Here is a 57,671-nt window from a genome sequence, read left to right on the forward strand (position 1 = left end):
CCGATGCACGATCTCGTTCGTCCCGACACCCTCGTCGGCCAGCAACACGATCCGCGCTCGCTGGGCCAACCCCGCCGGCAGCGACGGCGTCCGCGTCCAACGGGTCAACTCGGCGCGGTCCTCAGCGGGCATCTGCACGGCAACAGTCAACGACATACACCATGCTACCGCGAGGTACAGCTACTTCATTCACGCAACACTAGAAGCGTCAGGCCGAGGGGAAGTAAACCGTACGTCCGGCGCCTGGTAGCCACGATCGAAGTTACGGCGGAGAACAGCGCTGCCGCGAGGCCGCCGACGATCAGGAAGAAGATCCGGTTGTGCCAGACGTGCGCCCATGCCGACAGTGTGTGACCATCAGCCGCGAAGTAGAACGCTAGCAGGCTGGCCCACGCGACCACGAGGTGCGAGCAGCAGCCCTCAGTGGAATATGGTTGGCCAGCCCGATCCAAGCGGGGATTAGTAGCCAAAGACTGCCGACATTCCCGATCTCGTACCTCAGACCGACGCCCTGCCCCTTGATGACTGCCATGATGAACCCGAAGGCACCACCGAACATCAGCAAAGCGAGCGTGGTGGAAGGCGCCGCAATAAATGGCGCCCGTTGAGTCACAGAAGTCGCCGACTTGCCGAGCATCTACTGACCCTTTCCGGCGGGCGGCTAATCAATAAGGTCGGCTACGAGGTAGGCGGGTCCTCGCCGGCGTCCGGCTGCTGTGACAGGTACTGCTCGAACTCCGCGCCGATCTCGTCCGCCGTCGGCAGTCGTCCGCCATCAGCCACCAGACCCCGGCTGCGTCCAGCCACGATCTCGTCGTACTGGGCCTCCAGCGCATGCACAACCGACGCAACCTGTTCCGACGACGCCACCTGGGCATCGAGGTCCACCCGCGTCACGATCGCGGCCTCGTCGAGCACCGACACCGGAAGCTCCAAGCCACCAGCCTTCGCCACGCACTCCAACAGCGTGGCAGCAGCGGCCGGATAGTCCAGGTGCGCCAGGTAGTGCGGCACGTTCACGGCGAAGCCCATCGAGTCCAGCCCGGTCTCGCCGAGCCGGAATTCCATCAGGTGCCCCGCGCTGGCCGGCACCTGCACCGTCCCGAGCCAGTTGCTGTACTCGGCGACCAGTGACGGCGGGCTGCCGTGTGCGATCACCGTCGACGGCCGGGTGTGCGGCACGCCCATCGGAATCGCGTTCAACCCCACCAGCAGCCGGACGCCCAACCGCTCGACGATCAGCTTGATCGCCGCCGAGAACCGCTCCCACTGGGTGTCCGGCTCCGGCCCGGACAGCAGCAGGAAGCGGGTGCCGGCCGTGTCGGTCAGCGCGTGGATCGCAAGCTGGGGCGCGGTGTAGCTCTCCCAGTGGTCCGTCGCGAACAGCATCTCGGGTCGGCGGCCGCGGTAGTCGAGCACCTGGTCCACGTCGAAGGTGACGACGAGTTCCGATTCCAGCGTCGACAGCAGGTGCGCCCGCGCCAGCCGCGACCCGTTACCGGCGTCAACGAAGCCGTCCATCGCCTGCACCAGTACCGGACTGTCGAACTCGGGCAGCGGATCGACGAAGTCGAACAACCCTGCTGGATCAAGCACTGTCGTTCCTCCTGCTCAGCCGTTGGACAGGGCGACGACAAGCTCGGGTTCGGTGGCGGCGCGCACCTCGTCCACGGTGACCCCCGGAGCGACCTCGCGCAACACCAGGCCGTCAGCGGTCACGTCGATCACCGCGAGGTCGGTCACCAGTTGCTGAACGCAGTGCGCCCCCGTCAGCGGCAGCGAGCACTCCTTGACGATCTTGGGAGTGCCGTCACGGGCCACGTGCTCCATCATCACGATGACCTTCTTGGCCCCGTGGACGAGGTCCATGGCACCGCCCATGCCCTTGATCATCTTGCCGGGGATGGTCCAGTTCGCCAGGTCGCCGTTGGCCGCAACCTGCATGGCGCCGAGCACCGCGACGTCGATGTGGCCGCCCCGGATCATCCCGAAGGACAGCGAGGAGTCGAAGAACGACGCCCCCGCAAGCACGGTCACCGTCTCTTTGCCGGCGTTGATGAGGTCGGCGTCGACGTCCTCGTCATACGGGTACGGCCCGACGCCGAGGATGCCGTTCTCGCTCTGCAGGACGACGGTGATGCTCGGGTCCACATAGTTGGGAACCAGCGTCGGCAACCCGATGCCGAGGTTGACGTACTGGCCGTCGTGCAGCTCCCGGGCGACTCGGGCCGCGAGTTCGTTGCGGGTCAGTGCCATCGCGATCCGCCTGCGCTTTCTGAAGCCGCGCGATCTCGCACGGTCCGCTTCTCGATGAGCTTGCCCGACTCACCCACCTCGACCACCCGCTGCACGAAGACGCCGGGGGTATGCACCAGTTCCGGGTCCAGCTCACCGGGCTCGACCAGCTCCTCCACCTCGGCGATGGTGATCCGGCCGGCCATCGCGCACAGCGGGTTGAAGTTGCGCGCCGCCGCGTCGTAGATCAGGTTGCCGTGCCGGTCGCCCTTGGCGGCCCGGACCAGCGCGAAGTCGGCGACGATGCCCTCTTCGAGAACATAGGCCTGTCCGTTGAATTCGCGAACCTCTTTCGGCGGTGAGGCGATCGCGACGCTGCCGTCGGGGTTGTACCGCCACGGCAATCCGCCGTCGGCCACCATCGTGCCGACGCCCGCGGGCGTGAAGAAGGCCGGAATGCCGGAGCCGCCGGCACGCAGCCGCTCGGCCAGGGTGCCCTGCGGGGTCAGCTCCAGCTCCAGCTCACCGGCCAGGTACTGCCGCGCGAACTCGCGGTTCTCACCGACGTACGAGCCGATGGTCCGCCGGATCTTGCCTGCGAAGAGCAGCACCCCGAGGCCGGCCTCGTCCACGCCGCAGTTGTTCGACACGGTTTCGAGCGAGCCGCTGCCGTGCTCGAAAAGGGCCTGGATGAGTACGTGCGGGATGCCGCACAGGCCGAACCCGCCGACCGCCAGCGAGGACCCGTCGCCGATGTCGGCTACCGCCTCGGCAGCCGTTGCCACCACCTTGTCCACGCCGCCTGCCTTCCTTCGCAGTGCGGGCGCACCCCTGAGGCGCGCCCGGCCATGTGCCAACCACCGCGACGAACTCTAGCCAGCGCCTGCGACGAAACCGACACGGCTCTTCATATCCGACCGGACGAGCGTTAGTGGACGACCGTCGCGTGCTCGGCCTGGGCCTTCGCCGCGGTCCTGGACTCGTCCGGATGCCGCACCAGCACGACCGATCCACCCACCGCCAGCGGGGCGACCAGGGCAGCAGTCCAACCATTCTCGGCAGCGGACGCACCAGCCCGGTCACCGGCGCCACCAGCAGATTCGCCGCTCCAGTCGGTCGTCCACAGCAGTCGCCCGCCCTGGGCGAGGCCGAGCCGCTGAGCCGACTCCGCCGCGGCAGCCGCCAGCCGAGCCCGGCTCAGGCCGTCGAGCGCGGGCACCTCGGGACCGGCCTGGGCCCGCACGGTGGCCCAGCTGTCGGGCATGGGTCGTACGGACGTGGCGTAGTCACTGGCCCCGGCCGGCGGGGTGGACGGCCTGGCCATGCTCAGCAGCGACACCGAGAACACGTCCTCGGCCGCGGCGAGGTCCAGAACGGCCAGCGAGTCGGCGTCGGCGAAGACCACGCCGGCCTGCTCGGGAGCGGTGACGATCTCGAGGCCGGCGAACCAGCAGCCGAGCAGGATCGGCGCCGCCAGCCAGTGCACCGGCAGCCGGACGCAGGCCCGGTCGCCCGGAGCCAGCGCCAGCTCGTCCAGCAGCAGGTAATGCGTCTTGGCGACCCAGTTGCCGAGCGACTTCGCCGACAGCTCGGCCCGCTCGCCGGTCTCGTCGTCGTAGAAGGTCACCAGCGGAGCGCCCGGATCGGCCGCCAAGCGGGCCGAGAAAAGCGCCTCGGGAGTGAGATCGGCCATGAGTCAGTCGATGCAGCCGGCGTCGGCCGCGGTGGTGGTCGCGGGGGCGCTGGAGGACCCCGATGAAGCCGCCGAGCCAGCAGAAGCCGCCGAGCCAGCGGACGCCGCCGAACCAGTCGATGCCGAGCTCGGCGCCTTGGCCGACGTGGGCATCAGGCTCTTGACCTGGAGGCTGTTCTCGCCCAGCACCAGCGCCACACCGGTGACGGACGGCGAGCGCACCAGCACCGCTCCCGGAACCTGGGCCTGCAGCGCCTTCACCGCGCTCTCCTGTCCCGGGGCGTAACGGATGGTCGTCCTGGGCAGCACGTCCGACGTCGCGGCCGGGATCGTGGTGTTGAAGCCGGCCTGCTGCAGCGCCTTTGCGTTGGCGGTCTCGATGCCGTTGTTGTTCGTGTCGTTGATGACCTGGACCGTCACCGACTCCGGGGACGCTGCCGTGGCATTCTTCAGCGCGGTCACCGGGCCGTCGCCGATCAGGTTGTCGATGAAATCCCGCATCGCGTCGGCGTTGACCACGACGGTGCTCTGGGTCGCCCCGTCGATCTGCTCGTCGGCGTAACCAGCGGTGGGAATCGTGGTGAACGTGAAGTTGCCGGCCTGCAGGTTCTGCATCTGCTGCGCGAGCTTGGTCGGTTCCAGGGAGTCGTCCATCTGCAGTGAGGTAGACACCGCCTTGAGCAGGCTCTGCAGCTTCAGCGGGTTGAGCAGCGTCCCGGCCGAGGAGATCTTGCGGAACACCGCGGACAGGAAGTACTGCTGACGCTTGATCCGGTCGAGGTCGCCCTGACCATCGGGAAAGCCGTGCCGCTGCCGGACGAAGGCCAGCGCCTGCTTGCCCTTGACGTTCTTGTTCATGCCCTTCTTCAGATCGATGCCCGAGTAGTTCGGGACGAACGTCCCGTCGGGCTCGGTGCCGGAGTCGTAGCCGACGCCGATCTGCCCGTTGGGCGCCGGCCCCATCGCCCGGTTGAGGCACACGTTCACCCCGCCGATCGCGGTCGAGATGCGGTAGAAGCCGATCAAATCCACCTGGACGAAGTGGTCGATGTGCAGCCCGGTGAGCTTCTCCATGGTCTGCACCAGCAGGCGCGCGCCGGCGGCCTTGTCACCGTGCGAGGCCGCGATGCCGATCGGGTACGCGGCGTTCAGCTTGTTCTTGCCGTGGCCGGGGATGGTGACGTAGGAGTCCCGGGGGAACGAGATCGCCGTCGCCTTGGTGCCGTCGGCGGGCAGGTGCAGCAGCATCATGGTGTCGGTGTTGTAGCTGCCACCGTCCCGCGTCGTGCCGAGCTGCGCGAGCTCGGCGTCGGTGGCACTGTCGCGGTCGTCATTGCCGACCATGACGATGTTCTGGTCCGCGCCGTCGATTCCGCCCGCGCCGGTCCCGCCGCCGGCGTCGGCTGCCGGGGTGATCGCGTTCACCCGGACGATGTTGGCGGTGAAGTTGCGGTAGGTCGCCCAGGCATACCCGCTGCCCACCAGCACCAGTAGCGAGAGCACTCCGGCCAGCACCTTGACGCCGAGTAGCGCGCCCCGCGCGGCGTCGGAGCGCTGCCGGCCGGAACCGCCGGACGGCCCGCCAAGACCCGCCGCGCTGCCAACACCCGCCGCGCCGGCGCTTCGGCGGCCGCGCGGGTCCAGCTCAGCGGGGAGCGCCGCACTCGCACCGGGTGGGACCTTGGGACCCGCCACGCCGGCGCTCCGGCGGGACGGCGTGCGGCCACGGCGCGGATCGAGCTCGGGAGGCAGGCCGCCGTTTCCGGGCCCACCGGCACGTCCCGCGTTTCGGGGGCGGTCGGCTGACGGGTCGTAGTTCGAAGGCACGCCGGGGAGTCTAACGGCGCCGACCTGTGCGATTCGGCAGAAACAGCGGCGCGCGAGTCCGACAAGCGGTCAACCATTCCGGTGCTCCGACGGTCGGCGCGGCTGAACACCGCCGAGCGGCTGAACCTCGGTGTGGAACGATGACCCGCATGCGCGTATTCGTCACCGGCGGTGCTGGGTTCATCGGTTCCCAGTACGTCCGGGAGCTTCTGAACGACCAGTATCCGGCCTACGCGGGGGCCGAGGTCACCGTCTTCGACAAGCTGACCTACGCCGGCAATTTGGTGAATCTGGAGCCGGTGGCGCACAGCCCGCGCTACCACTTCGTGCGCGGTGACATCTGCAGCGCCGCCGACCTGGACGCCGCGCTACCCGGCCATGACGTGGTGATCAATTTCGCGGCCGAGTCCCATGTCGACCGCTCCATCACCGGTGCCGCCGACTTCATCCAGACCAACGTCCTGGGCGCGCAACAGGTGTTCGACGCTGCCCTGCGCCACGACGTCGGCCGGGTCGTGCACATCTCCACCGACGAGGTGTACGGCTCGATCGACGAGGGTGCCTGGACCGAGGACCACCTGCTGGAGCCCAACTCGCCCTACTCCGCCGCGAAGGCCGGCTCCGACCTGATCGCCCGCGCCTATGCCAAGAGCTACGGACTGAACATCTCGATCACCCGGTGCTCCAACAACTACGGGCCCTACCACTTTCCCGAGAAGGTCATCCCGCTGTTCGTGACGAACCTGCTGGACGGCCAGAAGGTCCCGCTGTACGGCGAGGGAGCCAACGTCCGGGACTGGCTGTTCGTGGCCGATCACTGCCGCGGCATCCAGCTCGTCGCAGAGAAGGGCGAGCCGGGGGAGTTCTACAACATCGGCGGCGGCCGTGAGCTGTCCAACCGCGAGCTCACCGAGCAGTTGCTCGCCGCGACGGGCCGGGACTGGTCCTACGTGCAGCAGATCACCGATCCGCGCGGTGGCGGCCACGACCTGCGCTACGCCGTGGACTATTCCAAGATCGGCAAGCTCGGCTACGTTCCGCAGGTGAGCTTCGAAGAGGGCCTGGCGCTGACCGTCCAGTGGTTCAAGGACAACCGCGACTGGTGGGAGCCGCTCAAGGAGCGCGCGGCGGTCGCCCACATCGAGAAGGTCTGAGTGCCCCGCGACACCCCCCGCTGGCTGATCGCCGGCGCGGGCGGACAGCTGGGCAGTGACCTGGCACGCGTGCTGCGCGACCAGGGCGTTCCGGATTCGCACGTGCTGGCGGCGTCCTCGTCCCAGCTCGACATCACCAGCAGCCGTTCGATCGCCGCCGCGTTCACCGACTTCGACCCGACCGTGGTGCTCAACGCCGCCGCCTACACCGCCGTGGACAAGGCAGAGACGGACGAGGAGCGCGCGTTCGCCGTCAATGCCTCCGGACCGGCCCTGCTGGCAGCCGCCGCGAACCGGACCGGGGCGCGGCTGGTCCAGGTATCCACCGACTACGTCTTCTCCGGCGACGCCCGCGAGCCCTACCGGGTGGACGCGCCTACCGATCCACGCTCGGCGTACGGCCGGACGAAGCTGGCCGGTGAGCTGGCGGTGCGTGAGCTCGCCCCCGACCTGAGCTACGTGGTCCGCACCGCGTGGGTGTACGGCGCCAGCGGCGCGAACTTCGTCAAGACCATGGTCCGGCTGGAAAGCGCGCACGAGACCGTGCAGGTGGTGGACGACCAGCGCGGCTCACCGACCTGGTCGGCCGATCTGGCCCGCGGCCTGGTCGAGTTGGCCCGCTCCGGCGCGGCGCCCGGCACCTACCACTGCACCGGCAGCGGGGACACCACCTGGCACGGCTTCACCCGGGCGATCTTCGAGGAGCTCGGCGCGGACCCGGCAAGGGTCCTTCCCACCACCAGCGACAAGTTCCCGCGGCCGGCGCCCCGGCCGGCGTACTCGGTGCTGTCGGCCAGCGGGTGGCTCGGCGCGGGCCTGACCCCGATGCCGCACTGGCGGGATGCGCTCCGCCACGCCTTCGCCGAGGACGCCGCCGCGTACCGACCGGCTGCTGGCTGAGCTGCTCCACGCCAGCCACTTCGACCTGCTCACGGTGCGCCCGGGCGCACCGTGAGCAGGTCGAACGCCAGGGACGCGGACCGAGTAAGCCCAGCGCCAGGTTGCCGGAATTCGGGCACCGTCATCGAGCCATGCCCAGCGGAGCCTAATGCGCCGATTCGAGCGTCCGATGTGGTAGTAGCAGCACCGCCGAAACAGCACCCCCGAAACAGCACTTCCGATGCCGCCTGAGGTGACTCTTGACGTTCCCGCTCCAGCGCACGTTCCCGACCCGAAGCCACCCGCGCGTCCGCAGAGCCGTCGCGGTCGGGGCGGTCGTGCTCTCGTGCGCCGCCATCACGCTGGTGGTCCACCCGGCACCGGCGATGGCATGGCCCAGCAGCACCGTCCAGCTCACCGGCCACGGCTACGGGCACGGCCGCGGCATGGGGCAGTACGGCGCGTACGGCTATGCCACCGAATACGGCTGGAGGTACTCCCAGATCCTCGGGCACTACTACGGCGGGACGAGGCTGGCCACCAAGAACTACGGCCCTCTCAGCGTGGACCTCTCGGCATGGGACGGGGCCGGCTCGGTCACCGTCACCTCGGGCAGCGCGTTCACCACGGGTGGCGTCAAGGTGGCCGCCGGGGGCGCGGCCCGGCTCAGCCTGTCTGGTGGCAAGTACCAGCTGGTGACGAGCGCGGGTTGCGGCAAGACCTGGTCGGCCGTCAAGAGCGTGACCGCCGGGGCGATCGCGTCCACGGTGGCCGCGCCCGCCTCGCTGTCGCAGATGCTCACCATCTGCTCCTCGGACGGCACGAAGCGCAGCTACCGCGGTTCGCTGTCGCTGATCTCGGGCAACGGCCTGAACCGGGTGGTGAACCTGCTGGCGATGGAGGACTACCTGCGCGGCGTGGTACCCCGGGAGTCGCCGGCGTCCTGGGGTGACAGCGCGGGGGGTAGGGGAATCGCGGCGCTGCAGTCCCAGGCGGTGGCCGCCCGGTCCTACGCCTCGGTGCAGAACCGCTACGGCTGGGCCAAGATCTGTGACTCGCAGAGCTGCCAGGTGTACGGCGGCGCCGGCCTGAACGGCTCGTCCGTCGAGGACAGCCGGACCAACACCGCCGTCAGCACGACCGCCGGCAAGGTGCTGGTGAACGGCTCGGGCGGCATCATCTCGGCCGAGTACAGCTCGTCCACCGGCGGCTGGACCGCCGGCGGCAACTTCCCGGCCGTGCAGGACCTCGGCGATGACGCCTCGCCCAACCACGACTGGTCGAAGTCGCTGCCTGCCAGCACCGTGGCCAGCACCTTCGGGGTCGGCACCCTGACGTCCATCACCATGACCCGCAACGGCCTCGGTGCCGGTGGCGGCCGGGTGCTGACCGCCACCGTCAAGGGGACGTCGCGCACGGTCACCGTCAGCGGCACCGACTTCCAGTACGAGCTGGGGCTGCTCTCGGACTGGTTCAGCGTTACCCAGCCTGCGGCACCGCCCACCGCGCCCAAGCCGCCGGCTCCGGCCGGCACGCCGACGCTCTACTACACGAACTCGCTCACCGCTCCCGCGACGAACATCGCCCAGGCCTTCGGCGCGCCCAAGGACGTGCCGCTGGCGTGCGATTTCAACGGCGATCGCACCAGCACCGGCGCGGTGTACCGCTCCAGCAACTCGACCTTTTACATCCGCGACTCCACCAGGCCCGGGGGCGCCCTGCGCACGGTGAAGTTGGGGGCTCCGCAGGACAAGCCGGTGTGCGGGGACTGGAACGGTGACGGCACCGACACCGTCGGCGTGTTCCGTCCCTCGACCGCCCGGTTCTACCTGCTCAACACCAATGCCCGGACGTCGGCCAGCCCCGTTCTCCAGGTGCAGCTGGGCGGCGCCGGCTACCTGGCCGTGGCCGGTGACTGGAACGGCGACCACAGGGACACCCTCGGCGTCTATGACTCCAAGCATGCGGACTTCTACCTGGTGAACTCGCTGTCGCCCGGCGCGCCCCGGCTGAAGTACCACTTCGGGATCGGGGCGGACCTGCCGGTCGCCGGCGACTGGGACGGCAACGGCTCCGACAGCTACGGCGTGCAGCAGCGGGGCAACCTGTTCGCGCTGACCAACACCCTCGGTGGCCGGACGTCGGTCTACACCCGCTTCGGCCTGGCCGGCGACCTGCCGATGGCCGGCGACTGGAACCGCGACGGCAAGGACTCGGTCGGCGTCGGGCGGCACTACTGAGCGAGCCGGTACCCTTGCCGTGCACGCCGGTCCTCCCCGGCCGGTCGGTTCCGATTGGTTCGTGCTCCCCGCACGTGAAAGGTCGCTCATGCCCCGCGCGCTGATAACCGGTATCACCGGACAGGACGGGCCTTACCTGGCCGAGCTGCTGTTGGGCAAGGGGTATGAGGTCTTCGGCCTCATCCGCGGGCAGAACAATCCCAAGCGCGCGATGGTCGAGCGGGAACTGCCCGGCGTGAAGCTGCTGACCGGTGACCTCACCGACCTGTCCAGCCTGATCCGCGCGTACTCCCAGGCCCAGCCGGACGAGGTCTACAACCTCGGCGCGATCTCGTTCGTCGCCTACTCCTGGGAGAACGCCCGGCTCACCTCGGACGTCACCGGCATGGGCGTGCTCAACATGCTCGAGGCCACCCGGCTGTACGCGGGCGAGGACATCGGCAAGGTGCGCTTCTACCAGGCGTCCAGCTCCGAGATGTTCGGCAAGGTCCAGCAGGTTCCGCAGCGGGAGTCGACGCTGCTGTGGCCGCGCTCGCCGTACGGCGTCGCCAAGGTCTACGGGCACTACATGACCATCAATTACCGTGAGTCCTACGGCATGCACGCCTCGTCCGGCATCCTGTTCAACCACGAGTCGCCCCGCCGCGGCCCGGAGTTCGTCACCCGCAAGATCAGCCAGGCCGTCGCCCGGATCTCGCTCGGCCTCGACGAGACCGTGTCCCTGGGCAACATCGACGCCAAGCGCGACTGGGGCTTCGCCGGCGACTACGTCGACGCGATGTGGCGGATGCTGCAGCAGGACGCCGGCGACGACTACGTGGTCGCCACCGGCGAGACCCACTCCATCCGGGAGTTCCTGGATATCGCCTTCCGCCGGGTCGGCATCGAGGCCTGGGAGCCGCTGGTGCTGCAGGACCCGCGCTTCTTCCGTCCGGCCGAGGTGGACCTGCTCATCGGCGACCCGGCCAAGGCACACGACAAGCTCGACTGGAAGCCGACGGTCAGCTTCGCGGAGCTGGTCGAGATGATGGTGGACGCCGACCTCGCCGAACAGCGCGCGCTCGCCGGAAAGTGAGCCCGATGGCCACCGCATTGGTCACCGGGGTCACCGGCCAGGACGGCGGCTACCTGGCCGAGCGGCTGGTGGCCGAGGGTTGGGACGTGCACGGTCTGGTGCAGGCGCGCGACGCCCAGGCCGGCGCGCTGAGCTCGCGGTGCCCCGAGGTCACGCTGCACGAGGGCAACCTGGCCGACACCGGATTCACCCAGTCCCTGATCGCCGAACTCGAGCCCGACGAGGTCTACAACCTGGGGGGTATCAGCTCGGTGGCGTTCTCGTGGCAGCACCCCACGCTCACCGCCGAAGTCACCGGCGTGGGCGCGGTCGGCATTCTCGAGGCCTGCTGGCTGCTGCAGAACGCGACCGGCCGGCCGGTGCGGGTGCTGCAGGCCTCCAGTGCCGAGATCTTCGGACACCCCGCCGAGGTGCCACAGACCGAGCTGACGCCGGTGCGGCCGAGCACGCCGTACGGCGCCGCGAAGGCCTACGCCCACCAGATGACCGGCATCTACCGCGAGCGCGGCCTGGCCGCCAGCACGGTGGTCCTCTACAACCACGAGTCACCGCGCCGGCCCGAGGCGTTCGTCACCCGCAAGATCACCGTGGCAGCCGCCCGCATCTCGGCCGGCCTGCAGGATCAGCTGGTACTCGGCAGCCTGGACGTGCGCCGGGACTGGGGCTGGGCACCGGACTACGTGGACGCGATGGTGCGCGCCGTCCGGCACACCGACCCGGACTCGCCGGAGCGCTATGCAGCCGGGAACTATGTGATTGCGACGGGGGAGTCGCACACCGTCGGGGAGTTCGTGGCAGCCGCCTTCGAGCGGGCCGGCGTCGCGGACTGGCAGCACCGGGTGGCGCTGGACCCCGCGTTCGCCCGGCCCGGCGACGCCCCGGAGCAGCGTGGGGACGCGACCAGGGCGCGCGCCACGCTCGGCTGGGCACCGACCAAGGGGTTCCACGAGATCGTCGCGGCCATGGTGGAGGCGGATCTCGCGGCGCTCTGACGGGCGTCGCTGGTCGGCTCCGGCCAGGTTTGCTCGGTATCATGGCGGCGTCGGTAGTGCGGTGATGTGACGCTGCGCCGCAGCTGAATGCATGCTCGCAGAACAGCATGTCCATATTGTCGATGAATGAGGACCATGACTGCAGCAGGTGTCAAGGCACAACCACTGGAGCGCACCGCTCCGGGGGGTAACGACTCTCCGCTGCAGCGGGTGAACGCGCCACGTACCTTCTTCCGTGGCTTCGGCGGCACCGTGCGCGAGGTGTGGCAGTACCGCGAGCTGCTGGGCAACCTGGTCCGCAAAGAGCTCAAGATCAAGTACAAGGACTCCGTCCTCGGGTTCGTGTGGAGCCTGCTACTGCCACTCGTGCAACTCGGTGTGTACTGGCTCGTCATCGGCAAGTTCCTGGGGGCCGGCGCTATCCCGGCGTACGGCGTCTACATCTTCTGCGGCCTCGCCGTCTGGACGCTGTTCTCCGAGGTCCTGAGCACCGCCACCACGTCCGTGGTCTACAACGCCGGCCTGGTCAAGAAGGTGTACTTCCCGCGCGAGCTCTTCCCGCTCGCCGCGACCGGCGCGGCACTGGTCAACTTCGGCTTCCAGCTGGTGATCCTGCTGGCGGCCGACGTGCTGGCCGGGATCTCGTCGCATCAGTGGCCCGACCTCGCCAAGCTGCCGCTGCCGCTGCTGGGCCTGCTGGTGCTGGTGGTGTGGGCATCCGCGTTCGGCATGCTGCTTGCCGCCGCGAACGTCTACCTGCGCGACGTCCAGCACCTGATCACCGTCGTGCTGATGCTGTGGTTCTGGGTGACCCCGATCATCTACAACGTCAGCCGGGTAGGGCGCACGCTGCCGCGGCCGCTGTACCAGGCGTACCTGATGAATCCGATGGCCCCGGTGGTGTTCAGCTTCCAGAAGTTCTTCTGGCCGCAGGGGCAGGGCACCGAGTTCGAGTTCGACGGCAACGTCTATGGCCGGCTCGGCCTGCTGCTGGTCATCGGCCTGGCCTTCTTCTGGCTCGCCCAGCGCGTGTTCGCGAAGGCCCAGGGCAACTTCGCGCAGGAGCTCTGATCCGGCGGTGAGCGCTCCCGTCATCCGGATCGCCGATGTCTCGAAGAAGTTCGTCATCCGCAAGGACAAGTCGCTCAAGGAGCGCCTGGTCAACGCCCGCCGCAGTCGCGCCAACGCCGAGGAGTTCTGGGCGCTGCGCGATATCAACATCGAGGTCCACCCGGGCCACACCCTGGGCCTGATCGGCGGCAACGGCTCCGGCAAGAGCACGCTGCTCAAGATCATCGGTGGCATCCTCACGCCCACCAGCGGCTATGTCGAGCGGCGGGGCCGGCTGGCGGCGCTGCTGGAGCTGGGGGCGGGCTTCCACGGCGACCTGACCGGGCGCGAGAACGTCTACCTCAATGCCTCGATCCTGGGGCTGACCCGAGCCCAGACGGACCTGTACTTCGACTCCATCGTCGATTTCTCGGGCATCGAGCAGTTCATCGACACCCAGGTGAAGTTCTACTCCTCGGGCATGTACGTCCGGCTGGCCTTCGCCGTCGCCATCCACGTCGACCCGGAGATCCTGCTGGTGGACGAGGTGCTGGCTGTGGGCGACGAGCCGTTCCAGCGCAAGTGCCTGGACCGCATCAAGCAGTTCCAGGGCGACGGACGGACAATCATCCTGGTCACGCACAGCCTGGAGCAGGTTCGCCAGATGTGTGACCGGGTGGTGCTGCTGGAGTCCGGCTCGCTGATCGTGGACGGCTCGCCCGGTGAGGCGGTCCGGCACTTCCGCGAGGCCAACGCCGAAGAGGATCACGTCGAGCAGGAGTCCCACGACCACCTGATCACCATCTCGAAGGTCCGTACGGTCGACAGCTCCGGCAAATCGGCCAACCACTATGACGTCGGCGATACCCTCGGCGTCGAGTTCGAGCTGGCCGCCGAGACCCTGGTGGACGACTGGGCCTTCGGCATCGCGCTCACCGACGCGTCCGGCCTGCTGATCTACGGCACCAATACCGTGCTGCAGAACCTCGAGGTGGGGACGCTGCGGGGCACTCGCACCGTGCGGTTCCGCTTCGACCAGCTGCCGGTGTCAGAGGGCCAGTATTTCGTGACGGTGGCGGTGCACCCGAAGATGGGCCGCGACTACCACCGCATCGACAGGGCGACCTCGTTCCAGGTCGCCAACACCTCGACCGACCCAGGAGTGCTTGCACTCAGCCCGAAGATCGAGATCGAATGAGCCGCCGATCTGCCCGCCCTGAGCCGTGCCGTCTCGACGGCGTTGACCGAAGGAACCGCGCGTAATGAGCCTGTACCAAGCCCGCACCCCCGCCGAGGCCCGGAGCCTGCTCCCTGCGGGCGACCAGCCGGTGGTCATCGTGCCGGTGTTCAACTCCTACGACGACGTGGTGCGCTGCTACGAGGCGTACTTCCGCAACACGCCGGCCGACGTTCCGCTGCTCGTGGTGGACGACCGCGGCTGGGACCGCCGCCCGTTCGAGGTGCTGCGCGAGGTCTTCGCCAAGGCCGCCCCGGCGCACGACGTCGTGGTGCTGGAGCAGATCTCCAACAAGGGCTTCCTGCTCACCATGAACGACGCCTTCGAGGCGGCCGGCCGCTCGGACATCGTGATTCTCAACAGCGATGTGATCGTCGGCCCCGAGTGGCTGAGGAGGATGCGGGAGGCGGCGTACTCGTCCTCCACCGTCGCCACCGTCACGGCGCTCACCAACCACGGCACCATCGTGTCCGTGCCACGGCGCAATGTCGCCACCGACGAGGTCCCCGGCGGCCTGTCGGTGGACGAGGCGGCCCGGCGGGTCGCGGCGGGTTCGCCCCGGCTGCGGCCCCGGATTCCCACCGCGATCGGACACTGCACGTACGTCAAGCGCACCGTCCTGGACGTGGTCGGACTGTTCGACCCGGCCTTCTCGCCCGGCTACGGCGAAGAGGTCGACTTCAGCCAGCGCGCGCTCGCCACCGGCTTCGAGCACATCGTGGCCGACGACGTCTTCGTGTTCCACAAGGGCGGGTCGAGCTTCGGGCGCTCCGCAGCGATGGAGAAGCGCAAGTTCGAGCACGAGCAGATCATCCAGAACCGCTACCCCTACTACGGCCCGTGGGTCCGCCGAGTCGCCGCCGATGACTTCTCGCCGCTGGCGGCAGCGCTGCTCGCCGCGCGGCGGTCCCTGCAGGGCCTGGTCGTGGCGATCGACGGCATGTGCCTCGGCCCGCTACCGGCCGGTACCCAGATCGTGGTGGTCGAGACCGCCCGTGCGCTGGCCAAGCGCGCCGACGTGCACGAGGTCATCGTGTACACCCCGGTCCAGGTTCCCGAGTACGTCTCCAACGCCTTCAGCGGACAGCCGAAGATCACCATCCGGCAGGCGCACGGGTTCACGCCCTGGGGTGGTGCCAAGGCGCACGTCGTCTACCGCCCGTACCAGGTGCGCGGCAACGACGAGGTGCAGTGGCTGCAGAGCGTGGGGGAGCGGGTGGTCGTCAACCAGCTCGACCTGATCGCCTACCACGACGCTGCCTACTTCGCCGCGGACGGTGACTGGCGGGGCTACCGGGACCTGGCCAAGATCGCTGCCTTCGCGGTCGACGGCCTGACGTACCTGAGCCACCACTCCCGCGACGCCGCCCGGGCCGAGGGACTGCTGCCCGAGGACAAGCCCAACAAGGTGATCTACTGCGGCACCGAGCACACCACCCTGGTCGCCGAGACCTCGGTGCGACCGGGCGGCCTCGACGAGTTGCAGAACGGCTTCCTGCTCTGCCTCGGCGTGTCCTACCTGCACAAGAACCGGCTCTTCGCCCTGGCCGTCCTGGCGGAGCTGCACGAGCTCGGCTGGCGCGGTTCGCTGGTGCTGGCCGGGGCACAGCCACCCGACGGCTCCTCACTGGCGGACGAGGCCAAGTTCCTGCTGGAGCACCCTGCGCTGGCGCCGTACGTGGTCACTCTCGGCATGGTGAGCGAGGCCGAGAAGGTCTGGCTGTACCAGAACACCGGCCTGGTGCTGTACCCGACGATCTCAGAGGGTTTCGGTCTGGTTCCCTTCGAGGCCGCCCACTACGGGGTTCCGACGCTGTCCACCCGGCAGGGCTCACTAGCCGAGGTGCTGCCCGCGGACCTTCCCACCATCGACGAGTTCGATGCCGCCGCCGTGGCCGTCACCGCGCGCACGCTGCTCGAGGAGTCCGGTGCCGGCCAGAAGGTCGTCGACCAGATCCTGGAGAAGGGGGCGGAGTTCACCTGGGACCGCGTCGCCGACGACGTGTTCGAGGTCCTGATGGCGGTCACCGAGCGGCCCGCGTGCCGGGTCGCGGTCGTCCGCGGCGAGCTCGGCTATGCGTTCGTGTCCGAGGCGAACTTCGCCAATATGGCGCCCTCGACGTCGCGCAAGGTGCTCGATGTCGGCATCAACTGGGCCATCGCGCACCCGGCGCTGCGGGTGAAGCTGGTGCCGCCGGGTTCCAAGCGCCAGGTCGCTGTTCGCCAGGGACTCGGCCGGTTGCGGCGAGCCCTGTAAGGCCTCCGGCTCATGGAGGGCGATTTCGGCGATCGCTGAAAACTGCCTGCCGGGCCGGATTTGCTGGCCTACCTGCGTTCGTTGGCATGATTGACATCGGTCGTTTCAGTTCTCGTGTGTACCGATGTGTACGACGTCTCCGACGAGGTGCTGACCGCGCTCGACGCGTGCGCCCAACGACTCGGTCTCACGCGAGGTGAGTACGTCCGACATCAGCTCATCAGCGACGAGCGGACGTCGTCGCGCCCGGTGACGGTGCGCGACCTGAGGCAGTTCGCGCAGCAGACCGTCGACCTTTGCGAGCAGCGTGCCGCGGACTGCGCCTGGCCGACTGGCTGCGTGGGGTTGCGGGACCTGGCATCATGCTTGCACTATGTAAGCATGCCGAATGTGTTGGTCCGCGATCTGCCCGAACCGATTCACGCTGTGTTGCAGGAGCGTGCCGCAGCGCGCGGTTTGTCGTTGCAGCAGTATCTGTCCGGCGAGTTACGGCGGTTGGCGGAGCGGCCGGCGATGGACGAGGTGCTGGCTCGCATCGAACGTCGTTCGGGTGGGCGGATCGGCTTCGCCCAGGCGGTCGAGGACTTGGCTCACGAGCGGCGGTGATCGTCCTCGATGCCTCCGTGCTGGTCAACCTGTTGGCCGATGACGGCGGCGATGGCGCACGTGCCCGGACTGCTGTCGTCGATCAGGAGTTGGCTGCGCCGGATTTGATCAACGTCGAGGTGGCGTCTGTGCTGCGTCGGCATTGGCTGGCCAAGTCGCTCTCGGTGCGTCGCTTCGCGGCCGCGCTCGACGATTTGGCCGACCTGCCCATCGAGCGGTACCCGACATTGCCGCTCATGGGTCGGGTCTACGAGCTTCGCGCGAACGTGAGCGCGTACGACGCCCCCTACGTGGCACTGGCCGAGCACCTCGGGTGCGGCCTGCTGACGGCCGATCGACGCCTCGCCGCCGCGCCCCGCACTCACTGCACGATCACGCTCGTCAGTTGACCGCCGGGCTCGCGTCGATCAGACGCTGTCGTGAACGGACCTACCCGCGACCGTTCTTGCGATCATGGCCTGCGCCACCGCCTCGGGAATGCGGCTGTCAGACCGCGAGCTCGCCGCCCTCGGCCTCGTCACTCTCGGCTCCGGTCTGACCGACCTGGGCCCGCGCGGCACCCGTGACCGCACCGTCCATCGCTGAGCCGGCCGACTCTGCGCCGGCTGACTCTGTACCGGCTGGACCTGCGCCGGCTGTACCGGCTGGGCCTGCGCCGTCCGATGCTGCGCCGCCGTCCGATGCGGCTGAGGCCCCAGCCTCGTCGTCCTCGGCGATCGCGAGCAGCTTGATCCCGCTGATCGCCACCTGGGACAGCGGCAGGTGGGCGGCCTCGACCGGGATGTGCACCGCCTCGGAGTCCAGGGCCACCTTCACGATCCGGAAGCCCGCCTGGCGCAAGGCGTCCTGAAGGCCGTCGGCGGTGATGCCGTTCAGCGTCCGGTACACCTCGAGCATCTCCGAAGCCATGTCCTGCGAGCCGGTGGAACGCACCCGGCGCAGGATCTCGGCGTTGTCATAGCGGTACTGCGCGAAGCCCTCGGGGAACCAGTCCACCAGGTGGGTGCCGTGCGCGGAGTCGTAGAAGGGCCACAGCTGGATGAACAGCACCCCCATCGGACGCAGGATTCGGCGGATCTCACGCAGCACCGCGACCGGGTCGTCGATGTGCTCGAAGGCCGACCAGCTGATCACGTAGTCGAAGCTGTCGTCCTCGGCAGGCAGCCGGGTGGTCTCACTGGTCGAGAAGTACAGGTTCGGCGGCAGCGTCTCGATGCCGGCGTGCTGGGCCGCCCGACGCTGCAGCAGGTCGACGTCGTTGTCCAGGATGTCGAAGCCGACCAGCTGCTCAGGCTTGGCCCGCACCGCCACGCCGAGGTCGATGATGCCGTCGCCACAGCCGACGTCGGCGATCCGCTTGTCCTCGAGAGAGATGCCGTCACCGGCGAAGAAGTCCACGATCGCGCCGGCCGCGTCGACGAAGTGGGCACGCCACCACACCTCGGGATCGACCGACTTGGAGAAATGGTCACAGCCGCTGGGGGGCGGCGGGGCGTCGATCGCGGATTCTGACATCGGTTAGCGCAATCCTCCTGAAACAGCGGCCACCGCGCCGCTGGGGCGCCGTCGACGGGGCCGCGACCGTGCCGGACGGGGATAGGTCCCGACCGGAGTACCCGGTAGAGACTACGGCAGAGGCGGTGTCACTGATCTCGGTCTGCCACCTGCAGCCGCTCCAGCCGGTCGTCCAGCCGGCGGAGCGCGCCACGGCTGATCCGCAGCGCTGCGTGCCTGACCCGCGCCGTGGTACCGGCGGCTGCCGGGGCGGGTTGCGCGGCCGCCTCGGGTTGTGGCTCGGACGTCGCGTCGGGGCCTGGCCCGTCCTTGACCGCGAGCAGCTTGATGCCGCTGATACCGATGCGCGAGGGCGGGATGTCGGCGGCCTCGCTCGGGATGTGCGCCCCGTCGGCCTGCAGCTCCAGCTTGACGACCCGGAAGCCGGCCTTGCGCAGGGCGGCGTGCAGGCCGTCGGCGGTGATCCGGTTCAGAGTGCGGTAGGCCTCGTACATGCCGGCCACGGCGTCCTGGTTGCCGGTCGCCCGCATCCGCCGCAGGATCTCATCGTCGTCGTAGTGGAACTGTGCGAAGCCCTCGGGGAACCAATCCACCAGGTGGGTGCCGTGCGCGGAGTCGTAGAAGGGCCACAGCTGGATGAACAGCACGCCCTCGTCCGTCAGGATCCGGCGGATGTCGCGCAGCACCGGCACCGGGTCGAGGATGTGCTCGAACGCCGACCAGCTCAGCACGTAGTCGAATGAGCCGTCGGGGGCAGGCAGCCCGGTCTCGCCACAGGTCACGAAGCTGAGGTTGTCCGGCAGCTCCTGGACATCGCAGGCCGCGGCCTGCTCGCTCAGCGCCGCCGTGTCGGTGGGAACGACGTCGAAGCCGACGAGGCCGGCCGGCTTCGCGCGCACGGCCAGACCCAGGTCGGTGATGCCGTCGCCGCAGCCGACATCGGCTACCCGCTTGCCTTCAAGCGAGATGCCGTCACCACCGAGGAAGTCGATGACCTCGCCGGCTGCCTGCTCGAAGTGCGAGCGGAACCACACCGTCCCGTCCGCGGAGCCCGAGTAGTGACCGCTGGACACAGGCTCTGTGCTGGACTGCATCGAAACGGCTTCAGAGGCGGACAACGGAGCTCCTTCATGCGGTGGCGGGGTATGCGGTGCCGGTGCGGTAGTTGGCTATACCTTAGACAGCTATTCCGTGCGGTCAGCCGGCGGACGCGGGGTTCCCTGGGCAATGCATACTGGCCGGGTGGCGAGCGCGACGAACGGTTGGACCGAGCGTCCGACGCCGCGGCAGAGTGGCCGTCAGTGGTGGCTGCTGGACCGGCTCGCGCTGGCTCTGGCCGGGCTGCAGGCCCTCGCGCTGTTCGCCTTCATCCGGGTCGGTGGCTGGTTCCAGGACGACTTCCAGAACCTCGAGATCGCCCAGCACTCGCAGCTGACCCGGAGCTACCTGACGTTGACCGTGTTCGGGCATCCGCAGCCCGGAAACCGGCTGATCAACTGGATCCTGATCAGGGTCGCGCCGATGAACTACCAGGTGGTCGCCGCGCTGCTGGCCATCGCCGTCGCGTTCGCCGCCTGGATGGTCTATCGCATCCTGCGGCTGCTGTTTCCGGCGAGCCCGCTGCACCTGGTGCTGATGTCGATGACCGGTGCCACCGCCCTGTGGCTGCCCACCGAGATGTGGTGGGCAGGCGGCTCCGGGGTGACGGCGTGCGTGCTCGGCGGTGTCCTGAGCACCCACGCGACGGTGCGGTGCTACCTGGCCCGCGGTGTGGCAGCGCGGATCGGCTGGGGGCTTCTGGCTGGTTGCTGGCTGCTGGCGGGGCTGGCCTGCTACGAGCGGACGCTGTTCGGCGGCGTGTTCGCCGCGGCATTCCTGCCGATGGCGGTGTGCCGCCGGATCCGCGTCCGGGACGTGGCGCTGGTGCTGCGCCGGGCCTGGATCGCCTACCTCGCGCTGGCCGTGGTAGGCGCCGGCTACCTGACGTACTACCTCAGCGGCTCGTTCGTCCAGCAGGTGCCCGGCTACACCAGGACGGAAGTCGCGCACTACCTCTGGATCGCGTGGAGCCGCGCCCTGGTTCCCGGCCTGTTCGGCGGTCCGATCGGCTTCACCGCGGTGGGGCCGCTGTCCGCGGCCGGAACGCCGCTGTGGTGGCTGGTGCTCACGGAACTCGCGATGCTTGCCGTGGCGGTGCTCGGACTGCGCCGGCTGGGCCGGCGGTCCCTGCGCGGCTGGGTGCTGTTCCTGCCGATCTTCGTCGTTGCGCAGTACTCCATCGCGACCGCTCGGCTGGTGACGCACGGGGTGCGGATCGGCACCGAGTACCGCTACATCTCGGACATGGCGCCGCTGGCGGTGATGGCGCTGGCCGTCGTGCTGCTGCGTCCGGTGCCCGGCCGGGAGGGCCCGATCCCTCCGGCGAGCACTATCCCTGTCGGCACCGTACCGGCGAGCACTATCCCGGCCGGCACCGTACCGGCGGCGCGCAGGCAGTACGCCCTGGCCGGGACCGCCGTGCTCGTCATCTGGGCGGTGTTCCTGACCTCCGCGGTGCCGGCGTCGCGGCGATGGCACACCGAGCCCGGTCGTGCCTACGTCGCCAACCTGCGCGAGGGCATCGCGGCCGCGGACCGCAAGGGTCCCTGGAGCCTGTACACCCGGTTCGTTCCGGAGGAGGTCTCGCTCGCGGCCTACGGCCAGTACAGCACCACGCCGGTGGTGGCGGCACTCGTCAGCGACGGGCCGGTCCGGACCGACGATCCCCGCTATCCGATGTACACCGTCGACGACACCGGTCACCTGCTGCCCGCCGTGTTCCAGACCACCCGCCGGGCGACCTTCGCGTGCAGCACCCGCGCCAAGCAGCAGCTGATCGCCCAGTTGCCGAAGCGGCTGCCCGTGGACTCGTGGACGCTGTCGCTGCGGTACTCGGTCGCCGAGCCCGTGACGCTGCGGTTCGCGATGAGCGACGGCACCCGCTTCATCGAAGCTACCGGCTCGTTCCGCGGCTTCCCGGTGTCCGGCCGGGGCCAACTGACGATGCTGCTCCGGCCCAGCGCCATCACGAGCCTGCGCCTGGACGCCGCTGTGGCGGGGATCTGCCTGTCCGACGTACGGATCGGCCGGCCGATCCCCACGAGCTGACCGGGCGGGTTACTTGGTGACAGTCGGAAGGGCGGTGGCCGGCAGCGTGAACAGGCCGTCGTCGAAGCCGAGTACGAGCGTGACGGTCGATTCGCTGGACGGCGTGACGGCCTGGAAGCCGGTGTCGTCGGGGTAGGTGCTGTACAGCATGGGCACATCGGTCCTGAGCATCAGGCCGGCGCCGCCGCCGACGATCTTGCCGGTGCTGTCGATGATCGCGACGCACTTCAGCTTGTGCCCGGCCCGGTAGATCCAGCCATCGATCTCACGCGTGCCGCCCACCAGCTGGTTCTTGTCGACCTTGCCCGCGCCGGGGAACTGCGCGGCGGGCAACTGTCCCAGCGTCGCCGGGTTGAGCGTGGCATCGGGCTTGAGACCGCAGCCAAGGGTGTAGTTGCCGACGAACGGGTAGCTGTGCAATGCCTTCAGCCGCGGGATCTGCGCCGCCGGCGTCTGCATGCGCACGACGAACGGATCGGTCGCATCGAACCGGACGCCGGCCGCCATCGCGTTCTGCAGCGGGCTCTCGGCGATGGTGGCTGCGTACAGGGCCGGGCTGGCGCCCCAGAACACGGCGATGGCTGCCACGGCGGCTCCGGCCCGCACGATGAGCTCACGCTGCACCCGGGCCAGCCGGACACCGACGACCAGCACCGAGATCCAGAACAGCGCCGACAGCGACACGTAGCGAGCCTGGGCCCCGTCACCGGTGAACACCTCGCTGCGGCCGAGCGAGATCAGCACCGACGCACCGATCGAGTACACCGCGACCCCCCAGATCCCGATGAGGTCGGCGTACTCCTCCTGATTCTGCCAGTACGTTCCGAACCCCACGCCCAGGACGAGCAACCCCGCGGCACCGGCGACGAGGCCGATCGAGCCGCCGGTGGGGTCCCACAGCGTCGAGAGGTTGGTGAGGAACGTCTGCAGCAGCAGGCCCGGGTCGTGACCCACCGGCTGGCCAGTGGCCGTGCCGTTGGCGGTGAGCTTGTAGAAGATCAGCGTGCCGAACAGCAGACCGGTGGGCAGCGCCCACCGCCACCAGCGGTCGCGGCGCAGCACCGCGACGGCGATGATCGCGACCGGGGCGGCGAAGCCCGTTCCGTAGGTGAGGATCGACAGCGCCGCGGCGACGAGGGCGAGCGCGGTGCGCTGCCGCCGGGCCAGCAGCACAGCGAGCAGCGCGAAGACGTTGGCGGTCAGCCAGGCGGTGCCGCTCATGCCCTTGACGAAGTTCCACGCGCCGGTCGGGCAGAACATGATGGCGCTGGCCGCGAGCACGACCAGGCCCTGGGTGAGCGAGGACCAGCGGCCGGGCAGCAGCCGCCAGACGATCACCAGCGACGCCACCGCGGCGAGGATGGAGAAGTAGCCGAGCTCGTGGTTGCTGCCGGTCAGGAACTTCGCGTCGACGTAGTAGACGATCTGGGTGATGACGAACGGGTGCTCGTTCTGGTAGCTGAAGAACCCGCGGGGGTGGATGCTGCCGTCCGGGTTGGTGAACCGGAGCAGCGAGCTCCAGTAGTCCAGGTACTGCATCTGGGTCGTCTGGTGAACCCGTCGCGCCATGATCAGAGCCGGCACCAGTGCCGCCAGGAACGCGTAAAGCGCCGGATTGCGCCAGAAGTGCCGGTCGAAACGGCGGGTTTCGCCCGGCTCGGTGGCTGTCGCGCCTGCGGGCGAGCTGCCAGCGGGGGGTCTGCCGCCGGAGGCACTGTCGATGGCAGCGGCCGTCATACCGAGTCGACCCTGGGCGTCACCAGGGTCGGGTCCGACGCGTGCACAGATACCGGCGCGGCCGAGCTTCCATGCTGCTGGCCGTCGAAACGGCTGATGGCGCGCTGATCGAAGACATTCTGTTCGATCCCGCCGTGCGAGTCGATCCCGCCGCGCGAGCCGCCGGCGCGGCTGAGGATCGGGACTGAGGTGTCCAGATGGCGGTCCGTCCGGTGGATGATCAGCTCCGCGAGCAGGCCCATGCCGATGAGCTGTACCGCGAGCATCTCGAGCAGGACGCCGAGCTGCAGCAGCGGGCGGGTGCCGATGCCGTGCGAGGTGAAGATCCAGACCGCGAGCAGGTACGTCAGGATGGCCGAGCCGATCACGCCGAACATCAGGCCGAGGCCACCGAGCAGGTGCGACGGACGGCGGCCGTAGCGGGTGATCGAGACGACCGTCAGCAGGTCGAGCGCGCCGCGCGCGTAGCGCTCCAGGCCGTACTTGGAGACGCCGTGCAGCCGCGGCCGGTGGTTGACCGGGATCTCGGTGACCCGGAAGCCGTTGGCGTGCGCGAGCGCCGGGACGTAGCGGTGCAGCTCGCCGTACAGCGGAACGACGTCGTAGATCTCTTTCTTCGCCACCCGCAGCCCACTGTTGTGGTCGTTGAGCTTGAGACCGGTGACGACGCCGGTGGCCCGGTTGAACAGCTTGGACGGCAGCCGCTTGCCGATCGGGTCCTTGCGGTCGCGCTTGTAGCCGGTCACCAGGTCATAGCCGCTCTCGAGCTGCGCCAGCATCCGTGGCAGCTCGTGCGGGTCGTCCTGCATGTCGGCGTCCATCGTGATGACGATGCGGCCCCGGGCCTCGGCGAAGCCCGCTGCCAGCGCGTCCGCCTTGCCGAAGTTGCTCCGGAACCGGATGGCGCGGACCCGGTCGTTGACGGCGCAGACGGCCTCGATGGAGTCCCAGGTCCCGTCGGTGCTGCCATCGTCGATGAAGATGATCTCGTAGCTGAACTCGGGCCGGGCCCGCAGTGCCTCCACGATCTCGTCGACCAGCGGGGCGATGGTCTTGGCCTCGTCCTTGGCGGGGATGACCACCGAGACGTCCACTGACGATGGACGGGTGCTTGTCACGATGTGCTCCGTTCGGGGCTGAAGGTTCCCTGAGGATGATACCGGCGCCGGACGGTATCGGTCGGATCGGCGGGGCTGGCTGCCGGATGTCGGGTCATCAAAGCGCCGGGGCCGTCAGGATGGAGGTCTGGTCCGGGTACGGCAGGGTCGGCGTCAACCCGCCCAACCGGCGCTCGGGGAGGCCCGAGGCGGCGATGGCTTCGCGGTAGCGGCGGCGGCGGGTGTTGTCGAACACGATGATCCCGCCCTCTTCGAGGCGGCCCCGGGCCTTGCGCAGGCAGGCCTCGCGCGCTCGGCCGTCGATCACGATGAGCGAGAACTGGCCGGGCACGTCGTCGATGCTCGCGACGTAGCCGGCGAAGTCCAGGCCGGCGTTGCCTTCTTTGCGGGAGCCGATCGCCGGGTTGGTGCTCCGCACCGGCTCGACGATGCGGAAGTCGATGTTGGGATGCGCGGCGAACGAGGCGGCGATGTGCTCACCGAACTCGCGGTGATGCTCGACCGAGTGCACCTCCTCGGCACGCCGGGCCAGCCACAGGGTGCTCGCGCCGGAGCCGTACTCGAAGACCCGGATGGGCTTCGGATGGGCGGCCAGCCAGGCGTCGACCACGTCGATCGCCCGGTAGGTCCACCACGGCACGTCAAGCTTGGCGATCGCCACCGAGTCGTAGGCGCGGGTCAGGCTGTACAGCCAGTGCTTGACGCGGCGGTCACGCTCCGGTGCCTGCTCGTTCAGCACGCCCACCTTGGTCAGCGCGCCACCGGTGCCACGCGCACCAGCGGCGTACAGGCCCTTGACCCGCAACAACGCGTTCGGTCTATCCATGGAAAGAACTCCTGTTCCCGTCGAGCAGCGATTGCTCAGAGCACCGGTTGGACCATCGGGGTTGCGGCGGACCGCCTCGCCAGCCAGAGGCCGATCACGCCGCCGGCGGCGTCCACCACGATGAACAGCAACCGGGCGATGGCCGCGACCGCGACGGCCGGGCCAGTGTCCAAGCCGCTGATGGCAACGAAGATCAGTTCACGCAGACCCGCACCGGCAGGTACCGGGATCGCCAGGAAACCGATGATCCAGGCCGCCACGGCTGCGAAGGCTACCCGAGCGGGCTGTTCGGAATAGCCGAGCGCGGCGGTCACGCCGACCGAGGTCGCGCCGACGAGCAGCCACGTCGCGACCGACCAGGCGGTGAGCCCCATCATGGTCGACCAGGAGCGGGCCTGGATGGCGACGCGGCCCCGGGTCAGTTTCGCGCCGAGGGCCAGCACCTTGCCGAGCACCGCCGGGTGCAGCGCGCCGATGCCGATCGGGATGAACGCCAGCATCAGCCAGCCCCAGCTGAGGCCGTCGCCGTCCAGCGCGACGAAGGGGGCCAGCAGGCCGCAGACGAACGCCGCCGCCACGCACATCGCGGCGTAGGAGATCAGCGTGGTGAGGTAGCCGGTGCCGCGCGCGATGCCGGCCCTGGACGCCAGCTCACCGCGTCCGAGAACGGGCCAGACACCGCCGGGGACGTACTTGCCCAGCTCGCCGCCGAAGTACCAGGCGACCGCGTCCTGGAGCCGGGCCGGCGCGCCGAAGACATGCAGGCAGCGCCACCAGAGCAGCCCCAGTCCGGACATCGCCGCGCCCGCGCAGAGCAGCGAGACGAGTAGCAGGCCGGGGTTGGCGGTGGTGATGGAGTGCCGGATGGAGCTCCACTCACGGATCAGGGTCACCGCGCACAGGGCGACGGCGAGGACGGCGATCAGGACGCCGCCCAACTTCAGCAGGCGGCCCGCGCTCAGACCACTGCGAGAGCCAGCCGGGCTACCGGGAGAGCCAGCGGCCTCGGACCGGGGCTGATCGAGCCCGGCCGTTCCAGGCTGCTGGTTCTCCGATGCTGGCACGGGGGCTTAGCTTAATGCGTCCGGAGCGCTTACCCTGCCTGCCACACCGGGCTCCGACGGTGGCCTGACCCGGGGCGGAGCCGGGGCAGGTGTCGCAGCAACTCGTCCGCGGCCGCGTTCGATACGATCGCGGTTCATCCCCCACCCGTCTGGAGCCATGCCGTGCCGCGCTTGCTCGTCGACGCGACGGCCATTCCAGCCGATCTGCGCGGGGTCGGCCGCTACCTCGACCGGCTGGTTCCGGCGCTCGTCCGGGCCGGCGTCGACGTCACCGCGGTCGCGCAGCAACGTGACCGGTCGCACTTCGAATCCCTGGGCGCGCGGTGCGTACCCGGCGTCTCGGTGCCCGAGGGCCGCCCGGCGCGGCTGGCCTGGGAGCAGTACGCCCTGCCCTCGATCGTGGCCCGGGTGGCACCGGACGTGCTGCACTCGCCGCACTACACCCATCCGCTCCGCTGGCGCGGGCCGCTGGTCGTCACCGTCCACGACGCCACGTTCTTCTCCAATCCGGAGTGGCACACCCGCGCGAAGGCCCCGTTCTTCCGGGCCGCCACCAGGCTAGCGCTGCGCCGGGCCGACGTCTGCGTCGTCGCCTCGCAGGCCACCGCGGATGAGCTGACCAGCCGGCTCGGTACGGCACCGGAGCGGTTGCAGGTCGCCCACCTGGGCGTGGACACCGAGCTGTTCCACCCGCAACCGGCCGACGTGCGGCAGCGGGTGCGGGCCTCGATCGGCCTCGCCCCGGACGAGGAGTTCGTGGCGTTCCTCGGCACCCTGGAGCCGCGCAAGAACGTGCCGGCGTTAATCCGGGGCTGGGTCGCCGCCTGCGAGGGCCGCCGGAATCCGCCGACCCTGGTGCTGGCCGGCGGTGCGGGCTGGGACACCGAACTCGACGCCGCGGTGGCCGCGGTGCCGGCCGGGCTGCGGCTGCTGCGCGCGGGCTACGTGCCGCTGGAAGACCTGCCGGGCCTGCTGTCCGCGGCCACGGTCGTCAGCTACCCCAGCCTGGGCGAGGGCTTCGGCCTGCCGGTGCTGGAAGCGATGGCGTGCGGCGCCGCGGTGCTGACGACCCGGCGGTTGTCACTGCCCGAGGTCGGCGGCGATGCGGTGGCCTACACCGAGCCTGACGACGCCGCCATCGGCCAGGCGCTGAGCCGGTTGCTGGACCAGCCGGAGCTACGGGCGCAACTGAGCCGAGCCGGGCACGCCCGAGCCGCCGGTTTCACCTGGGCCGCCTGTGCCCGGGCGCACCTCCGCGCGTACGAGACCGCGATCCGGCGGCGCTCGCGTTGACCGCTGTGCAGCGGGACCTCGGGACCGTGGCCGTCGTCGCCGTCACGTTCTCACCGGGCAGCTCACTCGACTCGTTCCTGGACAGCCTCGCCGGCGCCACCACCCGGCCGGTCGACGTGGTGCTCGCCGACAACGGCTCCACCGACGGATCGCCGGAACGGGCGGCGACGCGGCAGGGCGTCCGGCTGCTTGCCACCGGTGGCAACCTGGGCTACGGCCGGGCGGCGAATGCCGGAGTGGCAGCAACGGATGCCGAGTGGGTGGTGGTGGCCAATCCGGACGTCGTCTGGACGGCCGGCTCGCTCGATCAACTGCTCGCGGCGGTGCAACGGTGGCCCCGGGCCGGTGCGCTCGGGCCGCTGATCCGGACGGCCGATGGTGCGGTCTACCCCTCGGCGCGAGCGCAGCCGTCACTGGGACGCGGCGTCGGCCATGCCCTGCTCGCGCGCTGGTGGCCGCACAACCCGTGGTCCGCGGCGTACCGGCAAGAGCGGGCGAGCCTGGCCGAGCGCACCGCGGGGTGGCTCTCGGGTGCCTGTCTGCTGCTGCGGCGCGAGGCATTCGAATCCGTGGGCGGCTTCGACCCGTCCTACTTCATGTACTTCGAGGACGTCGACCTCGGCGCCCGGCTGGCCACGGCCGGCTGGCTGAACGTGTACGTGCCCACGGCCGAGGTGATCCACGCCGGTTCGCACGCCACCTCCCGGCACGCCGCGGCGATGATCTCCGAGCACCACCGCAGCGCCTGGCGTTTCCTGAGCCGGCGTTACCGGGGTTGGCGCTGGCTGCCGGTGCGGGTCATGCTGCGGGTCGGACTGAAAGCGCGCGAGTTGGTCGCCCTGCGATCGGGTCGGACGGACAGCCCGGTGGTACCGCAGGTGCCCACCGACCAGCTGCAACGAGGGGAGTCTGCGTGAGTGAGCAAGTCGATGCGATCGTGCTGGTCGGCGGTAGGGGCACCCGACTGCGCCCGCTGACGCTGTCGGCGCCCAAGCCGATGCTGCCGACCGCCGGTGTGCCGTTCCTGACGCACCTGCTGTCGCGGATCCGCGCGGCCGGGATCAGCCACGTCATCCTCGGCACGAGCTACCAGGCCGAGGTCTTCTCCGCGCACTTCGGGGACGGCGCGTCGCTCGGCCTGGAGCTGGAGTACGTCGTCGAGAGCGAGCCGCTGGGGACCGGCGGGGCGATCGGCAACGTCGCGCACCTGCTGCGCGAGGACACCGCGATGATCTTCAACGGCGATATCCTCACCTGCTGCGACCTGGGCTCGCTGCTCCGGGCGCACCGCGACACCAGCGCCGACGTGACCCTGCACCTCACCAAGGTGAGTGACCCCCGGGCCTTCGGCTGCGTGCCGACCGATCCCGACGGGCGCGTCACGGCGTTCCTGGAGAAGGACCCCAACCCCGTCACGGACCAGATCAACGCCGGCACGTACGTGTTCTCCCGCGAGGTCGTCGAGGCGATTCCCACCGACCGACCGGTGTCGGTCGAGCGCGAGACGTTTCCGGGCCTGCTCGCCGACGGCGCCGTGGTGACCGGCTACATCGACTCCACCTATTGGCGCGACCTCGGAAAGCCCAGTGACTTCGTCGCGGGCTCTGCCGACCTGGTGCGCGGCATCGCCCCGACCGACGCGCTGCCCGGGCCGATCGGCGACTTCCTGGCGCTCGAGGGGGCCACCATCGCCGAGGGCGCGACCGTCACCGGCGGTGCCACCATCGGCCGGGACTGTGTCGTCGAGAGCGGCGCGGTGGTCGACGGCGCGGTGCTGTTCGACGGTGCCCGGGTCCGCTCCGGCGCGGTGGTGCGGGCCAGCATCGTCGGGCGGGACGCCGTCATCGGCAGCGGCACTACCCTGTGTGATGTGGTCATCGGTGACCGCTCGGTGATCGGCACCGGGATCGAGCTGCTGCACGGCGCCCGGGTCTGGCCCGACGTCACGCTGGCCGACGGCTCGATCCGGTTCTCCGCCGACGCCTGAGCGCCAGGCGGTTCATGGTCCAGCCGAGGGTGAGCGGCAGTTCGAGAGGAAGCGCCATGCCCGTCCGGGAGGCCCGCTGGCGGGCGTCGCGGCCGATCGACCTGGCCCGTACCCTCGCGCCGCTGTGTCACGGCCGTGGTGATCCGACCACCCGTTTCGCGGGCGCAGACTTCTGGTGGGCCTGCCGGACGGCCGACGGCCCGGGCACCGTCCGGGTGTCGGTCGTCGCGGACGAGGTGCGGTCCCAGGCCTGGGGACCGGGCGCGTCCCGGCTGCTCGACGCCGTGCCAGAGCTGGTCGGTGAGTCCGATGACTGGACCGAGCTCGACGTCAGCGGGCACCGGGTGCTGCGCGAGGTTCGCCACCGGCGCCCGGGCGTGCGGTTGCCGCGGACCGGCCGGATGCTGGACTCCCTCGTCCCGGCGATCCTGGAGCAGCGGGTCACCGGCCACGAAGCATTCCGGGCTTGGCGGCTGCTGGTCAGGACGTTCGGCGAGCGCGCGCCAGGACCGTCCGAGGCGGAGCTGTGGTTGCCGCCGGAGCCGGCCACGCTGCTCAGCGTGCCGAGCTGGGACTGGCACCGCTTCGGCGTGGACGGCCGGCGCTACCGCGCGGTGCGGGCGGCGGCGATGGTCGCCAACCGGCTGGAGGAATGCGTGCAGCTGTCGCCGGCGGCGGGCTTCGAGTCGGCGCGCCGTCGGTTGCAGGCTGTTCCGGGGGTGGGGGAGTGGACCGCGGCGGAGACGACGCTGCGGGCGCTCGGAGATCCGGACGCGGTCAGCGTGGGGGATTTCCACCTCAGCAACCGGGTCGGCTTCGCGCTGACCGGTGCCGCGCGGACGGACGACGCCACCATGCTGCGGCTGCTGGAGCCGTGGCGGGGCCAGCGCGCCCGGGTGATCCGGCTGATCCTGCTCAGCGGGCTGATGCCACCGAAGTTCGGGCCCCGGTTCAGCCCGAACGACATCTCCCGCATCTGAGGAGCCAACCGGGGGCGCCTCAGCCGAAGGCGTCGAGCACCGCGTCCGACAGCACGGGCCAGGCCTGCGCGGCCCAGTCGTCGAAGTCCCGGTCCGCCAGGGCCACCAGGCCGAGCCCCGCCTGTGGATCGATCCAGATCATGGTGCCGCTGCGGCCGAAGTGGCCGAACGTGGCGGCGGAGTTGCGGGGCGAGGTCCAGTGCGGGTTCTTCCCGCCGCGGAGCTCGAACCCCAGCCCCCAGTCGTTCGGGTCCTGACTGCCGTAGCCGGGCAGCACCCCGCGCAGGCCGGGGAAGGCCACCGTGGTCGCGGCCCGGACGGTGCTGGGGTGCAGCAGGCCGGTCGGGTTCAGCAGCTCCGAGAGCAGCGCCGCCAGATCGGTCACCGAGCCCCAGCCGTGGCTGGCCGGCGAGCCTTCCAGGCTGGCGGTGGACATGCCGAGCGGCCGGAACACCGCAGCGGCCAGGTAGTCGGCGAAGGCGATGTCGGTGGCGCCGGCGACGATTTCGCCTATCAGGTCGTACCCCGCATTGGAGTAGATCCGGCGGGTGCCCGGCGCGGCGGCCCGCTGCCGCCGGTCCGGCGCGATTCCGGAGGCGTGCGCGAGCAGGTGCGCCAGGGTGGCTCCGGGCAGCTCGGCGGCCAGGGCCGGGTCAGGTAGTGGCTGATCCAGGCTGACCGCTTCTTCCTCCACCGCGATCAGCGTGGCCAGGGCCGCGAGCGGCTTGGTGACCGAGGCCAGCCGGAACCGCAGTGCCACGTCGCCGGCCGTGGCGAGCACACCGTCCGGGCCGACCACCGCCGCGGCCGCGTTGGGAACCGGCCACGAGGACAGCCGATCGAGAGGGTTCATCGGCCCAACTCCGCCTGTCGCAGCGCGCTGGCCCGGACGGCGGCGGCGATCAGCCGGGGCAGCTCGGGCGCGATACCGGCCGGCAGGTCCTCGACTCCGAACCAGCGCAGGTCGTCGGACTCCGAGCTGATCACGGCCTCGGCACCCGCCGGGGCGCGGCCGACGAAGCGGACGTCGAAGTGCCGGGTCGGGATGCCCAGCGAGCAGGTGATCGCATGCACGTCCAGGTCGACCGGAACCGGGTTCAGCTCGATGCCGGCGATGCCGCTCTCTTCCAGGGCCTCCCGTGCGGCGGCCGCCAGCAGCGACGCGTCGTCGTCCTCGATGTGCCCGCCGAGCTGCAGCCAGGCGCCGACCCGGGGGTGCAGGGTCAGCAGTACCCGCGTCCCGTCGCTGTCGAGCAGTACGGTGCTGGCGGTGACGTGGCCCGGTGCGCTGGCCCGGCGGGTCGCGTCCGGACGGGCGGCCAGCAGGCCGTAGAAACCCTCGCGGATCGCCGACTGGCCGGTGTCGTCCGCCGGGTCCAGCCGCATCGAGGCCAGCGTGGCGAGCACGTCGGCGTGCAGCGCCGACACGTCGGGGGCGTCCGGGCTCGGGGCGCTCTGGGCGCGGCCCAGGGCAATCGCCTCGGCCGTCCCCATCCGGAACAGGTCGTCTGCCGAGCCCCGGATCAGGGCGGACGAGCCCTTGCCGTCGTCGTCGTGGGCATAGCCGCGGATCACGGCGACCGGCACGTCGCTGAGCTTGCCCTTCACCAGGTCACCGGCCGCGGCGAGCTCGTCGGCGACGGCGACCTCGGTGACCGACAGCTGGTTGCCGTGCTTGTCCCGGGCGCCCCGCTCGTCCAGCACCGCGCTGAGCCCGGCGGCGCCGATGGCGACGTCGGAGATCCCGTGCCGCCAGGGTCGCCCCATCGAGTCGGAGATGACCACGGCCACCGTGGTTCCGCACCGCTCGATGATGGCTTCGCGCAGCCGCCGGGCGGAGGCGTCCGGGTCCAGCGGCAGCAGGGCGATCTCGTTCCGGCTGACGTTCGAGGCGTCCACCCCGGCTGCGGCCAGCACCAGTCCGTGCCGGGTCTCGGCGATCCGCAGGGGGCCCCGGCGGGCGATGACCCGGACGCTCTCGTCGTCGATCGCGCGCTGCCGGATCGCTTCGCGCTCGATCGCGTCGCCGGTGGCCGGGATCAGCCGGCCCTCGACCTTGGACACGATCTTGGACGTGACCACCAGGACGTCGCCGTCGCGCAGCCAGGGGGCGCACCGCAGCAGCTCGCCGACCAGGTCGTCGCCGGGGCGCAGCTCGGCCATCCCGGGCACGGGCAGGATCTCGATGCCGGCTGGACGCTCCGGAACGGCAGGCTGCCAGCTCATGTCGCGTCCCGCTGTGCCGAGCCGGTGGCCCCGGCGATGCCTACCAGCGCTGCCGCGTCGCGCACCATGCCGGCGGTGACCTGGTCGCTGCTCATCAGCAGGTCCCGGGCACGCACCGCGATGCCGTCGAGTTCCGCGGTGTCACCGGGATGGATCAGCCAGCCGTCGAGGATGCCGTCCGCCGAGCGGGCGCCGTAGAAACCGCCCACCCCCGCCGCGGACGTCTCGACGCCGAGCACCGGCAGGCAGGCGTCCGCCATGCCGCGGACCGGCGCGTTGCCGATGATGGGGGACAGGCCGACGATGGGCGCGCTCGCGGACCGCAGCGCCTCTCGCATGCCGGGGACGTTCAGGATCGTGTTGATCGATACCACCGGGTTCGAGGGGGAAACCAGGATCAGGTCGGCACCGGAGATCGCGTCCAGCACACCGGCCGCGGGCGAGGCGGTGTCCAGGCCGACCTGGACGAACGCCAGCGCCGGGATGCCGGCGCGGTAGCGAACCCACCACTCCTGGAAGTGGATCGCGCGGCGCTTGCCGTCTTGCTCGATCACCACGTGGGTCTCGCACCGGTCATCGCTCATCGGCAGCAGCCGGATGCCGGTCTGCCAGCGCTGGCACAACGCGGCGGTGACGTCGGAGAGCGGATAGCCGTTCTCCAGCATCTGGGTACGGACCAGGTGGGTGGCGATATCGAGATCGCCGAGGCCGAACCAGGTCGGCTCGGCGCCGTACTCGGCGAGCTCGTCCTTGATCCGCCAGGTCTCACCGGCCCGGCCCCAGCCACGCTCGACGTCGACCGCGCCGGCCAGGGTGTACATGACGCTGTCGAGGTCCGGGCAGATCCGCAGGCCGTGCATGGTGACGTCGTCGCCGGTGTTCACGATCGCGGTCACCTCGTCGGCCCGGCCGTCGCTGGTGGCGAACCGCCGGACGCCCTGAAGAAATCTGGCGCCGCCGACGCCACCTGCCAACACCGTGATCTGCACTCTGGAAACCTATTCGATGAAGCCGGGAGCACCCCAGCCAGGCTGACCGCCGCTGCCACCGGCAGGTTCAGTAACGGCGGGTTCAGTAACGGTAACGGCTCAGAGGAAGGGGACGGGACGGGCCTTGCGCATCGCGACCAGCGCCGCCCTGGTCGAGGCGAGCACCGCCTCCTCGGCGGCGGGATCAGCACCGGAAGCGGCCAGCTGGGGTCGCAGCCAGGACTTGACCAACCGGCCCGCGGCCCGTGGCGCTGCTCGCCGGTCACCGACGCCATAACCCGCCGCGAGCACGGCGACGATCGTCAGTGACAGGTCTTCGGCGGGCTGCCGGCTGGCCAGCAGCTGGGCGATCCGTTGCTGTTCCACGACGGTGGCGCCCGCCGCGGTGTCGACGATCCGGCCGTTCTCGACCCGCCAGCGGCCGGCCGTGACCAGAGCGGCGGTGGCGGCCTCGCGGTCCGGGTCGACGTGGTTGAACCAGCGCTTCCAGGGGGTCGGCCGGCGCGCCACCACCGCCGCGTGGACCGCGTCCGGCAGCGGCTGTCCAATGGCACTCTCGCCGACGGGATGCGGAAAGCGGCCACCGATCAGCCTGCCGGACAGCGCCAGCTCGGCGAACAGCGCAGCGCGGACGGCGATGCCGACCTGGGTGTGGCGGCGGACCCGGCCGCGGACCGGGTCCAGCCCGAGCCGGCACACCAGCAGGGCAGCGGGCTCGGCGGGTTCGGTCATCGGCAGCGCGCCGGCGGAAAGATCCTCATGTCGGGGGCCAAGACTAGCCGGGGCAGCTGGGACCGGGCATCCTCGCCTTCCGGTCGGCGACCTCGCGCACCCGGCATCCTCGCGCCGCCTGGTTAGGCTTCAAGAGTGACTTCTTCGCAGCCAGCCGATTCCGCCATCCGCCGAGCCCTTCGCCGGGCACGCGACGGCGCCGCGCTCGATGTAACCGAGGCGGCGGTCCTGATGGCCGCCCGCGACGAGCAGCTGACCGAGCTCATGTCGATCGCCGCCGGGGTGCGCGATGCCGGCCTGACCGCAGCCGGGCGCCCGGGCGTGATCACCTACTCCCGCAAGGTCTTCATCCCGCTGACCCGGCTGTGCCGGGACCGCTGCCACTACTGCACCTTCGCCACGGTTCCGCACCGGCTCCCCTCGGCGTACCTCGAGATCGATGAGGTCATCGCGATAGCGGAGCAGGGCGCGGCGCTGGGCTGCAAGGAGGCCCTGTTCACCCTCGGGGACCGGCCGGAGGAGCGCTGGCCGCAGGCCCGAACCTGGCTGGAGGAACGCGGGTTCGACTCCACCCTGGACTACGTTCGTGCCGCGGCCATCGCCGTGCTGGAGCGGACCGGGCTGCTGCCGCACCTGAACCCGGGTGTGATGTCCTGGGCCGAGCTGCAGCGGCTGAAGCCGGTCGCGCCGAGCATGGGCATGATGCTCGAGACCACGGCCCGGCGGCTGTTCACCGAGCCCGGCGGTCCGCACTACGGCAGCCCCGACAAGGACCCCGAGATCCGGCTCCGGGTACTGACCGACGCCGGCCGGCTGAACATCCCGTTCACCACCGGCATCCTGGTCGGCATCGGCGAGACCCGGACGGAGCGGTCCGAGTCGCTGTTCGCGATCCGCGCGAGCGCTCGTGAGTTCGGTGCGGTGCAAGAGGTCATCGTCCAGAACTTCCGGGCCAAGGACGACACGGCGATGCGCAACGACCCCGACCTGGACGTGGATGAGTACCTGGCCACGCTGGCGGTGTCGCGGCTGGTGTTCGGGCCGAAGCTCCGGCTGCAGGCGCCACCCAACCTGGTGGACCTCACCGAGTGCCTGCTGCTGATCGACGCCGGTGTGGACGACCTCGGCGGCATCTCTCCCCTCACCCCCGACCACGTCAACCCCGAGCGTCCCTGGCCCGAGCTGGACAAGCTCACCGATCTGCTGGACGGCCGTGGCCTCACGCTGACCGAGCGGCTCACCGCCCAGCCGCCCTACGTCCAGGCAGCGGCGCCGTGGCTCGATCCGCGGATCGTCCCGCACGTCCGCGCGCTGGCGGACCCGGCGACCGGTCTGGCGGCGCGGCGTCCCGACGGCGGGGTGCTCTCGCCGGTCGGGCGGCCGTGGCAGGAGCCCGACAGCGAGTGGGAATCCACCGGCCGGGTCGACCTGCACGCCTCCGTCGACACCGAGGGCCGGACGGCGGATCGTCGCAGCGACTTCAGCGAGGTGTACGGCGACTGGAACGCGCTGCGGGAGCGGGTGTTCTCACCGGGTTCCACCGCGCTGGACTCCGACGTCGCCGCCGCGTTGCGGGCCGCCGAGCGCGATCCGTCCGGGCTGAGCGACGATGAGGCGCTGACCCTGATGCAGGCCGACGGCGCGGGCCTGGACGCCGTCGCCGCGCTGGCCGACGACCTGCGCCGGGATGCGGTGGGCGACGAGATCACCTACATCGTCAACCGCAATATCAACTTCACCAACGTCTGTTACACCGGCTGTCGGTTCTGCGCCTTCGCCCAGCGTGCCAGCGACGCGGACGCGTACACGCTCTCGACCGACGAGATCGAGCAGCGGGTGCACGAAGCGCATGTCGACGGCGCGACCGAGATCTGCATGCAGGGCGGCATCGACCCGAAGCTGCCGGCCAGCGCCTACTTCGACCTCGCCAGGGCGGTGAAGCGTGCGGAGCCCGACATGCATCTGCATGCCTTCTCGCCGATGGAGGTGGTCAACGGGGCCTCGCGGGCCAACCTGTCCATCGAGGAGTTCCTGATCGCCGCCAAGGAGGCGGGCGTCGACTCGCTGCCCGGCACCGCCGCCGAGATTCTCGACGACGAGGTCCGCTGGGTCCTCACCAAGGGCAAGCTGCCCACCTCGGCCTGGATCGAGGTGATCACCACCGCGCACCGGGTCGGCCTGCCGACCACGAGCACGATGATGTTCGGTCACGTCGACCACCCCCGGCACTGGGTGGCCCATCTGCGGCTGCTGGGACGGCTGCAGGACGAGACCGGCGGATTCACCGAGTTCGTGCCGCTGCCCTTCGTCCACAACCAGTCACCGATCTACTTAGCTGGGTTAGCGCGGCCTGGCGCTTCTCAGCGTGAGGTCAAGGCGGTGCACGCGATGGCGCGGATCATGCTGCACACCAAGATCAAGAACATCCAGACCAGTTGGGTCAAGCTGGGGGAGGCCGGCGCCGCCGAGATGCTGCGCGGTGGCGCCAACGACGTGGGCGGAACCCTGATGGAAGAAACCATCTCGCGGATGGCAGGATCTGAGCACGGATCCCGGCGCTCCGCGACGGAGCTGGCGGCCCTGGCGACTCTGGCGGGACGGCCCGCACGCCAGCGCACCACGTCCTACGGGCGGATTCCGGCCTAGCGTCTCATCCCGCTCTGACGAATCTGAGCGAATACCAGGTCTCAGCTTGACGAACCGGTAACGACACGAGTGTAATTCCAGATGTGTCGTTCAGCTTATGCGGTCGTCACACCAGCCGATTGGCACACCGAGGCTCCACGCCCCGGTCGGCCAGCCAGTCTCAACCCGCAGTAGGAGATCACCGTGACGGAATCCACCGCCTACCTTGCTGACGCGGACCTGTCAGACATCTTCGGCCTGCCCGAGGAGCAGAACTGGCAGGAACGTGCGCTGTGCTCACAAACGGACCCCGAGGCGTTCTTCCCCGAGAAGGGCGGCTCGACCCGTGAGGCGAAGAAAATCTGTGTCGGCTGCGAGGTGCGCGGCGAATGCCTCGAATACGCCCTCGAGCACGACGAGCGCTTCGGCATCTGGGGCGGCCTCAGCGAGCGCGAGCGCCGTCGTGTGAAGCGCCGCGCCAGCTAGTCCCGATCGCTGACCGGCCGAACCAAGGCCGGTCGGCGCGGGCCCGGACCGCACGAACACCGGACGGGCGGGCTCAGTCCAGCGGTGGGTCGATCTCGTCGGGGGAACGACCCAGCAACCGCGCCATCTGCTCCACCACCACCTCATGCACCAGCTCCGCCAGCTCCTCCGGCTGCGCGGCCCGGCTCTCCAGCGGGCGGCGGTACAGCACGATCACGGGTGCCACGATCCCCGCGATCCCACTCCGGTACAACCGTGACAGCGGCACGGAATTGTCGTCCAGCACGTCGTCGTCGTACTCGAAGTCGCCGGTGCCGACGTGGCTCACCTCGGGCACATCCTCGACCGCGAACTCCACGTGCGACAACTGCTCGCCGAGCTGCGGCTGCAGGTGCTCCACCGCGTGCAACACCATGGCGTCGAAGGCGTCGCCGCGGCTGTGCGCGATCGGAACCGGCCGCGGCGCGAGCATTCCGCGCAGCCCTCGGCCGTGCCGGTCACGCCGGCGACCTGGCCGTCCGGCGGGGCCGTGAAACCCGGAGTCGCTCATAGTCCGGCGAGCCTAGTCCGCGACACGCTGGGGGTCGTTGCGAGGCTCGGGGCGGCGGGCGCGCTAGTGTCGGCCGTTGTGAGGCATGTCCGTCGATGTACGCGCACTGGTTGCGGCCAGGTTGCCGTTGCGACGCTGACCTATATCTATTCGGATTCCACCGCCGTCGTCGGACCGCTGGCCGCGTTCGCGGAGCCGCACTCCTATGACCTCTGCGAAGAGCACGCCGTCCGGCTGACCGTTCCCCGCGGGTGGGAGGTCGTCCGGCACGCCGGCGAGTTCCCGTCACCGATTCCGCACGCCGACGACCTCGAGGCGTTGGCCGACGCGGTGCGTGAGGCCGCCCGCGTCGACACGCCACGCGCCGAGCCGGCTCCGGACCAGGGCGGGCCCGGTTTGAGCGCTCGCCGCGGTCACCTACGCGTCGTACCGCCGCACGTCTGAGCCGGCTCTGGCCCGAGTCGGAGCAGGGAACCGCGGGCGGCTCGACTCGCCCGTCAGTGCCGCTGGGTAGGGTGATGAGGTTCGACGCAACCGGACGCTCGCCTCCCTACGACGCCCGCCCCAAGGAGACCCCTCCACCGTGATCAACCTTTCCGACATCGTGAAGGCCTACGACGTCCGTGGCACCGTGCCGGATCAGTTGAACACCGAGGTCGCCCGCGCGCTGGGCGCCGCATTCGTCGTGGTGACCGGGGCGACCCGGCTCGCGGCCGCGCACGACATGCGGACGTCGGGCCCCGAACTGCTCGCCGCGTTCGCCGAGGGTGCCACCAGTCAGGGCGCCGACGTGGTGAACGTCGGGCTGGCCTCGACCGACCTCCTCTATTTCGCGTCGGGGCACCTGGGGCTGCCCGGAGCGATGTTCACCGCCAGCCACAACCCCGCGCGCTACAACGGCATCAAACTGTGCCGGGCGGGTGCCGTGCCGATCGGGCGGGAATCCGGCCTGGTGGACGTCCGCGTCACCGCTCAGGGCTTCCTCGACAACGGCCTGCCCGCGCCGGTGGCCGACCCGGGTTCGGTCAGCGAACAACACCTGCTGGCCGAGTACGCGCGCTACCTGCGCCGGCTGGTCGACCTGTCCGGCATCCGGCCGCTGAAGGTCGCCGTGGACGCCGGCAACGGCATGGGCGGTTACACCGTTCCGGCCGTGCTCGGCGACGGCGAGCTGAGCGCCCTGCCGCTGGAGATCGTCCCGCTGTACTTCGAGCTGGACGGCAGCTTTCCCAATCACGAGGCCAACCCGCTGGAGCCCGCGAACCTGGTGGACCTGCAGCGCAAGGTCGTCGAGGTGGGCGCCGACATCGGGCTGGCCTTCGACGGCGACGCCGACCGCTGCTTCGTGGTGGACGGCGCGGGCAATGCCGTGTCGCCCAGCGCGGTCACCGCGCTCGTCGCCGTCCGGGAACTCGCGAAGGCGCCCGGCTCCGCGGTCATCCACAACCTGATCACCTCCAAGGCCGTTCCCGAAATCATCGCCGAGCACGGCGGCAGGCCGGTGCGGACCCGGGTCGGGCACTCCTACATCAAGGCCGAGATGGCCACCACTGACGCCGTCTTCGGTGGTGAGCACTCCGCGCACTACTACTTCCGCGACTTCTGGCGCGCCGATACCGGCATGCTCGCCGCCATGCACATGCTCGCCGCCCTGGGTGAGCAGGACGGCACCCTGACCGAGCTGACCGCGGAGTACGAGCGGTATGCCGCCTCCGGCGAGATCAACTCCACGGTGGACGACCAGGCCTCCCGGGTCGTCGCGGTGCGGCGCCGGTTCGCCGACCGCACCTCCGCTACGGACGCCCTGGACGGCCTGACCATCACCCTGCAGGACGGGTCGTGGCTCAACGTGCGGGCCTCGAACACCGAGCCCCTGCTGCGCTTGAATGTCGAGGCGAGCACCCCGGCCGCGATGGCGGCCATCCGCGACGAGGCACTCGCCGTGATCCGGTCCTAGGAGATATTCGATGTCGGTGTCCGCTGATCTGCTGTCCATCCTCGCCTGCCCCAGCCCCGACCACGCTCCGCTCCGGCTCGAGACCACCGGCGACGCCGAGGAGTTGGTCTGCTCGTCCTGCTTGAGCCGTTTCCCGGTGCGCGACGGCATTCCGGTGCTGCTCGCCGACGAGGCCGTCCCTGGTCCCAACGGCTTGGGTGTGGCCGCAGCTGCGGAGCCGGCCGGGTGACCGCCTTCCAACCGGAGCTGCTCGACAACGCCGACGCGCTGCTGGCTGCCGACCGCGGCGGGTTGCTGCGGGCGCTCGCCTTCGCCGGAGCTCAGGTGCGCCGGACGGTGGAGGTGGCCGGCGAGTTCGGCGTGGACCGGTTGCGCGGGTCGCAACCGCCCCGGGCCGTCCTGGTCGCGGCCGATGCCAGCGCTCCCTACCTCGCCGGCCTGCTCGGTGTCCTCGCCGCCGCCGGAGCCCCGGTGGTCGAGTGGCGCGACGCCGGGCTGCCGACGTGGGCGGGGCCGGCCGACGTGCTGCTGGTGGTCTCGGCCGAGGGCCGGCACCCCCGCCTGGCCGAACTGGTGTCCCAGGCCGATGGACGCGGCCTGACCCTGGCCGTCGCCGCTCCGGCCGGCTCGCCGGTGGCCTACGCCGCGGCCAGGCACCCGGTCGCCGACGTGAGCCACCTCGCCCAGGTGCCGCCCCGGGCGCTCTGGTGGGCACTGGCCACGCCGGCGCTGCTGGCCCTCGACGCGCTGGGGCTGACGAACAACAGGGCACTGCTGGGCGAGGTCGCCGACGCCCTGGACGCGGTCGCCGAGGCGGATCGCCCGGACTCCTCCAGCTATACCGGCCCCGCCAAGCTGCTCGCCGCCGACCTCGCCGAGTCCGTTCCGGTCATTGCCGGCATCGGCGCGGCTGCCACCGTCGCGGCGCACCGGTTCGCCGGATCGGTACAACTCATCGGCGGCTTCACGGCGGTGTCGGCGGCGCTGCCCGACGATGTCGCCCGGATCGGCGCGCTACTGGAGTTCGCCTCGTCCGAAGCTGACTTCTTCGCCGACCGGGTGTCCGAGGCGACAGCGCGTCCCCGGTTGGTGCTGATCGGCGACGACGACCGGTTCGGAAACGACCGGGACGCCGAGTGGGACGGCCTCGGTGAGGACGCCGGCCGACGTGCCGGGTCAGCTCTGGCGGGCTTGGCCTCGAGCCGGGGCATCGGCAACTCACGGGTGCTCGTTCCGGACGCGGCGCCGCTCGTCCGCTTCGCGGCGGCCACCGCCACCGGCGACTTCGCCGCCACCTATCTCGCACTCGCGCGCGGCGTCGACCCGTCCGCGCCTCGCCTGGGGGAGTTACCACATTGAGCGCGTCAGGTGGAGCCAAGGCCGTCCTTGCCGCGCTGACCGCCAACCTCGGCATCGCGGTCATCAAGTTCATCGCGTTCGTGCTGACCGGCTCGTCCTCGATGCTTGCCGAGGCGGTGCACTCGGTCGCCGACTCCGGCAATCAGCTGTTGCTGCTGGTAGGCGGTAAGCAGTCCAGGCGCCCGGCGAACGTCGAGCACCCGTTCGGCTACGGGCGGGACCGCTACGTCTACGGCTTCCTGGTGGCGCTCGTACTGTTCACCCTCGGCGGCCTGTTCGCACTCTACGAGGGCATCCACAAGATCACCGATCCGCATCATGTCGACTCCCCGCTGATCGCCATCGGCGTCCTGGTCGTGGCGATCGCCCTGGAGTCCTGGTCCTTCCGCACGGCGATCCACGAGTCGCGCTCGCTCAAGGGTGACGCGAGCTGGCCCCAGTTCATCAGGCGGGCGAAGGTACCGGAGCTGCCCGTAGTGCTGCTGGAGGACTTCGCCGCCCTGATCGGGCTGTCGCTGGCCCTGCTCGGGGTCGGCCTGAGCGCGATCTTCGACCAGCCGGTGTGGGACGGCATCGGCACCGCCGCGATCGGGGTGCTGCTCATCGGTGTCGCGGTGGTGCTGATCATCGAGACCAAGAGCCTGCTGCTCGGGGAGTCCGCCAGCCCCGCGGCGGTATCGCGCATCCAGGCCGCCCTGGTCGGCGCGCCCGGCTCCGGCGTGCTGCGGGTCATCCATCAGCGCACCATGCACCTGGGACCCGACGAGGTGCTGGTCGCCGCGAAGATCGCCATGAGCCCGCAGGCGTCCCTGGCCACCGCGGCTGCGGCCATCGACGCCGCCGAGGCCCGGGTTCGCGCGGCCGAACCGAGCGCGCGGGTGATCTACCTCGAACCCGACGTGGATCGAGGCAGTGACACGGAAGCTGCCATCCGGTGACGGGCGCGCTGACGGCCCCCCGCCTCATCGCACTGGACAATTCCATCCGCGAGTACGCCTGGGGCTCCATCGACGCCATCCCGCGCCTGCTCGGTATCGAGCCGACGGGACGTCCCGCCGCGGAGCTGTGGATCGGTGCGCATCCCGACGAGCCCTCGGTCTGGTCGGCACATCCGGACCGCCCCGGCCTGGACGAGGTGATCGCAACCGATCCCGAGCGGCTGCTCGGCGATGCCGGGATGACGGCCTTCGGCCCCCGGCTGCCGTTCCTGCTCAAGGTGCTGGCCGCGGACAAGGCGCTGTCACTGCAGGTGCATCCCACCGCCGAGCAGGCCAGGACCGGGTACGAGAGCGAGCGGGCGCCGGACTCCGGTCGCGACCCCACCGAGCGCAACTACTCCGATCCGAACCACAAACCCGAGTTGGCGTACGCGCTCACCGACTTCCAGGCGTTCTGCGGCTTCCGGCCGGCGCACCGGACGGCCGAGCTGTTCGCCGCCCTCGCTGTGCCGGAGCTGCAGCCGTACTGCTCGCTGCTCACCAGCGACGGCGGCCTGCGGGCGAGCTTCACGACGATGCTCACCCTGCCCGATGCTGCCCGCGGGCGGCTGGTCGAGGCGGCCATCGCCGGTTGCCGCGCCCTTGCCCTGGCTGGTGGGGAGTGGGCTCCGGCCGCCCAGGCGTCGGTGCTGGCGGCGGAGGACTTTCCGGGCGATGTCGGTGCGGTGCTCGCGTTGCTGCTCAACCACGTGCGGCTGGCTCCGGGCGAGGCGATCTTCCTCGGCGCCGGCAACGTGCATGCCTACCTGCGCGGCGTCTGCATCGAGGTGCTGGCCAGCAGCGACAACGTGCTGCGCTGCGGGCTCACGCCCAAGCGGATCGATATTCCGGAACTGCTGCGGGTCGCCGACTTCACCGCCTTGGCGGAGCCGCGCTGGCAGGCCGCCGAGCCGGTGCCGGGCACCCGGCGGTTCGAGGTGCCGGTGCCCGACTTCGCGCTGTCGGTGCTGGACCTCGATGCGGGCAGCGCCCCGCTGATCGGCACCGGGCCGCACCTGGTGCTGGGCACCGACGGCCCGGTGACGGTGACCTGCGCGGACGAGCGGCTGAGCCTGGGCCCGTGGTCCTCGGTGTTCGTGGCCGCGGGCGAGTGCCACAGCACGGTGACCGGATCGGGCACCGCCTACGTGGTGTCCACGAACCTGGACTGAGAGCAGAACAAAGGTGGCAGAGGCCTCACGAATCTGGACCCAAGCGCTTAAATCCGGCGGTCGTCAGTGGGCAGATATCTGACACAACTCTGGTAGAGTCTGGTTCGATGTGAGTGAGCATCGAGCGAGGTACGAACGAGGAGCGGAGCGAATGGCTGCATGAAGCCGATGACGATGCAGCAGGCTGCCGAGGCGACCGGATGGTCGCAACGGATGCTCCGCTATATCGAGCAAGCAGGCCTCGTCACCACACAGCGAACCCCGGGTGGTCATCGGCTTTACGGCGCCCGGCAGATAGACCGGCTGCGAACCTTGCGTCACCTGATCGAACAGCATGGCATCGGCCTGGCCGAGGTCGCGTTCGAGCTCCGGATGCGCACCGAAGAGGGGCTGTCCCGAGCGGTTGACGACTGGTTCGGCGCCGTGCACCGCGGGCCGGTATCCCCCGACGCGGGGATGTACCGCCGGCTCGCCGCGGAGCGCCTGAGCGAGGGGCGTGACGACTCAACCGAATCAATCGATGACAGCAGTTCACCAGACACCCGTACGACAACCCGAGGAGATTTCGTGAGCGTGAACCTGACCCCCGACAGTGCTGGCTCCGTCAGCGCGTTCAAGGTCGCAGACCTGTCGCTGGCCGCCTACGGCCGCAAAGAGATCCAGCTCGCCGAGCACGAGATGCCCGGCCTGATGGCGCTGCGCAAGGAGTTCGGCGCGGCCCAGCCACTGGCCGGCAAGAAGGTCGCCGGCTCGCTGCACATGACCACCCAGACCGCCGTCCTGATCGAGACGCTGGCCGCCCTGGGCGCCGACGTCCGCTGGGTCAGCTGCAACATCTTCTCCACGCAGGACCACGCCGCCGCCGCGATCGTCGTGGGCCCGGACGGCACCCCCGAGAACCCGACCGGCATTCCCGTCTTCGCCTGGAAGGGCGAGACGCTGGAGGAGTACTGGTGGTGCACCGAGCAGATGCTGACCTGGCCCGACGGCTCCGGCCCGCACTCCATCGTCGATGACGGTGGCGACGCGACCCTGCTGATCCACATGGGCGTCGAGTACGAAGCGGCCGGCGCGGTTCCGTCCGCCGACGAGAACGACTCCGAGGAATACAAGATCATCCTCGACACCCTGCGTCGCAGCGTCGCCGCGTACCCGACCCGGTACACCAAGATGTCGCAGGACATCATCGGAGTCACCGAAGAGACCACCACGGGCGTCCACCGGCTGTACGAGTTCGCCAAGGCCGGCACCCTGCTGTTTCCGGCGATCAACGTCAACGACTCCGTCACCAAGAGCAAGTTCGACAACAAGTACGGTTGCCGGCACTCGCTGATCGACGGCATCAACCGCGCCACCGACGTGATGATCGCCGGCAAGATGGCCGTCATCTGCGGCTACGGCGACGTCGGCAAGGGCTCGGTCGAGTCGCTGCGTGGCCAGGGTGCCCGCGTCGTCGTCACCGAGGTCGACCCGATCTGCGCGCTGCAGGCGGCCATGGACGGGCTCGAGGTCGTCCGGCTCGAGGACGTCGTCGAGAAGGGTGACATCTTCGTCACCACCACCGGCAACAAGGACATCATCATGGCCGAGCACATGGCCAAGATGAAGCACAACGCGATCGTCGGCAACATCGGCCACTTCGACAACGAGATCGACATGGCCGGCCTCGCCCGCATCCCCGGCATCGAGAAGATCGAGATCAAGCCGCAGGTGCACGAGTGGAAGTTCCCGAGCTATGGCACCCAGCCAGGCCACTCGATCATCGTGCTGAGCGAGGGCCGCCTGCTGAACCTGGGCAACGCCACCGGTCACCCGAGCTTCGTGATGAGCGCGTCGTTCTCCAACCAGACGATCGCCCAGATCGAACTGCACACCAACGCCGACGCCTACACCAGCGGCGACACCGCCAGCGTGTACCTGCTCCCCAAGCACCTGGACGAGAAGGTCGCCCGGCTGCACCTGGACGCGGTCGGCGCCAAGCTGACCGTCCTGAGCAAGGACCAGGCCGAGTACATCGGCGTGGACGTGGCCGGCCCGTACAAGCCGGAGCACTACCGCTACTAGTCGGCCACCGCTGGTCCCGGCGACTGCCGGTCAGCACTGCCGCTGAGCGCACAACGCGGCCCGGTTTCCCCCGACACTCTCGGGGGAACCGGGCCGCGGTCGTCGGTGGACGTTCCGGTGGCCTCCGGTCAGCCGGTGTGCACCGGGGTCGGCTCGCTGATGGCGGTTGACGCGACCAGCTCGCCCCGGTCCACCGCCGCGTTGATCTCTCGTGGGTCCGTTCACGGCGGCCGCGAACTTCACGTCGTCGCGTGGAAGCCCCGGCCCGGGCCGATCAGATTGCCGGCGAGCAGGCCGAGCGTGAGGGCGATGAGGGTGGCCACCAGGAAGTAGCTCAGCGCGGCCAGCGCCAGCCGGCCGGCCTTTGCGAGGCTGGTGAGCGAGGCGATGCCGACCACGACGGTGCAGAAGATCACCGGCGCGGTGACGACCTTGATCAGCTGTGTGAAGGCGTCGGCCAGCCACTTCGCGGGTAGGGCATCAGCTTTGTCCACCAGACCGAACAGGATCCCGGCGGCGATGGCCACCAGGACCCAGAACCACAGCTGGCTGTACCAATGGCGTTTCGTCTGCGTCACCGTTGCGCCATAGTGTCAGAGCCGTGCTCGGCCGCCGGTGAACCCGCCAGGATGTCGCCACCTGACCGGCGGTGGCGCTGACACACGGTGGCGGGGTGCCGCTGCCGACGTTATCGTGTCAGAGGTGCCACGATGGAGGCATGAAGCCTCGCGTTCTGGTAGTCGACGACGACTCATCACTGGCGGAGATGCTCGGTATCGTGCTGCGTTCGGAAGGGTTCGAGCCCGCGTTCGTCCCTGACGGCTCTCGCGCGCTCGCCGCGTTTCGAGAGGTCAAGCCCGACATCGTGCTGCTCGACCTGATGCTGCCCGGCGCCAGCGGCATCGACGTGTGCCGTGCCATTCGGGCGGAGTCCGGAACGCCCATCATCATGCTGACTGCCAAGACCGACACCGTGGACATCGTCCTCGGCTTGGAGTCCGGTGCCGACGACTATGTCGTGAAGCCGTTCAAGCCCAAGGAGCTGACGGCCCGGATGCGGGCCCGGCTGCGCCGCTACGACGAGGCCGGTGGCGAGACGCTGACGATCGGGCCCCCGGAGTCCCCCGTGAGCATCGACGTGCCCGCCCACCAGGTGGTACGAGACGGAGCGCAGATCTCGCTCACGCCCCTGGAGTTCGACCTGCTCGTCGCGCTGGCCCGCAAGCCCCGCCAGGTGTTCACCCGCGAGGTGCTGCTGGAACAGGTGTGGGGCTACCGCCATGCCGCGGACACCCGGCTGGTCAATGTGCACGTCCAACGCCTGCGCTCCAAGGTCGAGCGTGACCCGGAGCGTCCGGAGGTCGTTCTGACGGTTCGCGGGGTCGGCTACAAAGCCGGACCGCCGTGACCCCTTTCGCTCGATGGGCCGCATTACCCACGGTCCGCTCGCTCGGCCGGTCCATCGCACGCGGCCGGGGCGGGTTCGCCGGTTCCGGTGTGCGCAGGCTCCACTCGCTCTGGCGACGCTCGCTGCAGTTCCGGGTGGCGACGAGCACGGTTCTCGTCACCGGCGTGGTGGTGCTGATCATCGGGATGCTCCTGGTGGATCAGATCGGAAACGGCGTTCTCAAGGCCAAGCGCGACGCGTCGATCGGTCAGGCCACCCTGGGCCTGGAGGCGGCGACCGCGCAGTTCGACGGGTTGACGCCGGGCGACCTCAACGGCATCCGGCAGGCCGTCGACCAGATCACCTCGGCTCCGAACCCCAGCGCCGGCGGGGTGCCGACCGGAGATCTGTTCTTTCGTGCGGTTCGGTCCACCGACGACTCGCTGAACCGGCAGCTGCCGGTGGGGCTCGCGGTCCCCTCGTCCCTGCGCCAGCAGGTGGAGCGGGGCGCCCTGGCGGTCCAGTACGCGCCGATCACCCGGCCCGGCAACCCGCCTTCCAGCACCCCGGGACTCATCGTCGGGCAGCCGGTGAGTACTCAGGCAGGCTCGTTCGAGCTGTACTACCTGTTTCCGCTGACCGCCGAGCAGAACACCCTCGACCTGGTCCAGCGCACCGTGCTCATCGCCGGCCTGGCGCTCGTGCTGCTGGTGGCGGCGATCGCGGTGCTGGTCACCGGGCTGGTGGTGCGGCCGGTGCGGGTCGCCGCCCAGACCGCCGAGCGGCTCGCGGCCGGCGATCTCGCGCAGCGCATCGAGGTCAGCGGCGAGGATGACATCGCCCTGCTGGGTGAGTCCTTCAACGACATGGCCAACAGCCTCCAGCAGCAGATCCAGCGGCTGGAGAAGCTCTCACGGTTGCAGCAGCGCTTCACCTCCGACGTGTCCCACGAGCTGCGCACGCCACTGACCACCGTCCGGATGGCGGCCGAGCTGCTCTACGGCAGCAGGCAGAGCTTCGCGCCCGAGCTGGCGCGCTCGGCGGAATTGCTCAGCAACGAGCTCGACCGGTTCGAGAGCCTGCTCGCCGAGCTGCTCGAGATCTCGCGCTATGACGCGGGAGTGGCCCAGCTCGAGACCGAGAGCGTGGACCTGGTCGGCATCGTCGAGCGCGCGGTGCTGGCCAGCCGGGTGCTGGCCGAGCGGCATGGGGTCGAGTTGCTCGTCGCCGCGCCGGGGGGACCGATTCTGGCCGATGTGGACACCCGCCGGATCGAACGGGTGCTGCGCAACCTGATCGGCAACGCCCTGGACCACGCCGAGGGCAAGCCCGTCGAGGTGCGGCTCGCCGCGGACGCCGCCGCCGCCGCGGTGACCGTGCGCGACTACGGAGTGGGCCTGCGGCCGGGTGAGGCTGCCCTGGTGTTCAACCGGTTCTGGCGTGGGGATCCCTCACGCAGCCGGCTCACCGGCGGGACCGGCCTCGGCCTGGCCATCAGCCTCGAGGACATCCGGCTTCACCAGGGTTGGCTGCAGGCGTGGGGGGAGCGCGGCAAGGGTGCGGTCTTCCGGATGACGGTGCCACGGACGGCGGGCGACACCGTCCAGTCCTCGCCGCTGCCGTTGGAGCCGCTGGACACCTCGGCGCTGCCGGTGAAACCGGGCTCGACCGCGGCCGTGGACCTTGGCTCGCGGCCGCGGGCGCCCCTCGCCGCGCCCGATCCGGCCCGAGCCGGAAGCGACGTGCAAGCATGAGCTCGCGGCTACGGTTGGGTGCGCTGGCGTCGGCGCTGCTGGTACTGACGGCGTGCACCGGCGTCCCCCGGCAGTCGGCCCCACAGGTCGTCCGCACGGTCGACCGCGGCGGCAACGCGCAGTCGGCGGAGCCGAACATCTCACCGAATGCCGACGCCGGCCCGCGCGACATCGTGTCCGACTTCATCACGGCGGGGGTCGCCGCCGACGCCGGGCACTCGACCTCGCGCCAGTTCCTGACGAACGCCGCCGCGCGCAAGTGGCAGGACAACACCGTGACCGTTGTCGACGAGACAACCGTCGGGGTGCCCAGCATGGTGGGTTCCGGTGCGCGGGTCGAGGTGATCGGTCACCGCGTCGGTCAGCTCGACGCCAACGGCGTATTCAGCCCCACCCTCAAGGGAACCGGCGTCGGGGATCAGGAGACGTTCAGCTTCGGGCTACGCCAGCTGTCGGGTCAGTGGCGCATCGACCAACTGCAGCCGGGCGTGCTGATCAGCCAGCGCCAGTTCCAGGACAATTACCTGCCACGCAAGCTGTACTTCTTCGACTCCGGCGAGACGACCCTGGTTCCAGATCTGCGGTACTCGGCGCTGGACGGCCAGGCGCTGGCGACCTGGCTGCTCGACCAACTGCTCGTCGGTCCGCGGCCGGAGCTGGCGCAGTCGGTGCTGAACGAGGTGCCCGACCAGGTCGGCCGACCCAGCGTCCAGCTCGGCGACCCCATCGTGGTCGAGATGCCGGGCACGGCGCAGCTGGACGCGGCCGGAAAGAATGGGCTGGCCGCGCAACTGGCGTACACCCTGGGTCAGGTGGCCTTCGCCGGCGGCCGGTTGCGGTTGACCGACGCCGGCCGGACGGTCGGCATCCCGGACGCTGGAGGCCCGATTTTCAGCTCCGTCGACTTCACCTTCGGCGGCCCCGACAGCGCGCCGCCCGGCGTCACGCCGTACTTCCTCCGCAACGGTGCGGTGATCAGCGGCCTGGACGACAAGCCGGTCACCGGCCCGCTCGGGCAGCCGGTTCGCAAGTTCAGCTCGGTCGCCCTTCGCCGCGGCAACTCCGGGGGCCTGGACGTCGCGGGCGTGTCGGCGAACACGCTGCGGGTCGGCAACGTCGCGAAGCTGGCCGACGTGCGGCTGCCCACGGGCGCGCTCAGCCGTCCCGAGTGGCGACCGCACGCCGACGAGGTGTGGGTGGGCGTCGGTATGTCCGGCGCGATCTACCGGGTCGGGCCCGGAACGGCCGCACGGGCGGTGTCGATCACCTCGCCGGTGGGCGGGCTGTCACCGGGCCAGGTGCTCGCGCTGAGGTTCAGCTCCGACGGCGTGCGGCTCGCCGCGGTGCTGCGCGCGGCGAACGGAACCAAGACGGCCTGGATCGGGTCCGTCGTCACCTCGGGCGATGACGTCCGGATCGACTCGTTCGAACCGCTGACACCCGCGCGGCTGTCCGTCACCGACGTCGCCTGGGTGGACCCCACCAAGCTGCTCATCGTGGCACAGGCACCCGGGGACGAGACCAGGGTCTGGCAGGTGCAGTCCGATGGCTCGTACCTCGGGCCGTTGAGCAACGTCGGCCTACCCGGGGTGCCGACATCGATCGCGGCGTCGTCGCAGCAGTCGCCACTGGTGTCGGCCAGCGACTCGATCTGGACGCAGCGGGGCAGCGGCTGGACCTCGTTCCCGGGTGCCACGCCGACTGCTGGGGTGAACCCGGTCTATGCCCCGTGACGGGTTGTGGCCGTGACCGCCCCTTGTCCGGCCTCGTGACCCGTTCTGTACAGGCCGGTTGTGCACAGGCCGGTTGTGCACAGGCCGGTTGTGCACAGGCCGCGGTAGCCCTCCACAGTTTCCCCCCGAGGTCGGTAGCGCGGCACTCCGGTGCGCCAGGCTGCGCTCCATGGGGCTGCTTGCGGAGTTGATCGACCTGGTACTGCCGTCGAGCTGTATCTGTTGCCAGCGGTCCGGGCCGCTCTGGTGCGCGGCCTGCCGTCCGGCGTCGGTCCCCGAGCTGGCGGCGACGGCGACCGGGCCGGCGGTCTGCGCCGCCGGTGAGTACGACGCCGAGCTGCGCAGTGCCCTGATCGCGTACAAGGAGCGGGGCCATCGCGCCCTGGCCGAACCGCTCTCGGCCTACCTCAGTGACGCGGTGGACGTGCTGAGCCGGCAGGCCGGCACGGCGGCAACGGGCCGGCCGCGACCGGTGCTGGTGCCGGTGCCGTCGCGGCGATCGGCGGCCCGTCAACGCGGCGGTGACCACGTACTGCGGCTCGCCCGGCTGGTGGCCCGGCAGTCCCAGTTGCCGCTGTGCTCCACGTTGTCGGTGAGCTCCGGGGTGGCCGACTCCGCGGGGCTGTCCACGGCGGCGCGGGCGGCGAACCTGGCGCACCGGATGCGGGCTGCGAGGCCACCGGGCCGCGGGCCGCTCGACGCCGTGATCGTCGATGACATCGTCACCACCGGCACCACTCTCGCCGAAGCGGAGCGGGCCCTCACCGAGGCCGGTTGGCGGGTTCTCGGAGCCGCCGTGGTGGGGGCGACGAGGCGGCGGTACCCGGCGGCCGCCGCCGGTGCCAGCGGCGCGAGCGACGGTGCGCGGAAGCAGTCCGCGGCAGCCGGAACCAACGCGTGCAACTGGGCAGACCCCCACGAGTGGGCTAGCGTCTGAGTGACCTACCGAACATAGGCGCCAGCACGGATTACGCGCCGCCAAGCCTTCTGACGGGCCAGCTCGGAATGTGGCTCGCGAGGGTGTTGGGGCGCTTCTGAGCTGGTGCCGGGAGCGCACTGGAGGTCGCGTGGAGATTGTCGTGAGGGGCCGGAACGTCGAGGTCCCCGAGCACTACCGGCAGCACGTCGCTGAGAAACTGACCCGCGTCGAGCGATATGACGGCAGAATCATCCGCACCGATGTGGAGTTGCTCCACGAGAAGAATCCCCGGCAGTCCGAGAACTGCCAGCGGGTGGAGATCACGTGCCGCGTGCCGGGACCGGTCGTGCGGGTGGAGGCCTGCGCCGCGGACTTCTACAAGGCCCTGGACATGGCGATCGAGCGACTGGAGCGCAAGTTCCGCCAGGCTGCCGACCGTCGCCGGGTGCACCACGGACGGCACACGCCGACATCGGTGGCCACGGCCACCAGCGGGTTGATCGAGCGCGACCCCGACTCCACCGCGGTCGCCGTCGCAGACCCGCCTGCCGAGGGCGACAACGAGGGCGACAACGAGGGCGGGAGCAAGCTCGACAACCCAGGGCTGGTGGTGCGCGAGAAGGAGCATCCGGCCAAGCCGATGACCATCGAGCAGGCGCTCTATGAGATGGAGCTGGTCGGCCACGACTTCTACCTCTTCGCCGACGCCGACGGTGGCCGTCCGAGCGTGGTCTATCGGCGCAAGGGCTATGACTACGGCGTGATCCGCCTCGTTGACTGAGCTTCCGGGCGCGCGCTGAACCGGCTGGGACGACCAACCGGCCCACCGCCGCGGGCCTGTTGGTCATTCAGGCGCCCATCCCGCAGGTATTCTGGGGCCATCATGACCGCCACTGACACCGCCGCAGACCTCGCCCGCATCGCCGGACAGGCAGCGGCAGACAAACTCGCCACCGACATCGTCCTGATCGACGTCAGCGAACGTCTCGCGATCACGGATGTGTTCGTCATCGCCACCGGCAGCAACGAGCGCCAGGTCGAAGCGATCGTCGACGAGGTCGAGGAGCAGCTCCGCCGGGCCGGCGTCAAGCCGCTGCGGCGCGAGGGTAAGCGCGACGGACGCTGGGTGCTGCTGGACTATGCCGAGATCGTGGTGCACATCCAGCATGCCGAGGAGCGGGTCTTCTACTCCCTCGAGCGGCTCTGGAAGGACTGCCCCGTGATCGAGTTCACCGACGCGCACCTGGCCGCCGCGCAGGCCGGCAGCACCGAGAGTGAGACCGCACCTCAGGATGACGCTCGTGCCGACGTGACGGTGTCGCAGGGCGACCCGGAGTAGTGCAACGCCGGATCGTGCTGCTGCGCCATGGCCGCACGGCCTGGAACGCCGAGCGGCGTTACCAGGGCCAAGAAGATCCACCGCTCGACGAGGTGGGCCAGGTCCAGGCGATCGAGGCCGCCGCGCTGGTGGCCGCGATGAATCCTGACGTCCTGATTTCCTCGGATCTCGAACGCGCGCGGCAGACCGCGCAGAAGGTCTCCTCGCTGAGCGGAGTGCCGCTCACGGTCGACAAGCGGTTGCGAGAACGGAATCTCGGCCACTGGCAGGGCCTGACCCGCGACGAGGTCCAGAGCCGCTATCCCGAGGAGTTCGCCGACTGGCTCGCCGGCCGCGACGTGGCCCGGCGCGGCGGCGAGAGCCGTCGGCAGGTCGCCGAGCGCGCCCTGTCCGTCGTCGACCAGCTGGCGCCCGTGCCGCTGGCGGTGCTGGTCAGCCACGGCGCCACCTCGATGTGCCTGTCGGCCGCGCTGCTCGGCCTGCCACAGACGCCGTCCATCCTCGGCCCGCTGGCGAACTGCCACTGGACGGAGCTGCGCAACTCGGGCGACGGCTGGACCCTGCGGGCACACAACGCCGGGCCACCCGGGCCGGTGATCCCGCTGCTGGCACCGGACGGCGACCACTCCGACGCGGACGCCTGAGTGCCGCTCCCGTCCGAACCGGCGGCGCGCTCGCACGAAATCCTGGTGCTGAGCGACTCCCTCGCCTTTCACGGCCCCGGAATGGGAGAGCTCACCACCGAGCCGCGGCTGTGGCCGAACGTGCTGGCCGCTGCCCTCACCGCCGGCGGAGCCGCGAGCTCGGCCACCATCTTCGGACGGCGCGGCTGGACCGCTCGGGACGCCTGGTTCGCCGTCACCCGCGATCCGTACCTGTACTCCGTCCTGCTGCCGCGGGCCGACACGGTCATCCTCGCGGTCGGCGGCATGGACTACCTGCCGGCGATCCTGCCCGCCCACCTGCGCGAGGGCATCCGGCTGCTACGCCCCAAGCCCGTGCGGCTGGCCGCGACGGCCACCTTCCGCAGGCTGCAGCCGGTGGGGTCGCGGTTGCTCAACGGCCGGTGGCGCAACCTGCCGCAGGGCCTCACCGACCACTACCTGACCCGGTGCGTGCAGGGCATCCGGCATTTCCAGCCGGATGCCAGGATCGTCGGGATCACACCACCGCCGCATGTCGCGCCCGGCTACGGCCGGGTCACCGCCGGGCACCAGCGCGCCGTCCACGCCACCCTGGCGTGGGCCGAGCGGCTCAACGTGGACTTGCTGCGGCTCGATCAGTGGGTGGCGCCGCACATCGGCTCGTCCGGCATGAATGTCGACGGCATCCACTGGGGCTGGAACTGCCACCGCGACGTGGGGGAGCGAACGGCGGGGGTGCTCGCCCAGCAATCCGTAACGGGCGCTGCCGGTGCCGAGTAGTATTCCCGCCATGGCAATGACCCTGCTCCTTACCGAGCCGCGCTGAGCCCCGGACGTAGGCCAGTGTGGCGTGAGCCTCTGCGATTGCGCAGGGGCTCTTGCTATGTCCAGGGTTAGATGCCCACAGTCCGCACGACACATGATCGGGAGCCGCAGCCATGACGGCCACGCACGCCAACGACGCCGCTGACATTCCGCCGTTCCGGTACAGTGCCGCGCTCGCCAACGAGCTGGAGTCGCGGTGGCAGCAGGAGTGGGCCGAGCGCGGCACCTTCAACGCCCCGAACCCCATCGGTGAGCTGAGCACCGGCTTCGAGCGGGTCGCCGGCAAGCCGCACACCTTCGTGATGGACATGTTCCCGTACCCGTCCGGCGCGGGGCTGCACGTCGGGCACCCGCTGGGTTACATCGGCACCGACGTCTACGCCCGGTACCTGCGGATGCGCGGTGAGAACGTGCTGCACACCATGGGCTTCGACGCGTTCGGCCTGCCGGCCGAGCAGTACGCGTTGCAGACCGGACAGCATCCGGCCACGACCACCAACAAGAACATCGAGGTGTTCAAGCGCCAGCTGCGTGCGCTGGGCCTGGGCCACGACCAACGTCGGGTCATCTCGACCACCGATCCGGAGTTCTACCGCTGGACGCAGTGGATCTTCCTGCAGCTGTTCAACTCCTTCTACGACTCCGACGCTGACAACGGCGTGGGGCGTGCCCGGCCGATCTCCGAGCTGATCAGCGATCTGAATGCCGGCAGACGTGAGCCGGACGAGGGCGCGAATGACTTCGGCCTGCCGTGGTCGGACCTGGACGAGAGCCAGCGCAGGACCGTGATCGACCGGCACCGGCTGGCCTACGTCTCGAAGCTGCCGGTGAACTGGTGTCCCGGACTGGGGACGGTGCTGGCGAATGAAGAGGTCACCGCGGACGGCCGGTCCGAGCGCGGCAACTTCCCGGTGTTCCGCAAGCCGCTGGCCCAGTGGATGCTGCGGATCACCGCCTACGCGGACCGGCTGCTGGCCGATCTGGACTACATCGACTGGCCCGAGAAGGTCCGGACGATGCAGAAGAACTGGATCGGCCGCTCGATCGGCGCGCACGTCCACTTCGCGACCGAGAGCGGCGACATCACCGTCTTCACCACCCGTCCGGACACGCTGTTCGGCGCGACGTACATGGTGCTGGCGCCGGAGCATCCGATGGTGGCGGACCTGACAGCGGTCAGCTGGCCCGAGGGCACCGAGCAGGAATGGACCGGCGGCTACCCGGACCCTGCCGCGGCCGTCGCCGCCTATCAGCGGGAGGCCGCCGCCAAGACCGATCTGGACCGCCAGGGGGCCGATGCGAAGGCGAAGACCGGTGTGTTCATCGGGGCATTCGCCATCAACCCGGTGACCGGTGCCCGGCTGCCGGTGTTCATTGCCGACTACGTCCTGATGGGATACGGCACTGGGGCGATCATGGCTGTCCCCGCGCAGGACGAGCGCGACTGGGAGTTCGCCGAGGCGTTCAAGCTTCCCATCATTCGCACCGTCCAACCGCCGGAGTCCTTTGCCAGAAAGGCCTTCCTCGGCGACGGGCCGGCCATGAAATCGGCCAACGACGAGGTCGACCTCAACGGTCTGGGCGTGAACGAGGCCAAGGCGCGGATCATCGAGTACCTGGAGCGGTCCGGTCGCGGCCGGGGCGCGACCACTTACCGTTTGCGCGACTGGCTGTTCAGCCGGCAGCGATACTGGGGCGAGCCGTTTCCGATCGTGTACGACGAGAACAACCAGCCGATCGCGCTGCCGGACTCGATGCTGCCGCTGCGGCTGCCGGAGACGAACGACTTCACGCCGAAGTCCTACCCGCCCGATGACGTGGACTCCGATCCCGAGCCCCCGCTGGGCCGGCTGACCGACTGGGTGAACGTCGAGCTGGATCTGGGCGACGGCCTGAAGAGCTATCGCCGCGAGACCAACACCATGCCGAACTGGGCCGGTTCGTGCTGGTACGAGCTGCGGTATCTCGATCCGGCCAACGACGACGCGCTGGTGGACAAGCAGGTCGAGAACTACTGGATGGGTCCCACCGAGGAACGTCCGCTGGGTGGTGTCGACCTGTACGTCGGCGGAGTCGAGCATGCCGTGCTCCATCTGCTGTACTCGCGGTTCTGGCACAAGGTGCTGTTCGACCTGGGCCATGTCTCGAGTGCGGAACCCTTTCACCGGCTGGTCAATCAGGGAATGCTGCAACTGCCGGCCTACACCAACGCCGACGGTTTCTACGTCGAGGCTGCCGAGGTGACCGAGGCCGACGGCGCATTCTTGTTCGAGGGCCAGCAGGTACAGCGTGAGTTCGGCAAGATCGGCAAGAGCCTGAAGAATGTCGTCGCCCCGGACCAGTTCGTCGCCGACTTCGGAACCGACACGTTCCGGCTGTTCGAGATGTTCTCGGGGCCGCTGGACCAGTCCCGGCCATGGGATGCCAAGGCCATCGTCGGACCGTACCGGTTGCTGCAGCGGATCTGGCGGGTGGTGCTGGACGAGCAGACCGGGCGGCCGCACGTGGCCGACATGGACGTGCCGGACGAGCTGAACAGGCTGCTGCACAAGACGATTTCCGCGGTTCGCGACGGTTACGAGACGCTGCGGTTCAACACCTCGATCGCCCGCATCACCGAGCTGAACAACACCGTCACCCAGCTGTACCCGGACGGTGGGGCGCCCCGCGCGGTGGCCGAGGCGCTGACGCTGATGCTGGCTCCGCTGGCACCGCACGCGGCCGAGGAACTGTGGTCGAAGCTGGGTCATGCCGAGTCGCTGGCGTGGCAGGAGTTTCCCGTCGTGGACGAGGGGCTGTTGGTGGACGACACGATCGAGGTCCCGGTGCAGGTCAACGGCAAGGTGCGCTCGGTGATCCACGTCGCGGCGGATGCCGACGCGGCCGCGATGGAGGCAGCCGCCCGGGCCGAGGACAAGGTGCTCAGCGCCCTGGCCGACCGTCCGGTCAAGCGAGTGATCGCCGTGCCCGGCCGGCTGGTCAACTTCGTCGTCTAACGTCGGGGAATGGCAACCCAGCAGC

52 protein-coding genes and 1 pseudogene (1 of these 53 running past the window's edge) are annotated in these 57,671 nt (G+C 70.0%); 35 read left to right on the forward strand and 18 right to left on the reverse strand.

Features of this window, described 5'->3' with window-relative positions; translation table 11 throughout:
* Positions 1–185: 185 nt before the first annotated feature.
* From RM423_RS02880 to RM423_RS02905, 6 genes are all read right to left on the reverse strand, one after another.
* Positions 186–401, reverse strand: coding sequence for a hypothetical protein (locus RM423_RS02880; RefSeq protein WP_311421490.1), 216 nt, complete (start codon positions 399–401; stop codon positions 186–188).
* 277 nt (positions 402–678) lie between these two features.
* Positions 679–1,596, reverse strand: a complete 918-nt coding sequence (locus RM423_RS02885) for a PAC2 family protein (RefSeq protein WP_311421491.1) — start codon at positions 1,594–1,596, stop codon at positions 679–681.
* A 15-nt stretch (positions 1,597–1,611) separates the two neighbouring features.
* Complete coding sequence (locus RM423_RS02890; RefSeq protein ID WP_311421492.1) at positions 1,612–2,256, reverse strand: CoA transferase subunit B; 645 nt, start codon at positions 2,254–2,256, stop codon at positions 1,612–1,614.
* On the reverse strand, positions 2,247–3,032 hold the full coding sequence (locus RM423_RS02895) for a CoA transferase subunit A (protein ID WP_311421493.1): 786 nt from the start codon (positions 3,030–3,032) through the stop codon (positions 2,247–2,249). Before RM423_RS02895 ends, RM423_RS02890 begins: the two co-directional genes overlap by 10 nt.
* A gap of 131 nt (positions 3,033–3,163) precedes the next feature.
* Complete coding sequence (locus tag RM423_RS02900) at positions 3,164–3,928, reverse strand: TIGR03089 family protein (protein WP_311421494.1); 765 nt, start codon at positions 3,926–3,928, stop codon at positions 3,164–3,166.
* 3 nt (positions 3,929–3,931) lie between these two features.
* Positions 3,932–5,755 carry an LCP family protein gene (locus tag RM423_RS02905; protein ID WP_311421495.1) on the reverse strand — a complete coding sequence of 608 codons (1,824 nt, stop codon included), beginning with the start codon at positions 5,753–5,755 and terminating at the stop codon, positions 3,932–3,934.
* 149 nt (positions 5,756–5,904) lie between these two features.
* Between RM423_RS02905 and rfbB the strand changes: the two genes are divergently transcribed.
* The 10 genes from rfbB (at position 5,905) to RM423_RS02955 (ending at position 17,634) form a co-directional block, all read left to right on the forward strand.
* Positions 5,905–6,909 carry a dTDP-glucose 4,6-dehydratase gene (rfbB, locus tag RM423_RS02910; RefSeq protein ID WP_396327578.1) on the forward strand — a complete coding sequence of 335 codons (1,005 nt, stop codon included), beginning with the start codon at positions 5,905–5,907 and terminating at the stop codon, positions 6,907–6,909.
* Positions 6,910–7,809, forward strand: a complete 900-nt coding sequence (gene rfbD / locus RM423_RS02915; RefSeq protein ID WP_311421497.1) for a dTDP-4-dehydrorhamnose reductase — start codon at positions 6,910–6,912, stop codon at positions 7,807–7,809.
* Positions 7,810–8,048: 239 nt separating this feature from the next.
* The gene (locus RM423_RS02920; RefSeq protein ID WP_311421498.1) at positions 8,049–10,028 is read left to right on the forward strand and encodes a SpoIID/LytB domain-containing protein; all 1,980 of its coding nucleotides are present in this window, start codon (positions 8,049–8,051) and stop codon (positions 10,026–10,028) included.
* Between the two features lie 88 nt (positions 10,029–10,116).
* A complete protein-coding gene (locus RM423_RS02925; protein WP_311421499.1) occupies positions 10,117–11,103 on the forward strand; it encodes a GDP-mannose 4,6-dehydratase in 987 nt (328 codons plus the stop codon).
* A gap of 5 nt (positions 11,104–11,108) precedes the next feature.
* Entirely contained in the window at positions 11,109–12,095 is a 987-nt protein-coding gene (locus tag RM423_RS02930; RefSeq protein WP_311421500.1) for a GDP-mannose 4,6-dehydratase, read from the forward strand.
* A gap of 135 nt (positions 12,096–12,230) precedes the next feature.
* Positions 12,231–13,166, forward strand: coding sequence for an ABC transporter permease (locus RM423_RS02935; RefSeq protein ID WP_311421501.1), 936 nt, complete (start codon positions 12,231–12,233; stop codon positions 13,164–13,166).
* A gap of 7 nt (positions 13,167–13,173) precedes the next feature.
* Positions 13,174–14,343 (forward strand): ABC transporter ATP-binding protein, encoded by a 1,170-nt coding sequence (locus tag RM423_RS02940; protein ID WP_311421502.1) that lies wholly within the window; start codon positions 13,174–13,176, stop codon positions 14,341–14,343.
* A gap of 64 nt (positions 14,344–14,407) precedes the next feature.
* Entirely contained in the window at positions 14,408–16,639 is a 2,232-nt protein-coding gene (locus tag RM423_RS02945) for a glycosyltransferase (protein WP_311421503.1), read from the forward strand.
* A 126-nt stretch (positions 16,640–16,765) separates the two neighbouring features.
* Positions 16,766–17,245, forward strand: a complete 480-nt coding sequence (locus RM423_RS02950; RefSeq protein ID WP_311421504.1) for a FitA-like ribbon-helix-helix domain-containing protein — start codon at positions 16,766–16,768, stop codon at positions 17,243–17,245.
* On the forward strand, positions 17,242–17,634 hold the full coding sequence (locus tag RM423_RS02955; RefSeq protein WP_311421505.1) for a type II toxin-antitoxin system VapC family toxin: 393 nt from the start codon (positions 17,242–17,244) through the stop codon (positions 17,632–17,634). Before RM423_RS02950 ends, RM423_RS02955 begins: the two co-directional genes overlap by 4 nt.
* A 97-nt stretch (positions 17,635–17,731) precedes the next feature.
* Here the strand turns inward: RM423_RS02955 and RM423_RS02960 are convergent, their stop codons facing one another.
* Both RM423_RS02960 and RM423_RS02965 read right to left on the reverse strand, forming a co-directional pair.
* A complete protein-coding gene (locus tag RM423_RS02960; protein ID WP_311421506.1) occupies positions 17,732–18,760 on the reverse strand; it encodes a class I SAM-dependent methyltransferase in 1,029 nt (342 codons plus the stop codon).
* 128 nt (positions 18,761–18,888) lie between these two features.
* Complete coding sequence (locus RM423_RS02965) at positions 18,889–19,878, reverse strand: class I SAM-dependent methyltransferase (RefSeq protein ID WP_311421507.1); 990 nt, start codon at positions 19,876–19,878, stop codon at positions 18,889–18,891.
* 124 nt (positions 19,879–20,002) lie between these two features.
* Between RM423_RS02965 and RM423_RS02970 the strand changes: the two genes are divergently transcribed.
* Positions 20,003–21,907 (forward strand): hypothetical protein, encoded by a 1,905-nt coding sequence (locus RM423_RS02970; protein WP_311421508.1) that lies wholly within the window; start codon positions 20,003–20,005, stop codon positions 21,905–21,907.
* Between the two features lie 9 nt (positions 21,908–21,916).
* On the opposite strand, the gene RM423_RS02975 is transcribed toward RM423_RS02970, so the two are convergent.
* From RM423_RS02975 to RM423_RS02990, 4 genes are all read right to left on the reverse strand, one after another.
* Positions 21,917–23,644, reverse strand: a complete 1,728-nt coding sequence (locus RM423_RS02975) for a hypothetical protein (RefSeq protein ID WP_311421509.1) — start codon at positions 23,642–23,644, stop codon at positions 21,917–21,919.
* The gene (locus RM423_RS02980) at positions 23,641–24,762 is read right to left on the reverse strand and encodes a glycosyltransferase family 2 protein (RefSeq protein WP_311421510.1); all 1,122 of its coding nucleotides are present in this window, start codon (positions 24,760–24,762) and stop codon (positions 23,641–23,643) included. The genes RM423_RS02975 and RM423_RS02980 overlap by 4 nt, the downstream gene beginning before the upstream one ends.
* Positions 24,763–24,859: 97 nt before the next feature.
* A complete protein-coding gene (locus RM423_RS02985) occupies positions 24,860–25,588 on the reverse strand; it encodes a class I SAM-dependent methyltransferase (RefSeq protein WP_311421511.1) in 729 nt (242 codons plus the stop codon).
* 35 nt (positions 25,589–25,623) lie between these two features.
* Complete coding sequence (locus RM423_RS02990; protein WP_311421512.1) at positions 25,624–26,652, reverse strand: lysylphosphatidylglycerol synthase domain-containing protein; 1,029 nt, start codon at positions 26,650–26,652, stop codon at positions 25,624–25,626.
* Between the two features lie 171 nt (positions 26,653–26,823).
* Here RM423_RS02990 and RM423_RS02995 point away from each other — a divergent pair, with 171 nt between their 5' ends.
* Genes RM423_RS02995 through RM423_RS03010 form a run of 4 tightly spaced genes read left to right on the forward strand, consistent with a single transcriptional unit; the run spans position 26,824 to position 30,912 of the window.
* Positions 26,824–27,945, forward strand: a complete 1,122-nt coding sequence (locus RM423_RS02995; RefSeq protein ID WP_396327579.1) for a glycosyltransferase family 4 protein — start codon at positions 26,824–26,826, stop codon at positions 27,943–27,945.
* Entirely contained in the window at positions 27,942–28,862 is a 921-nt protein-coding gene (locus tag RM423_RS03000; RefSeq protein ID WP_396327572.1) for a glycosyltransferase family 2 protein, read from the forward strand. Before RM423_RS02995 ends, RM423_RS03000 begins: the two co-directional genes overlap by 4 nt.
* Entirely contained in the window at positions 28,859–29,932 is a 1,074-nt protein-coding gene (locus RM423_RS03005; RefSeq protein ID WP_311421514.1) for a mannose-1-phosphate guanylyltransferase, read from the forward strand. The genes RM423_RS03000 and RM423_RS03005 overlap by 4 nt, the downstream gene beginning before the upstream one ends.
* Before the next feature lie 56 nt (positions 29,933–29,988).
* Positions 29,989–30,912, forward strand: coding sequence for a DNA-3-methyladenine glycosylase family protein (locus RM423_RS03010; protein WP_311421515.1), 924 nt, complete (start codon positions 29,989–29,991; stop codon positions 30,910–30,912).
* A 19-nt stretch (positions 30,913–30,931) separates the two neighbouring features.
* Here the strand turns inward: RM423_RS03010 and RM423_RS03015 are convergent, their stop codons facing one another.
* The 4 genes from RM423_RS03015 to RM423_RS03030 form a co-directional block, all read right to left on the reverse strand.
* Positions 30,932–31,765 (reverse strand): serine hydrolase domain-containing protein, encoded by an 834-nt coding sequence (locus RM423_RS03015; protein ID WP_311421516.1) that lies wholly within the window; start codon positions 31,763–31,765, stop codon positions 30,932–30,934.
* Positions 31,762–33,138, reverse strand: coding sequence for a coenzyme F420-0:L-glutamate ligase (locus RM423_RS03020; protein ID WP_311421517.1), 1,377 nt, complete (start codon positions 33,136–33,138; stop codon positions 31,762–31,764). The genes RM423_RS03015 and RM423_RS03020 overlap by 4 nt, the downstream gene beginning before the upstream one ends.
* Positions 33,135–34,127 carry a 2-phospho-L-lactate transferase gene (gene cofD / locus RM423_RS03025; protein WP_311421518.1) on the reverse strand — a complete coding sequence of 331 codons (993 nt, stop codon included), beginning with the start codon at positions 34,125–34,127 and terminating at the stop codon, positions 33,135–33,137. The genes RM423_RS03020 and cofD overlap by 4 nt, the downstream gene beginning before the upstream one ends.
* A gap of 99 nt (positions 34,128–34,226) precedes the next feature.
* Positions 34,227–34,859, reverse strand: coding sequence for a GPP34 family phosphoprotein (locus RM423_RS03030; protein WP_311421519.1), 633 nt, complete (start codon positions 34,857–34,859; stop codon positions 34,227–34,229).
* A 135-nt stretch (positions 34,860–34,994) separates the two neighbouring features.
* Here RM423_RS03030 and RM423_RS03035 point away from each other — a divergent pair, with 135 nt between their 5' ends.
* Entirely contained in the window at positions 34,995–37,505 is a 2,511-nt protein-coding gene (locus RM423_RS03035) for a bifunctional FO biosynthesis protein CofGH (protein ID WP_311421520.1), read from the forward strand.
* A 219-nt stretch (positions 37,506–37,724) separates the two neighbouring features.
* Positions 37,725–37,970, forward strand: coding sequence for a WhiB family transcriptional regulator (locus tag RM423_RS03040; protein WP_311421723.1), 246 nt, complete (start codon positions 37,725–37,727; stop codon positions 37,968–37,970).
* 73 nt (positions 37,971–38,043) lie between these two features.
* Here RM423_RS03040 and RM423_RS03045 read toward each other — a convergent pair whose 3' ends face one another.
* On the reverse strand, positions 38,044–38,520 hold the full coding sequence (locus RM423_RS03045; protein WP_311421521.1) for a metallopeptidase family protein: 477 nt from the start codon (positions 38,518–38,520) through the stop codon (positions 38,044–38,046).
* Between the two features lie 78 nt (positions 38,521–38,598).
* On the opposite strand from RM423_RS03045, the gene RM423_RS03050 reads away from it, so the two are divergent.
* The 8 genes and pseudogenes from RM423_RS03050 to ahcY all read left to right on the forward strand — a co-directional run bounded on the left by RM423_RS03050 (position 38,599) and on the right by ahcY (position 46,049).
* Entirely contained in the window at positions 38,599–38,964 is a 366-nt protein-coding gene (locus tag RM423_RS03050; RefSeq protein ID WP_311421522.1) for a DUF3499 domain-containing protein, read from the forward strand.
* A 139-nt stretch (positions 38,965–39,103) separates the two neighbouring features.
* Positions 39,104–40,477, forward strand: a complete 1,374-nt coding sequence (locus RM423_RS03055) for a phosphomannomutase/phosphoglucomutase (protein ID WP_311421523.1) — start codon at positions 39,104–39,106, stop codon at positions 40,475–40,477.
* A 10-nt stretch (positions 40,478–40,487) separates the two neighbouring features.
* Positions 40,488–40,706, forward strand: coding sequence for a Trm112 family protein (locus RM423_RS03060; RefSeq protein WP_311421524.1), 219 nt, complete (start codon positions 40,488–40,490; stop codon positions 40,704–40,706).
* Positions 40,703–41,836, forward strand: coding sequence for an SIS domain-containing protein (locus tag RM423_RS03065; RefSeq protein ID WP_311421525.1), 1,134 nt, complete (start codon positions 40,703–40,705; stop codon positions 41,834–41,836). The genes RM423_RS03060 and RM423_RS03065 overlap by 4 nt, the downstream gene beginning before the upstream one ends.
* A complete protein-coding gene (locus tag RM423_RS03070; RefSeq protein ID WP_311421526.1) occupies positions 41,833–42,774 on the forward strand; it encodes a cation diffusion facilitator family transporter in 942 nt (313 codons plus the stop codon). The genes RM423_RS03065 and RM423_RS03070 overlap by 4 nt, the downstream gene beginning before the upstream one ends.
* Positions 42,771–43,985 (forward strand): mannose-6-phosphate isomerase, class I, encoded by a 1,215-nt coding sequence (manA, locus tag RM423_RS03075; protein ID WP_311421527.1) that lies wholly within the window; start codon positions 42,771–42,773, stop codon positions 43,983–43,985. Before RM423_RS03070 ends, manA begins: the two co-directional genes overlap by 4 nt.
* Before the next feature lie 174 nt (positions 43,986–44,159).
* A pseudogene (locus RM423_RS03080) lies at positions 44,160–44,333 on the forward strand (MerR family transcriptional regulator); the annotation flags it as partial.
* Positions 44,334–44,564: 231 nt separating this feature from the next.
* Positions 44,565–46,049: an adenosylhomocysteinase gene (ahcY, locus tag RM423_RS03085; RefSeq protein ID WP_396327580.1), complete on the forward strand. Its 1,485-nt coding sequence runs from the start codon at positions 44,565–44,567 to the stop codon at positions 46,047–46,049.
* Between the two features lie 239 nt (positions 46,050–46,288).
* On the opposite strand, the gene RM423_RS03090 is transcribed toward ahcY, so the two are convergent.
* On the reverse strand, positions 46,289–46,627 hold the full coding sequence (locus RM423_RS03090; RefSeq protein ID WP_311421528.1) for a cation:dicarboxylate symporter family transporter: 339 nt from the start codon (positions 46,625–46,627) through the stop codon (positions 46,289–46,291).
* A gap of 140 nt (positions 46,628–46,767) precedes the next feature.
* On the opposite strand from RM423_RS03090, the gene mtrA reads away from it, so the two are divergent.
* The 10 genes from mtrA to RM423_RS03140 form a co-directional block, all read left to right on the forward strand.
* The gene (mtrA, locus tag RM423_RS03095) at positions 46,768–47,457 is read left to right on the forward strand and encodes an MtrAB system response regulator MtrA (RefSeq protein ID WP_311421529.1); all 690 of its coding nucleotides are present in this window, start codon (positions 46,768–46,770) and stop codon (positions 47,455–47,457) included.
* Positions 47,454–49,190: an MtrAB system histidine kinase MtrB gene (gene mtrB / locus RM423_RS03100; RefSeq protein WP_311421530.1), complete on the forward strand. Its 1,737-nt coding sequence runs from the start codon at positions 47,454–47,456 to the stop codon at positions 49,188–49,190. The genes mtrA and mtrB overlap by 4 nt, the downstream gene beginning before the upstream one ends.
* The gene (locus tag RM423_RS03105) at positions 49,187–50,923 is read left to right on the forward strand and encodes an LpqB family beta-propeller domain-containing protein (protein ID WP_311421531.1); all 1,737 of its coding nucleotides are present in this window, start codon (positions 49,187–49,189) and stop codon (positions 50,921–50,923) included. The genes mtrB and RM423_RS03105 overlap by 4 nt, the downstream gene beginning before the upstream one ends.
* A gap of 169 nt (positions 50,924–51,092) precedes the next feature.
* Positions 51,093–51,860 carry a ComF family protein gene (locus tag RM423_RS03110; protein ID WP_311421532.1) on the forward strand — a complete coding sequence of 256 codons (768 nt, stop codon included), beginning with the start codon at positions 51,093–51,095 and terminating at the stop codon, positions 51,858–51,860.
* 130 nt (positions 51,861–51,990) lie between these two features.
* Positions 51,991–52,623 (forward strand): ribosome hibernation-promoting factor, HPF/YfiA family, encoded by a 633-nt coding sequence (gene hpf / locus RM423_RS03115; RefSeq protein ID WP_396327573.1) that lies wholly within the window; start codon positions 51,991–51,993, stop codon positions 52,621–52,623.
* 102 nt (positions 52,624–52,725) lie between these two features.
* Positions 52,726–53,181 (forward strand): ribosome silencing factor, encoded by a 456-nt coding sequence (gene rsfS, locus RM423_RS03120; protein WP_311421534.1) that lies wholly within the window; start codon positions 52,726–52,728, stop codon positions 53,179–53,181.
* Positions 53,181–53,825 (forward strand): histidine phosphatase family protein, encoded by a 645-nt coding sequence (locus RM423_RS03125; protein ID WP_311421535.1) that lies wholly within the window; start codon positions 53,181–53,183, stop codon positions 53,823–53,825. Before rsfS ends, RM423_RS03125 begins: the two co-directional genes overlap by 1 nt.
* On the forward strand, positions 53,826–54,605 hold the full coding sequence (locus tag RM423_RS03130) for an SGNH/GDSL hydrolase family protein (RefSeq protein ID WP_311421536.1): 780 nt from the start codon (positions 53,826–53,828) through the stop codon (positions 54,603–54,605).
* 158 nt (positions 54,606–54,763) lie between these two features.
* Positions 54,764–57,646 carry a leucine--tRNA ligase gene (leuS, locus tag RM423_RS03135; RefSeq protein ID WP_311421537.1) on the forward strand — a complete coding sequence of 961 codons (2,883 nt, stop codon included), beginning with the start codon at positions 54,764–54,766 and terminating at the stop codon, positions 57,644–57,646.
* A 9-nt stretch (positions 57,647–57,655) separates the two neighbouring features.
* A protein-coding gene (locus RM423_RS03140; protein WP_311421538.1) for a DegV family protein crosses the window boundary here: on the forward strand, positions 57,656–57,671 show its 5' portion. 851 nt of this gene lie beyond the right edge of the window; 16 of the gene's 867 nt are visible here — the first part of the coding sequence; its start codon is at positions 57,656–57,658; its stop codon lies off the right edge, out of view.

It is taken from the genome of Jatrophihabitans lederbergiae (assembly GCF_031845305.1).
GTDB lineage: Bacteria > Actinomycetota > Actinomycetes > Mycobacteriales > Jatrophihabitantaceae > Jatrophihabitans_A > Jatrophihabitans_A lederbergiae.

Excerpts from the sequence above, each read along its gene's own strand:
- RM423_RS02890 (WP_311421492.1), bottom strand. The coding sequence starts at position 2,256 with ATGGCACTGACCCGCAACGAACTCGCGGCCCGAGTCGCCCGGGAGCTG.
- RM423_RS02900 (WP_311421494.1), bottom strand. The coding sequence starts at position 3,928 with ATGGCCGATCTCACTCCCGAGGCGCTTTTCTCGGCCCGCTTGGCGGCC.
- rfbB (WP_396327578.1), top strand. The coding sequence starts at position 5,905 with ATGCGCGTATTCGTCACCGGCGGTGCTGGGTTCATCGGTTCCCAGTAC.
- RM423_RS02925 (WP_311421499.1), top strand. The coding sequence starts at position 10,117 with ATGCCCCGCGCGCTGATAACCGGTATCACCGGACAGGACGGGCCTTAC.
- RM423_RS02930 (WP_311421500.1), top strand. The coding sequence starts at position 11,109 with ATGGCCACCGCATTGGTCACCGGGGTCACCGGCCAGGACGGCGGCTAC.
- RM423_RS02935 (WP_311421501.1), top strand. The coding sequence starts at position 12,231 with ATGACTGCAGCAGGTGTCAAGGCACAACCACTGGAGCGCACCGCTCCG.
- RM423_RS02945 (WP_311421503.1), top strand. The coding sequence starts at position 14,408 with ATGAGCCTGTACCAAGCCCGCACCCCCGCCGAGGCCCGGAGCCTGCTC.
- RM423_RS02960 (WP_311421506.1), bottom strand. The coding sequence starts at position 18,760 with ATGTCAGAATCCGCGATCGACGCCCCGCCGCCCCCCAGCGGCTGTGAC.
- RM423_RS02975 (WP_311421509.1), bottom strand. The coding sequence starts at position 23,644 with ATGACGGCCGCTGCCATCGACAGTGCCTCCGGCGGCAGACCCCCCGCT.
- RM423_RS02985 (WP_311421511.1), bottom strand. The coding sequence starts at position 25,588 with ATGGATAGACCGAACGCGTTGTTGCGGGTCAAGGGCCTGTACGCCGCT.
- RM423_RS03010 (WP_311421515.1), top strand. The coding sequence starts at position 29,989 with ATGCCCGTCCGGGAGGCCCGCTGGCGGGCGTCGCGGCCGATCGACCTG.
- RM423_RS03015 (WP_311421516.1), bottom strand. The coding sequence starts at position 31,765 with ATGAACCCTCTCGATCGGCTGTCCTCGTGGCCGGTTCCCAACGCGGCC.
- RM423_RS03020 (WP_311421517.1), bottom strand. The coding sequence starts at position 33,138 with ATGAGCTGGCAGCCTGCCGTTCCGGAGCGTCCAGCCGGCATCGAGATC.
- RM423_RS03030 (WP_311421519.1), bottom strand. The coding sequence starts at position 34,859 with ATGACCGAACCCGCCGAGCCCGCTGCCCTGCTGGTGTGCCGGCTCGGG.
- RM423_RS03045 (WP_311421521.1), bottom strand. The coding sequence starts at position 38,520 with ATGAGCGACTCCGGGTTTCACGGCCCCGCCGGACGGCCAGGTCGCCGG.
- RM423_RS03060 (WP_311421524.1), top strand. The coding sequence starts at position 40,488 with ATGTCGGTGTCCGCTGATCTGCTGTCCATCCTCGCCTGCCCCAGCCCC.
- mtrA (WP_311421529.1), top strand. The coding sequence starts at position 46,768 with ATGAAGCCTCGCGTTCTGGTAGTCGACGACGACTCATCACTGGCGGAG.
- RM423_RS03105 (WP_311421531.1), top strand. The coding sequence starts at position 49,187 with ATGAGCTCGCGGCTACGGTTGGGTGCGCTGGCGTCGGCGCTGCTGGTA.
- RM423_RS03110 (WP_311421532.1), top strand. The coding sequence starts at position 51,093 with ATGGGGCTGCTTGCGGAGTTGATCGACCTGGTACTGCCGTCGAGCTGT.
- rsfS (WP_311421534.1), top strand. The coding sequence starts at position 52,726 with ATGACCGCCACTGACACCGCCGCAGACCTCGCCCGCATCGCCGGACAG.
- leuS (WP_311421537.1), top strand. The coding sequence starts at position 54,764 with ATGACGGCCACGCACGCCAACGACGCCGCTGACATTCCGCCGTTCCGG.